Here is a 57,671-nt window from a genome sequence, read left to right as displayed (position 1 = left end):
CGGGTCGCGCTCGACGTTCTCGTAGCGCAGGCCGGCGCTCAGGCGCAGCGGGCCGGCGTTCGCTTCCTCGACGATGAAGGCGGCCGCGGTCTTCGAATGCGTGACCGGCACCGTGTCCGGACCGCCTTCGGCATTCAGGGCCGAGAAGTGGGTGTTCTCGGTCTGCACACCGAAGGTGCCGTGCAGGCCGGCCACGGGCGCATGCGCCAGCTCGGCGCGCGTTTCCAGCGAGCGGTTGGCGAACAGGACTTCCGGGCCGTCTTCGCCGAGTTCCGCGTGCTGGTAGTCGGTGTAGCCGGCCTTGAAGCGGAAGGATTCGAAGCCGGCCAGCGGCGCCTTGACCAGGCTGTCGAAGTCGTAACGGTCCTGCTTCTGGTCGATGCGCGAGCCTTCCAGGCTGGGAATGCCGTACAGGTTGCTCTGGTGCGAAGCCGACAGCCCGGCGTAGCCCCAGTCGTCGACCCAGGAAGCGCCGACGCCGAGTTCCTTCGCCTCGGTTTCCGAGTTCGGCAGGCGCTTCATGCCCGTCGAGGCGTCGTCCAGCACGCGGTTGCCGGGAATCTTGTAGTCGTTCGTCTCGCGCCAGTTGGCGTCGACGTGCAGCGCCACGTGGCCGCTGGCGCCGTCGATGCTGGCCGAGCCATTGCGGCTGTTGTCGACCGTCCCGTAGCGCGCTTCCACCTGGCCGGTGGGTTTCGGCTCCAGCGTGGTCGGGATGCGCTCGTTGACGATGTTGACCAGGCCGCCGATGGCGCCCGAGCCGTACAGCAGGGCCGCCGGGCCGCGCAGGATTTCGATCTGGCGCGCCACCGCGCCTTCGGACGCCACCGCGTGGTCGTTCGACAGGCCGGACACGTCGTTGGTGGCCATGCCGTTTTCCAGCATCTTGACGCGCGAGCCTTCCAGGCCGCGGATCACCGGGCGCGAGGCGCCGGCGCCGAAGGCCGAGGCCGAGACGCCGAGTTCCTGCGACAGGGTTTCGCCGATCGAGCTGCCGGTCTTGTCGCGCAGTTCGTCGCCGGCCAGCACCTTGGCCGGCGTGAGGATCTGGTCGCCTTCGGCGCTGCGGAATGGCGAGGCGGTGACCAGCACCTGGGGCACGGTATCCTTGTGCAGATGCGCGTCGTGGGTTTCAGTGGTTTGCGCCAGGGCCGGCGCGTTGAAGGAAAGGAGGATGGCGCTGGCCAGCAGCGTACGTTGGGTATTCATGGTGATTCGACCTTCTGCAAACGGATAACATGCGGCGCTGCCAGGGCGCGTTCGCCGTGGCAGCAGAAAAAAGACGGGCAGTGTGATCAGGCTTGCGGCGGGCCGCGCGGCTGGACGCTCCAGCGTGCCAGGAGGCGCACGCCTTCGCGGTGGGCGCCGGGCGGCGTGTCGAAGGACAGCGTGAGCGGAAGGAAGCTGGAAACCGGCAGCGGCAGCGCGAAGGCCAGCTGGGCGCTGTCCATGCAGAGCGCGCAGGCATCGTGGGCGCCGCCGCCGGGGAGCTTGCCGGGCTTGAGGCCCGCGTCTCCCTCCTGGACCAGCGAAGCGCCGCCGCGCGCACTGCCCCAGTCCGTTGCGACGTGCAGGATCGACGCCTGCTGCGCAAGCAGCAGCAGGAGCGACAACAGCAGGTGAACGATGGAGCGGGACATGAATCGAATCCAGACGACAAGCGGGCATTCTAACCGCATTGACAACGGCTTTGCTGGGGAGGCCCGATTTTATGTTGCGATCACACTGCCTTCAACCAGCGCAGCACGCCCTCGCCCGCTGCCCGTCCGCTGGCGAAGCAGGCAGTGAGCAGGTAGCCGCCGGTCGGCGCTTCCCAGTCGATCATCTCGCCGGCCACGAACACGCCGAGCGCGGCCTGCAGCATGCCGTTGGCATCCATGGACTCGAAGCGCACGCCGCCGGCGCTGCTGATCGCTTCGTCGATCGGGCGCGGGCGTTTCAATACCAGCGGCAGCGCCTTGATCGCCCCCGCCAGGCGCTCGGGGTCGTTGTAGCCGGCCGCATCCAGGCATTCGCGCAGCAGGCCGGCCTTCACGCCCTTGATGCCGAGCCGGCTTTGCAGGTGGCTGGCCATCGAACGCGCGCCGCGCGGGCGCAACACCTCGGCACGCACGCGCTGCGCGTCGTGGTCGGGCGCGAGGTCGAGCCAGATCGTGGTCGCGCCACGCGCGGCGATCTGGTCGCGCAGCGGCGCCGACAGGGCGTACACCAGGCTGCCCTCGATGCCGCTGGCGGTGACGACGAACTGGCCCCGTCGCCGTTCGCGTTGCCCTGCACGGTTTTCGTATTCGACCGCCACCGTGATCAGCGGCGCGCCGGCGTGCTTCTCGCTGAAGTGGGCGCTCCAGTCGGTGTCGAAGCCGCAGTTCGACGGCACCAGCGGCGCCACCTCGACGCCGCGCGCCGCCAGCAGCGGCACCCAGGCGCCGTCCGAGCCGAGCCGCGCCCAGCTGGCGCCGCCCAGGGCCAGGATGGTGGCGTCGGCCTCGACCAGGGTTTCGCCATCCGGCGTGGCGAAGACCAGCCGGCCGTCGCGCCAGCCTTGCCAGCGATGTCGCGTATGCAGGCGCACGCCGGACTCGCGCAGGCGATGCAGCCAGGCGCGCAGCAGCGGCGCCGCCTTCATTTCGAGCGGGAACACGCGGCCGGAGGTACCGACGAAGGTGTCGATGCCGAGGCCGTGGATCCAGTCGCGCACGCCCTGCGGCGTGAAGCGCGCCAGCCAGCGCGCCACCTCGAGGCTGCGTCCGGCGTAGCGGGCCACGAAGGCGTCGTAGGGTTCGGAATGTGTGATGTTCATGCCGCCCTTCCCCGCCAGCAGGAACTTGCGTCCGCTGGAAGCCATTGCGTCGTAGACGTCGACCGCCACGCCGCCTGCGGCCAGGACTTCGGCAGCCATCAGGCCGGCGGGGCCGCCTCCGATGATGGCAACGCGGGATGGGGATCGAGGAGATGCGGACATGCTGGCTGACGCTGAAATGGAGAGGCCGCATTGTAGTCGAGATCGGACCGGCAAGGCCAAATGTAAAGGGTGCTTGACATCGGTTTTTTGTTGATCTAGCATGTAAAGTATCCTTTACATAACCCCTTCATCGGAGCCGGAGATGAATAACATGCGGAGTGAAATGCGCCACGAAAAACGCGTCACCAGGACCTACCATCGCGAGCTGTTCGGCGCGATCGCGCTGTACACCCTGCTGCTGGTGGCGGCCATCCGCTTCGGCCGCCCGATGGAGGAAGGCGTGCTGCGCACCCTGGTGCTGGTGAGTCCGATGATCGGCTTCGGCGCCGCCATCTGGGCCATCGTGCGCCATCTGGCGCGGGTCGACGAATTCATCCGCAAGCAGCTCACGGAAAACGTCGCGCTGGCCGCCGCCATTACCGCCGGCCTCACCTTCACCTACGGCTTCCTCGAAACCGCCGGCTACCCGAAGCTGTCGATGTTCACGGTCTGGTGCGTGTTGTGCGGCACCTTCGGCATCGTGCAGGTCATCCGCAAGCTGACGGGCAAATGAAAAACCTCCTCCGCGAACTGCGCGCCGAACACGGCTGGAGCCAGGCCCACCTGGCCGAGCTGCTGGACGTGTCACGCCAGACCGTGATCGCGATCGAGAACGGCAAGTACGACCCCAGCCTGCCGCTCGCATTCGCCATCTCGAAAATCTTCCAGCAACCGATCGAAGCCATCTTCACCCCCGACCAGGAGCCAGCATGAAAGCAGCATTGTTGTTCGCATTGATCCTCGGCGCCGGCGCGCCCGCATTCGCACAGGACGCGCCGCAGCCTGCCAACCGGTTTGCCGCCACCATCGCACCCGCCGAGCGTTTTGACATCAAGGGCATGCTGGTCGAGCGCCACGGCAACGGCGCGAAACCGCTGGTCCTGATTCCCGGCCTGGCGACCGGGGGCTGGGTGTGGCAGGAGACGGTGCGCGAACTGGGGAACGGCCACACGATCTACGTCGTCACCCTGCCCGGCTTCGATGGGCGCCCCGTGCCTGCCGGCGACGCCGCTGCCGAGAACCGCTTCATGACAGCGAAGGCCACGCTGGCCGAACTGATCTCCTCTCGCCACCTCGCCAAGCCGGTACTGATCGGCCACAGCATCGGCGCGACGCTGTCGATCGCCCTTGCCGAAGACCTGCCCGATGCATTGGGCGGCGTGGTCGCCATCGACGGCTTGCCGGTGTTCCCGCGCACCGAGGACATGCCGACCGCCCAGCGCCCGGCGATGGGCGAAGCGGTTCGCAAGCAGATGGCTGCCGCAGTCGGGCCTGCCTTTGCCGCGCAGCAGAGACAGTACATGCGCACCATGGGCGTGGTCGACATGGGCAAAGCCGACGACATCGCCAAGCTCACCGCGCGCAGCGATCCGCTGGCGGTGGCGGACTACGCCGGCGCGGTGATGGCGCTCGACCTGCGCGCCGATCTGCCGAAAATCCGCGTTCCGGTGCTGGTCCTCGCGCCCTCCTTCGGCCCGGATGAAGCCCTGACGGGGATGTCCGGCGGCGAGAAGGTGGCGTATTATCGGGAACTGATGACCGGCACGCCGAAGCTGGACGTCAAACTCATCGACAACGCGCGCCACTTCGCCATGCTCGACCAGCCCCGCGCCGTGAACGACGCGTTGCGCCAGTTCCTGAACAACCTGTAAGGAGACACCATGCCCACCATGTCCCACTGGATCAGCCAGTACCTGTTCGCCGCCGGCTCGATGTTCGCGCTGCTCATCGCGGTCGACGTCCTGATTCGCGGCGAAGCCTTTGCCCGCGCCTGGCCGTCGGCCCTGGCCTGGTCGGTCGTCGCCTCGGCGCTGTTCATCGGGCGGCGTTTTTACAACATGCGCAAAGGGCTGGACTGCGCGGTCTGCGAGCGGCTGGACAAGAAATAACGCCGTTTTCCTCCTTGATCTACCTCAGGTCCGTCCTGCGGGACGGGCCGATACTGGCGTGCTCGCCGGCGAGTTATTCATCCTGCATTTGTTAAGTCAACAATATTCTTCTTGACATGGGATGTCATGGGAATATTCTTATGCAGACGCAGGTGAACGATGCAGCCCCATGATGGGCGCACGATTTGCCGGCCGTTCAATCATCTTGGAGGATGAGTATGTCGGAAATGTCACGGCCATCACTGGCTCGCAGGACAGTACTGGGTGCGCTCGCGTCCAGTCCTTTGTGGCTCGGCAGCGCATGGGCCGCTTCGCAGTCGATGAAGATCTCGCATCAATTCCCTGGCGGTAGCATCACGGAAGGCGACTTCCGCGACCGCCTGTGCCGCATGTTTGCCACCGAGGTGGAAAAACGCACGCGCGGCAGCCTGAAGTTCTCGATCTACCCGAATTCCGCGCTGATGCAGCCGAACGCCCAGTTCGGCGCGCTGCGCAAGGGCAGCCTCGACCTGGCGCTGGTGCCGCTGTCGTATGCCGGCGCCGAATCGCCGGAAGCGAACATCGGCCTGATGCCGGGCCTGGTGACGTCGTACCAGCAAGGCTATGCCTGGAAGAACGCCGACGTCGGCAAGGAACTGATGCGCATCCTGGACAGCCAGGGCCTGGTCGTGATCAGCTGGATCTGGCAGGCCGGCGGCGTGGCCTCGCGCGGCGCCGAGCCGATCCTGCGGCCGGAACAGGTGCAGGGCCTGAAAGCCCGCGGCGGTTCGCACGAGATGGACCTGATCCTGCAGGACGCCGGCGCCACGATCGTCAACATGCCGTCCAACGAGATCCGCGACGCCATGAAGAGCGGCGCGCTGGACGCGGCGTTCACCTCATCGACGTCGCTGATCACCTTCCGCCTGGCCGACGTGGCGCGCTCGCTGACCACGGCGCGCGGCGGCGGCTACTGGTTCATGCTGGAGCCGCTGATGATGTCGAAGACGGTCTTCTCGCGCCTGACCAGGCAGCAGCAGGAAGCGATCATGACGGTCGGCGCGGACCTGGAAAAATTCGCGCTGCGCCAGGCGATGGCCGACGACCAGGCGGTGGCCGGCTATTATTCGCGCGCCGGTGCGCAGGTGGCGGACATGGATGCCGAGTCGCTGAAGCAGTGGCAGGCGGTGGCGCGTACCACGGCCTGGCGCGAGTTCGGCGGGCGCAGCGACAACTGCGCGAAGCTGCTGGCGCTGGCCGAGAAGTCGATCGCGGCGTTGTAACTGGTAGGGTGGACGGGTTTCCCGTCCACGCGTTCAACGAGCGCCAGAATCCGTAGGGTGGGCGCCCCGTGCCCACGCGTGAAACATGAACATTGTTGGGCAAGCTGGACGCCAATCAAGCCAACAATGATTTACGTTCACGCGTGGGCACAGGGCGCCCACCCTACGCCTTTCAACCGCCGGTAACAGGCGGGAAGAACGCCACTTCCCCACCTTCGACAATCGCCGTCTCCGGCGCGCACATCACATGGTTGAACGCCATGCGCAGCGCACGCCCGTGCGCCAGGGTCTCGGCCCAGACGCCGCCGCGTGCGATCAGGTAGTCGCGTACCGCACCCACGGTGCGCACGTCCTCGGGCAGGTCGACGCGCTCCTGCGCCAGGCCCAGGGCCTCGCGCACGGAGGCAAAGAATTTCAGTTCGATCTGCATGGTCGTTTAATGCTGGAGTTCGGCAAAGGGAATGAAGCGCACGATGTCGCCTTCATTGATGACGCGTCCCGGCGGGTTGTCGACCAGGCCGTCGCCCCACACGGTGGAAGTCAGCACGCCCGAGCCCTGGTTGGTGAACAGCTCCAGGCCGCCACCGGCATTCACGCGCACGCGCAGGAACTCGTTGCGGCGGTCGGCTTTCGGCAGGTTGAAGTCGGCGCGCATCCCGTAGGCGCGCGGCTCGACCGGCCCGCTCACGCCCTGCAGGCGCAGCAGGAAAGGCCGCACGAACAGCAGGAAGGTGATGAAGCTCGACACCGGGTTGCCCGGCAGGCCGATGAAGTAGCTCGAACCACCGTCCCTGTTCACCTGGCCGAACGCCAGCGGTTTGCCCGGCTTGACGGCGATCTGCCACATGTTCAGCTGCCCTTCCGCTTCCACGGCCGGCTTGATGTGGTCTTCCTCGCCCACCGACACACCGCCCGAGGTGATGATCAGGTCATGCTCGCGCGCCGCTTCGCGCAGCGTGGCGCGGGTGGCGTCGAGCGAATCGGGCACGATGCCGTAGTCGGTGAATGCGCAGCCGAAGTTTTCCAGCAGGCCGCGCAGGGTGAACCGGTTCGAGTTGTAGATCGCGCCCGGCGCCAGCTGGCCATTCGGTGCTTCGCCCGGCATGGTCAGCTCGTCGCCGGTGAAGAACACGGCCACGCGCACGCGGCGGCGTACCGGCAGTGTCGCCAGGCCAACCGAGGCAGCCAGTCCCAGTTCCTGGCTGCGCAAACGCGTGCCGGCGGCCAGGATGGTCGAGCCGGCGACGATGTCTTCGCCGGTGCGGCGAATCCACTCGCCGGCCTTGGGCGTGTGGCGGATCACAACGTTGTCGCCCTGGGCTTCGCACTGCTCCTGCATCACCACGGCGTCCGCCCCTTGCGGGATCATGGCGCCGGTGAAGATGCGCGCGGCGGTGCCGAATTCCAGGGGCTCGCCGACGACGCCGGCCGGAATGCGCTGGGCCACGCGCAGCGAGGCGCCGCCATTCACACAATCGGCGGCGCGCACGGCATAGCCATCCATTTGCGTGTTGTCGGCCGAGGGCACGTCGATGGTCGAGGCCTGGTCCGCGGCCAGCACGCGGCCATTCGCGTCGAGCGTGGCCACCTGCTCGATATCCGCTACGGGATGCACGGCGGCGAGCAGCGTGTCGAGCGCTTCGCGCACGGTCAGCATCGCGCGCGGCGCAAGTTTCTCAATCGTTGGTGTCATGGTTACAGTCCGGTATGCGCGGCGATGAAGGTCTTCATTTCGTCGACGTTCGGGCGCATCAGCACGAATTTCTGGGGCAGCGCTTCGAGTTCTTCGAAGCCGGCCGGACGCGCGGCATCGACGCCGATCGCTTCGAGGATGGTCTCGTTGAACTTGGCGGCCAGCGCGGTTTCGAGCACGATCATCGGCACGCCCTCGGCCAGGTGCTCGCGCGCGACCTTGATGCCGTCGGCGGTGTGGGTGTCGACGGTGATGCCATAGTCGTCGTAGGCCATGCGGATGGTGTCGAGGCGGTCGGCATGGGTCGACTTGCCCGAGGCGAAGCCATATTCGCCGACGCGCGCGAACTCGTCGCCGTCGCTGCCCGGCCCGCCCGAGAGGTCGAAGCCGCCGTGGGTGTCGACCTTGCGGAACAAGGCGGCAGTGCGCTCGCTGTCCTGGCCGACCAGGTCGTAGACGAAGCGCTCGAAGTTCGAGGCCTTCGAGATGTCCATCGACGGGCTGCTGGTGTGCCAGGTCTCGGCGCTCTTCCTCACGCGGTAGACGCCGGTGCGGAAGAATTCGTCGAGCACGTCGTTCTCGTTGGTGGCGACCACGAGTCGATCGATCGGCAGGCCCATCATGCGCGCGATGTGGCCGGCGCAGATGTTGCCGAAGTTCCCGGACGGGACGGTGAACGAGACCTTTTGCTCGTTGCTGCTCGTGGCAGCGAGGTAGCCGCGGAAGTAATAGACCACCTGGGCGACGACGCGTGCCCAGTTGATCGAGTTCACGGTGCCGATCTTGTGGCGCGCCTTGAAGGACAAATCGTTCGAGACGGCTTTCACCATGTCCTGGCAGTCGTCAAACACGCCTTCGACCGCGATGTTGAAGATGTTCGGGTCCTGCAGGCTGAACATCTGGGCGGTCTGGAAGGCGCTCATCTTCTCGTTCGGCGAGAGCATGAACACGCGCACGCCGCGCTTGCCGCGCATCGCGTACTCGGCGGCGCTGCCGGTGTCGCCCGAGGTGGCGCCGAAGATGTTCAGCTCATCGTCGTTCTTGGCCAGCGCGTATTCGAACAGGTTGCCGAGCAGTTGCATGGCCATGTCCTTGAAGGCCAGGGTCGGGCCGTTCGACAGGGCTTGCAGGATCAGCTTGCGGCCGTTCTCGTCTTCGAGGGTGCGCAGCGGTGTGATGTCGGCGGCGGATTCGCCTTCGCGCGCGTTGCGGTAAACCTCGGGGGTGTAGGTCTTGGCGGTGAGCGCTTTCAGGTCGGCGTCCGGAATGTCGGTCGCGAACTTGCGCAGGATTTCATAGGCCAGCTCGGCGTAGGACAGCTGGCGCCAGGCGGTCAGCTCGTCGTTCGTCACCTGCGGGTAGGTGGCCGGCATGAACAGACCGCCATCGGGGGCCAGGCCGCCGAGCAGGATGCTCGAGAAGGTTTCCGGATTGCGGGAAGCGGACGCGCTCGTTGCGCGGGTAGACACATATTGCATACGTAAATGATCCGGTTGGGCTCGCGTTGATTCTTTTATTATAGTGCGGGCCGGCAGATCCTGTATGTGTGGTCGAGATTGTGTGATCGTGGAGACAGGAGCGCTCCACCGACGTAACCGCAACTGGCGGCGTCAACCGTACGGTGGGCACTCCGTGCCCACGCGGAACGATGCGCCGTGTTTGCCGCATTCAAATCGAAACCGACGCGATATCGTAACGCCTCAATCGGCGCCGCGTTAACGCGTCGGTTTCGATGTGGCACAGGCTAACACCACGCCGGCTTCCGCGTGGGCACGGGGTGCCCACCGTACGGTCAACGCATCCGGCCCGATTCCCTGAGCGGGAATGCGATGCGCCCAGCTCCGATCAGCAAGCCGCGTGATTCACGGTCACAACGTGCACCGCCAAGCCACCCAGCGAAGTCTCCTTGTACTTCGCCTGCATGTCCGCCCCCGTCTGGCGCATGGTCTCGATCACGTTGTCCAGGCTGACGAAGTGGGTGCCGTCGCCCTTCAGCGCCAGCGAAGCCGCCGTGATCGCCTTGATCGCGCCCATGCCGTTGCGCTCGATGCAGGGAATCTGCACCAGCCCGCCGATCGGATCGCAGGTCATGCCGAGGTGGTGTTCGATGCCGATTTCGGCCGCGTTCTCGATGCGCTCGTTCGAGCCGCCCAGCGCCGCCACCAGGCCGGCCGCCGCCATCGCGCAAGCCACGCCGACTTCGCCCTGGCAGCCGACTTCGGCGCCCGAGATCGAGGCGTTCTTCTTGCACAGCATGCCGATCGCCGACGAGGTCAAGAGAAAATCGCGGATGCCGGCGACCGGGTCGCTCGGACGGCAATCCTCGGCGTAGTAGCGCAGCACCGCCGGGATGATGCCGGCCGCGCCATTCGTCGGCGCGGTCACCACGCGCCCGCCGGCCGCGTTCTCTTCGTTCACCGCCATCGCGTACAGGGTCACGTGGTGGGTCGCGTCGTGCGGCAGTTCGTTGACGCGCCTGCCCTCGTTGCAGTGGGCCTGCTTCCACAGTGTGGCCGCGCGGCGCTTGACGTTCAGGCCGCCCGGCAGCTGCCCTTCGGTGACCAGGCCGTGGGCGATACAGTCGCGCATCGTGACCCAGATGCGGTCCAGGCCCGCATCCAGCTCCGCCTCGCTCATACGCGCCAGCTCGTTCGCGCGCAGCATGTGCGGGATCGTCAGGCCGTGCTGCTTGCCGTGGGCCAGCAGCTCGCTCATCGTGTCGAAGGGGAACGGTACGCCCACCTGCGGCGCTTCTGCGGCGCGCGTCTGCGCTTCGCCGGCCGCGGTGATGAAGCCGCCGCCCACCGAATAATAGATGCGCTCGATGACGCTGCCATCCTTCAGTTGCAGCACGAAGCGCATGCCGTTCGGGTGCTCGGGCAGGGTCGAGGTCTTGTGCCATACCAGGTTGCTGCGCGCCGTGAACGGCACTTCGTGCGTGCCGAGCAGGCGCAGCACGCCGTCGAGTTCCGCCTCGGCCAGCTTGTCCTCGACCGTGTCCGGGTCGATGTCCTGGGGCGTCTCGCCCATCAGGCCTAGGATCACCGCCTTGTCGGTGGCGTGGCCGACGCCGGTCAGCGCCAGCGACCCGTACAGGTGGGCTTCGACACCCACCGCGTCGTCCAGCGCGCCAGACTCCAGCAGGAAGCGGCGCGCCGCCACCATCGGCCCCACCGTGTGCGAGCTCGATGGCCCGATACCGATCTTGAACAGATCGAAAACGCTCATGTCCATCTTTGTCTCCGGCTTTTCTTATTATGCGATGGCTTACGCGGTGGCGCCGACGTCGATGTTCTCGAGCATGCTCGACACCATCTCTTCGATACCGACGCGTGCCTTCCAGCCCCAGTCGGCGCTCGCGCGGCTGTCGTCCAGGCTCTTCGGCCAGGTATCGGCAATCGCCTGGCGGCTGTCCGGTTTGTAGGCGACCTCAAATGCCGGCACGGCTTGCTTGATGGCGGCGGCCAGTTCGCGCGGGTTGAACGACACGCCGGCGACGTTGTACGAGGAGCGGATCTTCACCTGTTCGCTTGGGGCGTCCATCAGCTCGATGGTGGCGCGGATCGCGTCCGGCATGTAGATCATCGGCAGCGTGGTTTCCGGGCCGAGGAAGCATTCATAGGTCTCGCCCTTCAGTGCCGCGTGGAAGATGGCGATCGCGTAGTCGGTGGTGCCGCCGCCCGGTGGCGACTTGAAGCTGATGATGCCCGGGTAGCGGATCGAACGCACGTCCACGCCGTACTTGGTGTGGTAATACTCGCACAGGCGCTCGCCGGCGAGTTTACTGATGCCGTAGATCGTGGTCGGGTCCATCACCGTGTACTGCGCGGTGTTCTCGGCCGGGGTGTTCGGCCCGAAAGCGGCGATCGACGATGGCCAGAACACCTTCAGCGGTTTGCCGGCTTCGCCGCGTTCGCGCGCGACTTCGAGAATGTTCAGCAGGCCGTCCATGTTCAGGGTCCAGGCTTTCAAAGGCGCCTTTTCGCCGGTGGCCGACAGCAGTGCGGCCAGCTGGTAGACCTGGGTGATGCCTTCGTCGGCGATGACTTGCGCCAGCTTGTCCTTGTCCAGCACGTCGAGCTGGGCGTAGCGCGCCGCGCCGTAGACGTTGTTGCTGCCGATGTCGGTGGCGAGCACATTCCCGGCGCCGTGTTGTTCTGCGAGTGCGGAAACCAGTTCGCTGCCGATCTGGCCGTTGGCGCCGATGATGAGGAGACGTTCCATTTGCTGATATTCCTTGAAGCCTGATTGATTTAATTATTCTTGAGGATGCCGAGCTCTTTGCCGGCCTGCTCGAAGGCGGCCAGCACGGTATCGAGCTGTTCTCGGGTATGCGCGGCCGACAGCTGGACGCGCACGCGCGCCTGGCCCATCGGCACCACCGGGTAGAAGAAGCCCGACAGCAGCACGCCGAGTTCGAACATGCGCGCCGCGAATTTCTGCGCCACCGGCGCGTCGAACAGCATCACCGGCACCACCGGGTGGGTGCCCGGCTTGATGGTGAAGCCGATGCGCTCGATCTCCTGGCGGAAGTAGGCGGTGTTTTCCATCAGGCGGTCGCGCAGTTCGGTCGACTTGCCGATCCGTTCCAGCACGGCGAGCGAGGCGCCGGCGATCATCGGCGCCAGGGTGTTCGAGAACAGATAGGGACGCGACTTCTGGCGCAGGGTCTCGATGACTTCCTTGCGGCCCGAGGTAAAGCCGCCCATCGCGCCGCCCAGGGCTTTACCGAGGGTGCCGGTGATGATGTCGATGCGGCCGATCACGCCGCAGTGCTCGTGGGTGCCGCGGCCGGTGGCGCCGAGGAAGCCGGAAGCGTGCGATTCGTCGATGAGCGTGAGCGCGCCGTACTTGTCGGCCAGGTCGCAGATTTTATCCAGCTGGGCGATGGTGCCGTCCATCGAGAAAGCGCCGTCGGTGACGATTACCTTGTGGCGCTTGCCGGCGGCGGTGGCTGCCTGCAGCTGGGCTTCCAGGTCGGCCATGTCGTTGTTGGCGTAGCGGTAGCGCGCGGCTTTGCACAGGCGGATGCCGTCGATCAGCGAGGCGTGGTTCAGGGCGTCGGAGATGATGGCGTCGTTCTCGTCGAACAGCGGCTCGAACACGCCGCCGTTGGCGTCAAAAGCCGCTGCGTACAGGATGGTGTCTTCGGTGCCGAGGAACTTCGAGAGCGCCTGTTCCAGTTCCTTGTGCACGGTTTGCGTGCCGCAGATGAAGCGCACCGACGACAGGCCGTAGCCGTACTTGGCCAGCGCGGCTTCCGCGGCCTTTTGGGTCTCAAGGTCGCCCGACAGGCCCAGGTAGTTATTCGCGCACATGTTGATCAGGGTACGGCCATCGCTGGATTCGACGACGGCGCCCTGGCGCGACGCCAGCACGCGCTCGGGCTTGAACAGGCCCTGGTCGCGCAAGGTCGACAGATTGTTCTGCAGACCAGTATAAAAGGCGTTCTTCGCTTGTTCGCTCATGTGATTTCCCTGTCTGTGGTTGCCGGCTTGACCGGCTGTTGGACTATGCTGTACCGTTGACCGCTTGCCGTACCGGTTCGATGCTGTGCTGCGTTTTCGCTATCTCGAACCAAAATTCAATATAATGAATATTACGCCGACCTGTTGAACTTGGCAAGGTGCGGCGCTCCTCCATTTACCCGAGCTGTCTGTAGAGATGAAAACCGTGGTCACGACCAATAACGCCCCGCCGGAAGTCGGCGCCACCCTGCAACGCCTGCGCCTGGCGCGCGGCCTGACGCTGGAAGACCTGTCGCGCATCGCGGGGGTATCGAAGTCGATGCTGTCCCAGATCGAGCGCGAAAAGGCCAATCCTACCATCGCCATCACCTGGCGTCTGGCCAACGCGCTGGGCGTGCAGATCGGCGAACTGCTGGCCTCGGAAACCCGCGACGTCGAAGCCATCCGCGTGCTGGACGCCCACGAAACCCCGACCCTGCCCGGCACCCACGCCGGCTATACCCTGCGCATCCTGGGACCGATGGAACTGGCCGGCCAGTACGAGTGGTACGAACTGACCCTGGCGCCGGGCGGCGAACTGGCGTCCCAGGCCCACGATCCGGGCACCAAGGAGCACATGACGGTGATTAACGGCACGCTCGAGATCGAGGTCGGCACCTCGAAACGCAAGGTCAAGGCGGGGGGTACGGCGCGCTATCCGGCCGACCAGGACCACATATTGCGCAATGTCGGGAAGACCGAGGCCAAGGCGCTGCTGGTGGTGGTGCACCGCTAGCGCCGCAAACGGGTGCGGGGATACCCCTCTCCTGGCAGCATCTTCTTGCGGGACGGCGATGTGACTTTACGGTACCGGGCTTTGAACTGTTGGTAGATATATGCCAAAATGAAAGACATCTACCAACAAGCGTCCTCCACTCGTCGCTCGCATGCTTTCATCCCGTCGCGCTCCCGCATTTCCCGCTCCCGCTTGTCCCGACCCGCGCGCCGCGCTCCAGGTGCCGACATGAGTCCGCTTACCCTCGAACTCGGCGCGTTCGACTGGAGCACGACACCGCTTGGCCCGCGCGAACAGTGGCCGGCCGCGCTGGAGGCGATCTTCTCCATGATGCTCGATTCGCCGCTATCGATGTGCGCGACCTGGGGCGAGAAACAGACCCTGCTCTACAACGCCGCCTACGCGCCCTTCCTGGCCAAGCGCCACCCGGCGGCGCTGGGCCAGCCCATCTACGAGGTCTCGTCCGACGTCTGGAACGATATCGGCCCGCTGGTGGAGCGCGTGCATGCCGGCGAATCGGTGCACTTCAGCGACATGTACCTGTGCATGACACGCAACGGCTACGAGGAAGACACGTGGTGGTCGTTTGCCTATAGTCCCGTGCGCGACCGGGGCAGGATCATGGGCCTGCTGGATATCGCGACCGAGACCACGGCCGGCGTGATCGCGGCGCGTCAGCGCGACGCTGCCGAGCTCGAACTGCGTGCGCGCAACCTGGCGCTGGAAAACGAGATCGTGGCGCGCAGGGACGCCGCCAGGCGCTTCTCCACCCTGATCGAACACCTTCCCGTCGGCGTCTGCCTGGTGGACGGGGGCGGCCGCTGCCTGTTGCAGAACCCGGTCTTCAAGACGTTCCTGTCTGAAGCCGAGCTGCCCCTGCATGCGGCGCAACAGGTGCGCGCGCGCTGGCGCGGATATGACATGCAGGGACGCTTGCTTTCCCCCGAGAACTATCCCGATGCCCGGGCCCTGCGCGGCGAGCTGGTGACGCCAGGCGATGAATTCCTGCTCACCCGCGCAGACGGCACGGAATCCTGGATCGCCGTCAGCGCGGTGCCTCTGGTCGACAGCGGTGGCATGCAAGCGGGGGCGATTCTTGTCATCGACGACATCGACGCGCGCAAACGCGTGCTGATCGATCTCGAACGGCAGGTTGCCGAGCGCTCCCGGGACCGCAACGCCCTCTGGACCCTGTCGTCGGACATCATGTTGCGCTGCACCTTCACGGGAGTCATCACGGCAACCAATCCGGCCTGGGCGGCGGTGCTTGGATGGCGCGAGCATGAGCTGATCGGATCGAACCTGTTCGACCTCATCCACCCGGACGACATGGAGCACACGATCGCCGGCGCCCAGGAACTGTCGCAAGGCATCGGGCACAGCCGCTTCGACAACCGCTACCGCCACCGCGACGGCAGTTACCGCTGGATCTCGTGGTCGACCCGCTCGGCCGAGGACCTGATCAACGCGGTCGGCCGCGACTTCACGCGCGAGAAAGAGCAAATGGCCGAGCTCGAGGCAATGCAGAATGCCCTGCGCCAAAGCCAGAAGATGGAAGCCGTCGGCCAGCTGACCGGCGGCCTGGCGCACGACTTCAACAATCTACTGGCAGGCATTTCCGGCGCCCTGCAGCTGATGCAGGTGCGCATGCAGCAGGGCCGTTTCCAGGATTTCGAGCGCTACATCACGACGGCGCTGGGCGCGTCGCGCCGGGCGGCGGCGCTGACGCATCGCCTGCTGGCCTTTTCGCGCCAGCAGACGCTGATGCCCAAGCCGACCGACGTCAACCGGCTGGTTGCGGACATGCGCGAGCTGATCGAGCGTACCGTCGGGCCGGCCACGCGCATCGAGGTGTTCTGCGAGCCCGGTGCCTGGACCGCCCTGGTCGATGCGCCGCAACTCGAGAATGCCCTCCTCAACCTGTGCATCAATGCCCGCGACGCGATGCCCGATGGCGGCGCCGTGCGCATCCAGACCGCGAACCGGTCGATGGACGCGCGGGCTGCGCGCGAGCACGGCCTGGCCCCCGGCCAGTACCTGGCGCTGAGCGTGAGCGACACCGGCAGCGGCATGTCCCCGGAAGTCATCGCCCGCGCCTTCGAGCCCTTCTTCACCACCAAGCCGATCGGCCAGGGCACCGGTCTCGGCCTGTCGATGATCTATGGCTTTGCCCAGCAGTCGGGCGGCCAGGTGCGCATCGAGTCCGCCATCGGCACGGGAACGACGGTCAGCATCTTCCTGCCGCGCCACCATGGCGCGGGCGACGACGAGGGCGACGCCGCCGGCGCCACGGCCGCGCCCCGGGCGCTTGAACCGGCCGCCCAGCGTGCCACCGTGCTGGTGGTGGACGACGAGCCCGCCGTGCGCATGCTGGTCATCGACATCCTGCAAGACCTGGGCTGCGCCTGGATCGAGGCGGCCGACAGTGCGGCCGGTCTCGCGATCCTGCAGTCGGATGCGCGGATCGACCTGCTGGTGTCCGACGTTGGCTTGCCCGGCGGCATGAACGGACGCCAGATGGCCGACGCCGGGCGCATCTCTCGCCCGGGGATGGGGGTGCTATTCATCACGGGCTACGCGGAAACGGCTGTGCTCGACAATGGCTACTTGCAGCCCGACATGGCGGTGCTGACCAAGCCGTTCTCGATCGACGCCATGGCAGAGCGCATCCGGGCGATGACCGAGAGCGGGGCGCGGGCGGCGCCGAACAGGTGAGCTTGCGGCTTTCATAAAATATTTTCATCGGACTGCATCCAAGAACGGATCGGCCGCGTAGTACGGGTATGGCAGCGTGTTCGACAGCCTCGAACGCCTTGCCGACGACCCCTGATACGCAGTGCCAACCCTGGAGGAAGCCGACCATGAATACCGCATTTCCGAAACTGATCCTCGCCTCGTCGATCGCACTGGCCCTGGCGGCCTGCGGCAGCAACAGCCACCACGACGATGTGGGCACCCCTGCTCCGACGCCGAATCCGCCGGTCATGACGGCCGGCGACATCTTCGCCCTCACCGCCAGCAACAAGCTGGTCTCCTTCAACCGCGACGCGCCCGGCACCGTGCGCACGACGGTCGCCGTGACCGGCCTGCAAAGCGGCGAGAACCTGATCGGCATCGACTTCCGCCCGGCCAACGGGCTGCTGTACGCGGTCGGCAGCAGCGGCCGCATCTACACGCTCGACACCGCCAGCGGCGCCGCCACCCTGAAGGCGACCCTGGCCGCCGATCCGGCCGACACCACGGCGCCGTTCACGGCGCTGGCCGGCAGCGACTTCGGGGTCGACTTCAATCCTGTCGCCGACCGCCTGCGCATCGTCAGCAATACCGGGCAAAGCCTGCGCATCAACGTCGACACCGGCGCCACCACCACCGACGGCAACATCAACGGCGGCGCGGCGAATGCGGCCGTCAGCGCCGCCGCGTACACGAATTCCTTCGCCGGCACCGCCAGCACCGCGCTCTACGTGCTCGACACCGCGAGCGACACGCTCTACCTGCAGAATCCGCCGAACGACGGCACCCTGAGCATGCCGGTGGCGCTGGGCGTGGATGCCGGCGCGGCGAACGGCCTCGACATTGACGCCCGCACCAACACCGGCTATGCCGTGCTGACGGTGGGCGGCGCGCGCAGCCTGTACACGATCAACCTGGCCGCGACCGCGAACGCGGCAAGCGCCGTCGGCACGGTTGGCGTCACCGAGGACATTCGCGGCATCGCCCTGCGCCCCCCCCAGGCGCCGACCCTGCTCGGCCTGACCGACGACGGGCGCCTGGTCACGTTCAAGCACACGGCGCCGAACACGGTCGACGCCTCGGTGGCGCTGAGCGGCATGGCCGCCGGCGAGACCCTGCTCGGCTTCGACATTCGCCCGAAGGACGGCCTGCTGTACGGGATCACTTCGAACGCGCGCATCGTGACGATCGACCCGGCCAGCGGCGCGGCCACCGTCAAGGCCACCCTCTCCGCCGACGCCGCCGATACCAGCGCGCCCTACACGGCGATTGCCGGCAGCGCCTTTGCGGTGGACTTCAACCCGGCCGCCGACCGCCTGCGCGTGATCGGCAACACCGGGCAAAGCCTGCGCATCAATGTCGATACCGGCGCCACCACGACCGACGGCGCCATCAACCGCGCCGGCGCCGCGCCGGTGGTGACGGCCGCCGCCTACACCAACAGTTATGCCGGTGCGGCCAGCACCATGCTCTACGATATCGACGGCGCCAGCGCCAGCCTGGCGCTGCAGAATCCGCCGAACGACGGCACGCTGGTGAATGTCGGGGCGCTGGGCCTTGCAGTGCAGGGTGAAGGCGGCATGGACATCGTGGGCGGCGCCAACGGCCTGGTGCTGGCGGCCCTGCGCACGGCGGTGAATGGCCCGTCGTCGCTGTACCGCATCGACCTGGCTACCGGTGCGGCCACGCCCGTGAACGGCGCGGCGACGCCTGCCACGTCGGTGATCGGTAGCGGCTTGCCGGGCCTGCGCGACCTCGCGATCTGGATGAAACCGTAGGGTGGACGGCTGCACCCGGGACGGTGCACCGAGGCGGCATTCGCGCCGTCCACGCGTTCAACCCGGGCCTGCACCGAGGCGCGGTATCACGACGCCGGCCTTCCGCCGCCGGCTGGACGCGTAACTGCACGGCGGCGTCGTGTCAGGTTGACTCTGATTTAATGCTGGCTGGACGCGTGGACGGCGCATACGCCGCGGGATGCGCCACCACCACGGCGGAGCCGTCCACCCTACAACTGCACGGCGCGGCCGATGTAGAGGATCGGGCCGGTCGGGCGGTTCAGCGGCGAGCCGGTCTTCGGTTCGAGCGTGATCTCGAACAGCTGGTTCGGCTGCAGCGGCGGCAGCTTCGCCAGCGACACGTCGACCGTCTCGCCCGGCTTCACCAGGCCCAGCGAGACCGGGCCTTTCCAGTCGTCGGCCTTGGTCCACAGCTGCAGGGATTTGTCGTCCGGCACGGTTGTAGGCCCGAGCGGGACCAGCTTGATGCTGCCGGCGCCGCTCGCCTGCAGCACCCAGCCCGGTGCCGCGTTCGACGGCGCAGCCAGCACCACGGTGTAGCGCGGCGCAGCTGTTTGCTGCGGCAGCCACAGGGCCAGCATCAGCGCCGCCGCGAACCCGGTCGCAGCCAGACCGCGCCAGAAATTCAGGCGTGCATGCCATTTCGGCGCCACATCTGTCCGCAGCGCCGCCGGACGCGCCAGGTGCGCCAGCGACGCCTCGATCCGCAGCCACAGCTGCGCCGATGGGGCAAGGGGTTCGGCGAGGACGGTCAGCGGCAGCAGCCGGGCTTCCCACGCCTGTACGGCGGCGCGCAGGGCCGCGTCGTGCGGCAAAGCCAGCTCCACGCTGCGGCGTTCGCCCGGCTCCAGCGTGCCGAGCACATATTCGCCGGCAAGCGCCTCGATATCGTCGTCTGGCGGCGGGGTCATCCCATGCACTCCTTCAAAGCATTCAGGCCACGTTTGATCCAGGCCTTGATGGTGCCGAGCGGCGACTGCATGCGTTGCGCAATCTCGGCGTGCGAACAGCCGTCGACATAGGCGTACAGGATGCTGTTGCGCTTGGCTTCGTCGAGACCGACCAGGCAGTCGTGCAGGCGGCCCATGTCCTGCTGGCGCTCGAAGGCGTCGGGCAAGCCCGCCGCGTGCGAAACCGCCTCGGCCTCGATCGCGTCCAGACCTTCCTGTCCGAGCTGCAGCTCGCGGCCGCCGGCGCGCACCACGCTCAGCGCCTGGTGCCGGACCACGCTATAGATCCAGCCACGGCCCTCGCCGCGGGCGGGATCGAAGCTGGCCGCCCGTGTCCAGATATTCAGGAAGGCATCGTGCAGCACGTCCTCCGCCACCTGGCGGCGGCGCACGATGCGCAGGGCAACGCCCAGCAGGCGCCGGCCGTCGCGGTCGTAGATGCTGCGCAAGGCGCGGTCATCGCCGCGCGCGCACGCAGCCAGGGCCGCGTCGTAATCGAAATGGTCGTGCGCTGTGAGCAAGATGGCCTTTCCAGGACGGGCGAATCGAGAACCTGACAGTGAAACAACGCACCGGGCGCCCAAAGGCGCACCGGTGCGTCGCGTCTTCTACTACGTCCGGCAAACTTACATGTTCAAGGCCTTGCTCAGGAAGCCCCAACGGTCCGCGACTTCCTCGATCTGCTTGGCGGTCGGTTTACCCGCGCCGTGGCCGGCCTTGGTGTCGATGCGGATGATCATCGGATTGCAGCCGGCCTGCGCAGCCTGGGCGGCGGCGGCAAACTTGAAGCTGTGCGCCGGCACCACGCGGTCGTCGTGGTCGGCGGTGGTGATCATCGTCGCCGGATACTGCGTGCCTGGCTTCAGGTTATGCAGCGGCGAATACTTCACCAGCGCCTTGAATTCCTCCGGGTTTTCCGACGAACCGTAGTCCGAGGTCCAGGCCCAGCCGATGGTGAACTTGTGGAAGCGCAGCATGTCGAGCACGCCGACCATCGGGATCGCCGCGCCGAACAGGTCCGGGCGCTGGGTCATCGCCGCACCGACCAGCAGGCCGCCGTTGCTGCCGCCGCCGATTGCCAGCTTCGATGGCGAGGTCACCTTGTTGTCGACCAGCCACTGCGCCGCGCCGATGAAGTCGTCGAACACGTTCTGCTTCTGCAGCTTGGTGCCGGCCTGGTGCCACGACTCGCCGTACTCGCCGCCGCCGCGCAGGTTGGCCACGACATACACGCCGCCCATTTCCATCCAGGCCAGGTTGGCCGGCGAGAAGCCCGGGGTCATCGAGATGTTGAAGCCGCCGTAGCCGTACAGGTAGGTCGGGTTGCTGCCGTCGAGTTTCAGGCCCTTCTTCGAGACGATGAACATCGGCACCTTGGTACCGTCGCGGCTGGTGAAGAACTGCTGGCGGGTTTCGTAGGCGTTCGGGTCGAAGTCGACCTTCGGCTGGCGGAACACCTCGGTCTTGCCGCTGGCCACATCCATGCGGTAGATGGTGGTCGGCGTGGTGAAACCGGTGAACGAGAAGAAGGTTTCCTTATCGCTGCGCTTGCCGGTGAAGCCCGACACCGAACCGATGCCCGGCAGCTTGATCTCGCGTACCAGCTTGCCGTTGAGGTCGCTCACGCGCACGACGCTGCGCGCATCCTTCAGGTACTCGGTGATCAGGCGGTCGCCGATGATGTGGGCGCCGTTCAGGGTCTCGCCGGTCTCGGCGACGACCTGCTTCCAGTTGGCCTCGGCAGGTTTACGCACGTCGATGGCGACGATGCGCTGGCGCGGGGCCTTGCGGTCGGTGCTGAAGTAGAACACGTCGCCGACATTGTCGATGAAGTCGTAGGCGGCGTCGAAGTTGTCGATCAGCGGCACGACTTTCGCGTCAGGCTTCGACAGGTCCTTGATGAAGATGCGGTACTTGTGCGCGGTGCCCTTGGTCGCGGTGATCAACAGGTATTTGCCGTCGTCGGTGGTCTGGGCGCGGAAGCCCCATTCCTTCTGGTCCGGACGGTCGTAGACCAGGGTGTCGGCGCTTTGCGGGGTGCCGATCTTGTGGAAGTAAAGTTTCTGGTGGTAGTTGACGGCGGCCAGCTTGGTTGCCTCGGTCGGCTCGTCGTAGCGGCTGTAGAAGAAGCCCTTGCCGTCCTTCGTCCAGGCGGTCTGCGAGAACTTGACCCACTTCAGGTGGTCTTCCAGGTCCTTGCCGCTGTCGATGTCGCGCACCTTCCACTCGTTCCAGTCCGAACCCGAGGCAGCGGTGCCGTAGGCCATCAGCTTGCCGTCGGGGCTGACCTCGACACCGGCCAGTGCGACGGTACCGTCGGCGGCCAGGGTGTTCGGGTCGAGCAGCATGCGCGGCTCGTCGGACAGGTTCTTCATCGTGTACAGAACCGACTGGTTCTGCAGGCCGTCGTTGCGGCTGTAGAAGTAGCGGCCGCCTTCCTTCGACGGCACCGAGTAGCGCTCGTAGTTCCACAAGGTCGTCAGGCGCTCCTGGATCGCCTTGCGCTGCGGGATCTGGGCCAGGTAGGCCTGGGTCACCGCGACCTGGGCGTCGACCCACTTCTTGGTGTCGGCGCTGTTGGCGTCTTCCAGCCAGCGGTAAGGGTCGGCGATGGTGGTGCCGTGGTAGTTGTCGGTCTGTTCGACCTTTGCCGTGACCGGGTAGGTCAGCTTGGAACCGGCCGGGCAGGATGCCGGCTCGGCGGCGTGGGCGCCAAAGGCCATCATCAGGGCCAGGACGAGCGTTGCGTGTCTCTTGTGCATATTGTTCTCGGAACCTTGTGTCGGGAAAGGCGGATGTGCCGGCGGGAATCATAACGCACAACGCGGCGGTGCGCGACTGTACGGAGGCCTCGACCCTGGCGTTCCAGGAAATGGGGGAGACGGCAGAACGCCCGTCAATACAGGGCGCGCGCCGAATGGGACAGGCCGGACTCCGGCCCTGCTGGCTTGTCATACAGCCGATCATATGCACCAGGGATGACCCGAATTCGATGGCGTCATCCGGCGCTTGCGGCTCGACGGCGGGCTGCAAGTACTGGACAGGGGCGACACTCGGCCCCGGGGTTGCGGCCGCCTCCTTCCCTATCTGGTGTGCCGCCCCGCCGCCTCCCGATGACTCAGCTGCCACTTGTGCGACAGATCGATCGCATGCCCGATCTCCGACGGACTGAGCCGCCGCGCCACGATGGTCTTGTTGACGTTGGCCGTCGCATCGCCGCCATCGGCCGCCAGCAGCATCCACATGTAGGCCCGCACCGGGTCGCGCGCCACGCCGCGGCCGCTGTTGTACATGCCGCCGAGGTTGTACTGGGCCAGCGCATGGCCCTGCTCGGCTGCCTGCGTGTACCAGTAGACGGCGCGGCGGTCGTCCTGCTGCACGCCCTGGCCGCTGGCGAACATCACGCCCAGGTTGTTCTGGGCGCTGGCGTCGCCCTGGTCGGCGGCCAGGCCGTACCAGTGGGCGGCGCGGACGTCGTCGCGTTCGACGCCCTGGCCGTTGGCGTAGATGACGCCGAGGTTGAACTGGGCGTTCGGCGCGCCCTGCTCGGCCGCGCGCCGGTACCAGTCGAAGGCGCGCTGCGGGTCGACCGGGGCGCCGCGCCCGTGCGCGTACATGTTGGCCAGGTTGTACTGGGCGCCGATGTGGCCGTGGCTGGCCGCGCGCGTATACCACTCGATGGCGCGCGGCTCGTCGCGCTCGGTGTGACGGCCGTCGGCATACAGGGTGCCGAGGATGAACTGGGCTTCGCGGTCGCCGTGGTTGGCGGCGCGCTGCAGCCAGGCCAGGGCGCGCCGCGGGTCGGCCTTGACGCCCAGGCCGTCGGCATAGGCCAGGCCGAGCTGGCGCTGGGCGCCGCGCTCGCCGGCCGCGGCGGCCTGGCGGAACCAGTACAGGGCCTGCGTGTCGCTGGCATCCACGCCCTGGCCGCGCTTGATCATCAGCCCGAGATTCAGCTGGGCCGGGGCGTTTCCCTGCAGCGCCGCCTTGCGGAACCAGGCCATGGCCAGCGGATGATGAATGGCCGCGCCCAGGCCGTGCAGGTAGCACTCGCCCAGCAGGTTCTGGGCGCTGGCCACGCCCTGCTCGGCCGCGCGGTAGTACCAGGACAGGGCGCGCTCGTAGTCCTGCTTGAGGCCGCGCCCCTTGCGGTACATGTGGCCGAGGTTTTGCTGGGCCGAGGCGTCGCCCTGGTCGGCGGCGAGGCGGAACCAGCGCGCGCTTTCGGCATCGCAGGCCTCGACGCCGCGGCCATGGTAGTACATGGCGCCGAGGTGGTTCTGGGCAAAGGCCAGGCCCTGCAGGGCGGCCTGGCGCAGCCAGCGGAAGGCGGCGGCATCGTTGCGCTCGACGCCCTCGCCCTTCTTGTACAGCAGGCCGAGGTTGAACTGGGCGTAAGGATTGCCGCGCTCGGCGGCTTCGCGGAACCACACGTAGGTCTGATGGCTCTCGCGGTGGAGCTTTTGGCGGTTCATGCTCGTTCCCCGGCAGATGGACGTGTGTATGCGCGGCTGCCCTACGCACATCGAAGAGGAGACGGGCGTGGCAGCCTGATAAGTATTAGCAAAATTTTAACGACGGAGAAAGGCGGGAGTTTGACTGCGCGCAATCGTGTCCGCCTGCGCGCCAACAAAAAAGCCCGCCAGGCTGCTGCGTGGCGGGCTCGTCAGGCGCGTGATTCAGGCGGCGCGCAAGGACTTCTTTTCGGCTGCGTACTTGTCGAGCCAGCCCGGCACCTTGGCAGCTGCCAAGCGGTTCAGCGAGACCAGCAAGTCCGGCGCCACCTGCTCCAGCCCGTAGGAGGAGCCGATGTGCCGGCCGATATGGATCAGCACTTCGGCGGCGACCTCGGCATCGGCCTCGGCCCGGTGGGCGCTGCCGCGGAATGCGATGCCGAGCTGGCGCGAGAGCTGGCCGAGCTTGTAGCTGGCCAGGCCCGGGAACACGCGGCGCGACAGCTTCAGCGAGCACACCAGGGCGGCGTGGCCGCAGTTGCGCCGCTGGCGTTCGGCCTCGGCCACCAGGAACTTCTCGTCGAAGCTGGCGTTGTGGGCCGACAGCGTATCGCCGCCGATGAAGTCGAGCAGCTCGGGCACCACGGTCGAGGCCGGCGGCGCCGAGTCGACCATCTCCTGGCTGATGCCGGTGAGTGCGGTAATGAAGGACGGGATGCGCACGCCGCAGTTGACCAGCGAGACGTAGCGTTCGGTGATGCGGCCGCCCTCGATGCGCAGGGCCGCGACTTCGGTGATGCGGTCGCCCATGGCAGGCGACAGGCCCGTGGTCTCGAAGTCGAGCATCACGATGGGGCGTTCGAAGTGGTACATGGACGGGTGCATAGCGAGACCTTAGCCGAATTTGCGCAGCGCGTCGAGGGCCAGCCCGGCGCCGATGCTGCCGAACAGATCGCCCTCGACCTTGCGCGCGCCCGGCACCAGGGCCCCGACGCGTTCGCGGAGCAGGCCGACGCCGCTCGAGCCGCCGGTGAAGAACACGGTATCGACCGCGTCCGGCTTGAGGCCGGCATCGGCCAGCAGGCGCAGCACGGTGACGTCGATCGCGTCGAGCAGGCCGCCGATGGCGTTCTCGAACTGCACGCGCTCCACCAGCAGGTTTTCCGGCGGCGCCAGGCGGTCGAGTTCCAGCGTGACCGCCGTCTGGCTTGATAAGCCGATCTTGGCGGCCTCGACCTGCATGGCCAGCCAGTGGCCGGCGCGCTCGTCGATCAGGTGCTGCAGGCGCTTCAGTTTCGCCGGTTCCTGGGCGTCGCGCACCAGGTCTTCCAGCTGGGCCACGCTCTTGCGCGTATACGCCTGGTTAATGGTGTGCCAGGTCGCCAGGTTGAAGTAATAGCTCGACGGGATGTCGGCGCCCGAGCGCAGCAGGCTGCCGTAGCCGAGCAGCGGCATCACCGTGGCCAGGCTCAGGTACTTGTCGAAGTCGGTGCCGCCGATGTGCACGCCGCCGGTGGCCAGGATGTCCTGGCGCCGCTCGGTCTGCTTCGCGCGCTCCGGCCCCAGGCGCACCAGCGAAAAGTCGGAGGTACCGCCGCCGATGTCGGCGATCAGGACCAGCTCCTCGCGGTCGATCTGGGACTCGTAGTCGAAGGCGGCGGCGATCGGTTCGTACTGGAAGGCGATCTCGCGGAAGCCCACGCTCTTCGCCACCTCGGCCAGGGTGTCCTCGGCCAACTGGTCGGCGGCGCGGTTGTCATCGATGAAGAACACCGGGCGGCCGAACACGGCGCGCTCGAAGGGGCGTCCGGCCTGGGCTTCGGCGCGGCGCTTGACCTCGCCGATGAACTGGGCCAGCAGCAGGCGGAACGGCAGCGCGCGGCCGGCCACTTCGGTCTGGCCGTCCATCAGGCTGGTGCCGAGCAGGCTTTTCAGCGAGCGCATCAGGCGGCCTTCGTAGCCTTGCAGGTAGTCGGCCAGGGCGGCGCGGCCGTAGCGCACCTCTTCGTCGTCGGCGTTGAAGAAGACCACCGACGGCAGGGTCGGCTTGCCGTCTTCGAGGGCCAGCAGCGTGCGCTGTGCGCCCGATGGCCCGGTTGTTGGTGCGATCCAGCCCACCGTGGAATTCGAGGTGCCGAAGTCGACGCCGCATGCGTTCGTCATGTCTGCCTTTCTTTGAAGGGGCGGTATTCTACCAGACGATGGGCCAAAGCGGGCACTGCCGGCGCCTGGCCGTTGCGGTGCGGCGACGCCCAGGCCCGCGCCACCCTCCTCCTCCTTCTGCCTATAATTGCAGCAATCCCGAGGAGACCCGATGAGCACCGTGGCGCACCGCTGGACACTCAAGCGCAATTGCTCGCTGACGCCGGGCCAGTCGGCGGGGGTGTATGCGCTGCTGTGCAGCGCCTCCTTCGCCATCGCCCTGGTCTTCCTGCTGCAGGGTGTCTGGATGGTGCTGGCCTTTACCCTGGTCGAGATGACGGCGGTGGGCGCGGCCCTCCTGTATTACGCGCGTCACGCCCTCGATGTCGAGACCATCGTCCTCACCGAGGCCTGCCTGCTGATCGAACGGGTCGATGCCGGGCGGCGCGAAGAGATCCGCCTCGATCCCTACTGGACCCGCATCCGCCCGCCTGCGCTACGCGAGCGCAAGCTGATCGAACTCGAGTCCCACGGCCGGCGCGTGTGTGTCGGCGCCTATGTCTCGGACGCGATCCGGTCCCAGGTGGCGCGCGAGCTGAAGCTCGCCATGCGCCGCGCCTGACCCGGCGGCGAGGTGTTGTCTTCGTTGTAAGTTTCTTCTTACATCGACACGGCTGCGCTACCGATAGGTTTTATCTATCCCATTTTGCATAATCCTCGACTAGATATGCCATCCGTCACGAGCGCGAGGGCAACACAAGAAAACAGAGGAAGACGCACCATGCAGAACAAACAGCCAGGCTTCGCCATCGTCACCCATGGCGGCGCCGGCGAATCCCTGGACCTGACCGACGGCGCCGAGCGCGCTGCCAAGGATGGCCACGCCCGTTTCCTGGCGACCGGCGACGCCCTCGAAGCAGCGATTGCCGCCGTCGTCGTCTTCGAGGAAGACGAACGCTTCAATGCCGGCACCGGCTCGGTGCTGTGCCTGGACGGCTCCACGGTCGAGATGGACGCCTCGATCATGGATACGCGCGGGCGCCTGGGCGCGGTCGCCGCCGTGCGCGACGTGCGCAACCCGGTGCTGCTGGCGCGCGCCATCTCCGACACGCCGCACGTGCTGCTGGCCGGCGAAGGCGCGGAACGCTTTGCGCGCGCCATCGGCCTGCCGAACGCCAAACCTATTTCTGAAGAACAGCGCGAGAAACACCGCCAGGTGTTGACCGAACTGGCCGGCTCGGTGCCGGTCATGCCCGGCCTCGGCAACCGCCTGTTCGACCGCTTCTGGAACTACAAGACACCGCTGCAACTGCCGCCCTCGAAAGCCTGCGACACCGTGGGCGCCGTGGTGCGCGCCCCCGACGGCCACTTCGCCGTGGCCGGCTCCACCGGCGGCTCGGCGCCCTCGCTGCTGGGCCGCGTGGGCGACACCGCGATTGTCGGCGCCGGCTTCTATGCCGGCACGCACGGCGCGGTCGCCGCCACCGGCATCGGCGAGCACATCGTGCGCCACATGCTGGCGCGCACCGTCTACGGCTGGATCGAATCCGGCATGCCGCTGCGGCAGGCGCTGCAGCGCGGCATCGACCTGTTCGACAAGGACGTCGACATCGGCCTGATCGCCGTGACCAGAACCGAGGCCGGCGCATGCAGCAACAAGGATATGCCAACTGCGAGGATCGAAGACTAAATGAAGACTGAACCGCATCAGACAGCACAGCACGGCCACCTGGTCATCATCGGCGGCCACGAAGACCGCGAGCACCGCAAGGAAATCCTGACCCGCTTCGTCGAACTTTCCGGCGGCGCCAACGCGCGCATCGTCGTGATCACGGCCGCCAGCCGGATCGCCGACAACATGTGGGAAATCTATGACCAGGCCTTCGCCGACCTCGGCGTGCAGCAGCGCGCCCACCTGGAACTGGCGTCGCGCCAGGACGCCAACGACGAGGAAAAGGTGCGCATGGTGGCCGAGGCCGACGGCATCTTCATGACCGGCGGCGACCAGAAGCGCCTGATGGCGATCATCGGCGGCACCGCACTGGACGCCGAGATGCACACTGCCCTGAAGGTGCGCGGCGCCTGCATCGGCGGCACCAGCGCCGGCGCCTCGGCGATGTCGGGCCACATGCTCACCCAGGGCAAGACCGACCTGCTGCCCGAAAAGGGCGCCGTGCACATGGGCGCCGGCCTCGGCTTCCTGCACAAGGTCGTCATCGACCAGCACTTTTCGGAGCGCCAGCGCCTGGCGCGCCTGCTGTCGGCGGTGGCCCAGAACCCGTATTTGATGGGCATCGGCATCGACGAGGACACGGCCCTGGTGGTCGAGCGCGGACGCGGCATCGAGGTGCTGGGCGAAGGCTCGGTCACCGTGGTCGACGGCCGCACCATGCTCACCAACATGGCCGACATCCGCGAGCGCGACACGCCGGAACTGATCGACGTGCGCCTGCACCTGCTGCCCGCCGGCAGCAGCTACACCCTGCCCGAAGACGGCGAGGAAGCCAAGCCGATGCCGCGCTCGCTGCGAGAATTTCTTGAAAATGTAACGAAACGGACCACGATCTCATGAGAATCATCGAAAAACGCTTCCTGCGCGGCCCCAACCTGTACAGCGCAACGCCGTGCCTGATGGCCGTCATCGACACCGCGGGCGTCGAAGCCGCCCCAGGGCTGGTGGCGCGCCTGGTCGCCCTGCTGCCGGGCCTGAGCCCCGAAGCCTCGGCGCGCCTGGCCGCATTGACCTGCGCCGCCGACGCCGTCGAACCGGTCGTCATGGAATTGCAGCGCCTGTCCGGCGCGCCGGCCGCCTTCAGCCAGACCCTGGATGTCGCCCGCAACGCGCACGCGCGCCGTGCCGTCTGCGGCTATCGCACCGAGCAGGTGGCGGGCGCCGCCCTGAACGTGGCGCTGGACCTGATCGCGGCCCTGCAGGCCGAACAGGCATTCGACCTCCCCGCTGCCGTGGCCGAACTGCACGAGATCGCCGAAGACTATGCCATCGGCACCAGCACCGGCGCGGTGGTCTCCGCTGCCGAACGGCGCGGCATCCCGAGCCTGCGCATCACCGACGAAGCGAATTTGTTCCAGCTGGGCTGGGGCAGCCGCCAGAAGCGCCTGCAGGCGACCATCACCGGCGCCACCAACTCCATCGCGGTCGGCATCGCCAGCGACAAGCAGCTGACCAAGATCCTGCTGGACCAGGCCGGCTGCCCGGTGCCGGCCGGCGCCACCGTGACCTCGCTAGCGGAAGCGCAGCGCGTCGCGCGCCGCCTCGACGGCCCGGCCACCATCAAGCCGCTCGACGCCAACCAGGGCAAGGGCGTGACCACGATCTGCAGCACGCCGGAGGAGGTCGAGCGCGCCTTCGAGCATGCGCGCAAGTACAGCCGCCACGTGATCGTCGAGGAATACCTGCAAGGCCGTGACTACCGCGTGCTCGTCACCGGTAACAAGATCGCCGCCGCCTCGTGGCGCCGTCCGCCCTGCGTGACGGGCGACGGCAAGTCCACCGTGCGCGAACTGGTCGAGCTCGAGAACCTGAACCCGGCGCGCGGCGAAGGCCACACCAACATCCTCACCAGGATCCCGATGGACGCCCTGGCCGAGGCCATCCTGGCAAAACAGGGCCATGGGTTCGATTCCGTGCTGCCGGCCGGCGTATCGGTCGATTTGCGCGGCAACGCCAATTTGTCGACCGGCGGCACCGCCGAGGACGTGACCGATTTGCTGCCGGAAGAAACGCGCGACATCTGCATCCGCGCCGCGCGCACCATCGGCCTGGACGTGGCCGGCATCGACGTGATCTGCCAGGACATCGCGCAGCCGCTGCGCGAACAGAAAGGCGGCATCATCGAAGTGAATGCCGCTCCCGGCATCCGCATGCACCAGTACCCGAGCCGCGGCACCCCGCGCGACGCCGGCGCCGCCATCGTCGAGGCCTTGTTCGGCCAGGACGACGGCCGCATCCCGACCGTGGCCGTCACCGGCACCAACGGCAAGACCACCACCTCGCTGCTGATCGCCCACACCGCACGCCTGACAGGTCAGCGCACCGGCGTCACCACCACCGAGGGCGTCTACATCGACGGCCAGCGCATCATGGAAGGAGACTGCACCGGCTACCGCTCGGCACGCGCCCTGCTCACTTCGCCGGAAGTCGATTTCGCGGTGCTGGAAACGGCGCGCGGCGGCATCCTGAAGCGCGGCCTGGCCTACGACAAGTGTGATGTCTCCGTGGTGCTGAACATCTCGAGCGACCACCTGGGCCTGGACGGCGTCGACACCGTCGAGGAGCTGGCGAAAGTGAAGGCCGTGGTGGCCCAGCGCGCCTCGCGCGCCGTGGTGCTGAATGCCGAGGACGATTACTGCGTCGCGATGGCGCAGGACCTGGCCGCCGACGTCGAGGTGCTGTACTTCGCGCTGGACGCGGACACTCCGGTGCTGCTGCGTCACCTGGAGGCGGGCGGACGCGGCGTGTACCTGGAAGACAATACGATGGTGCTGGCCACCGGCGCGCGCCACGAAGCGCTGGTCGACGTGCGCCAGATGCCGGTGTCGCTGAACGGCTGCGCGCGCTACAACATCGCGAATGCGCTGGCGGCCACCGCGGCCCTGGCGGCGAGCGGCTTCGGCAACGCCGAGATCGCGGACGGCATGCGCAGCTTCGTCTCCGACAGCAAGCACAATCCGCTGCGTTCGAATCTGTTCGACGTGGACGGCGTGACCGTGATCGTCGATTACGCGCACAACTGCGCGGCCTACGCGGCGCTGGCCGAGACCGCGCGCGCGATGACGCCGGGCCGGGTGGTGGGCGTGGTCGCCGCGCCGGGCGACCGCCGCGACGCCGACCTGGTCGACATCGGCCGCACCTGCGCCGCCGGCTTCGACGAACTGGTCGTGTACGAGACCGAGAACCGTGGCCGTGCCGCCGGCAGCGTCGCCGAACTGCTGGTGCAGGGCGCGCGCCTGGGCCGCATCGCCAGCGACGGCCTGCAGTGCGAACTGGACGTGCACAAGGCGATCCGCGCCGGCCTGGCAATGTGCCAGCCGGGCGACGTGCTGGTGTTCGGCTGCGGCTCGTCGATCTCGGAACTGACCGAGGCGCTGCGGCCGACCAGGCCGGAAATCGCGCAACGGATCGCGGCGGAAGCGGTGTGATCGTAAAACTTTGAGTGTGGTGGCGGCCCTGCGGGGCCGCTTTTTTTTGGCCGCGCGGGCGTGACGGAAGTGTTCGGGCGTGTTGTGGTGGGGACGAGTCCCCACCCTACGCGTGGCGCGCATGTCGGCTGTTGTTGGGTGGGGACTCGTCCCCACCAATGCGTAGGGTGGACACCTGTGTCCACGCTGTCTCATCGATCGTTCCTAGGCGATACTACCGAAGACCGTTGGATTGCTCGACTACCTCGTCCGCTCCCAATTGTAGGGCTGCTCACCGGGGCGACCGCGTGGACACACGTGCCTTTCGTGGCCCGGTCCACCCTACAAAAACAAAAGACTCCATTCCTGGAGCCTTTTTTATACGAAACCGGAGAGATTACGCAGTCTGCGCCGTGATCCGATCCGCACTCTCCGGATCATCCACCCGCAGCGCATCGATGAACACCTGCAACGACGAGCCGCAGGCAAACACCAGCACATCGCCCGCCGTGCACAGGCTCAGGCCGTAGCGGATCGCCTTGTCCACTTCGATCTCGCGGTGCAGGGTATCCGATGGCCCGACCACGTTCTCGGCGCCCTGGATGATCAAGTCCACCGCCCCGCCCACCGGACGGCCGCGGCTCTGCGACTCGTACACCACCAGCTCGTCGAAACCTTCTCCACACACCTCGCCGATCTGGATCAAATCGCTGTCGCGGCGGTCGCCCGGCGCGGTGACGATGCCGACCAGCTGCCCCGGCAGCAGCGCGCGCGCCATCTCGGCCAGCGCCGCATAGGCCGCAGCGTTGTGCGCATAATCGACGATCACGGTCACGCCGCGCACGTCGAACACGTTGGTGCGCAGCGGATTGGTCTTGCTGTCCGAAACGAAGGTCGACAGGCCGGCCGCGATCTGCGTGTTCGAGAAGCCCGAGGCCATCAGCGCCGCTGCGGCCGACAGCGCATTCGCGATGTTGTAGCGCGCACGGCCGCCGTAGCTCGAGGGCATGCTCTCGACGCGCATCAGTTCCTGCTGGCGGCTGCCGTCGGCGATCACGATCGCGTTGTCCTGGAAATAGGTGCCGCGCCCGCCGTCCTCGATGTGCTTGAGCAGGATCGGATTCTCCGGCTCCATCGAGAAGAACACGACCTCGGCGCCCGGTTTCGCGCGGCGCACCATCGACACGCACAGCGCATCCTCGGCGTTCAGCACCACCGCGCGCGAAGCCGACGAGGCCACCACCGCCTTCACCTGCGCCAGGTCCTCGATGGTCTCGACGCCGTCCAGGCCAAGGTGGTCCGGCGAGACGTTCAGCACCACGCCGACGTCGCACTGATCAAACGCCAGGCCGCGCTTCAGGATGCCGCCGCGCGCCGTTTCCAGCACGGCGAAGTCGACGTCCGGCGCCGACAGCACGGTGCGTGCCGACCAGTAGCCGGTGCAGTCGCCCTTCACCAGGCGCTTGCCGTTGACGAACACGCCCTCGGTGGTGGTCACGCCGGTGCCGAGTCCCGCCACGCGCGCGGCGTGGGCGATCATCAGCGTGGTCGTGGTCTTGCCGTTGGTGCCGGTCACGGCGACCACGGGAATGCGCCCGTTCGATGGTCCCATCAGGCCGTCGACGATGGCTTCGCCGGCGTCGCGCGGCTCGCCCTTGCTCGGGTGCTGGTGCATGCGGATGCCCGGCGCGGCATTGACTTCGATGACGGCGCCGCCCTGCTCGTCGAGCAGCACCGAGATGTCCTGGCACACGATGTCGATGCCGGCCACGTCGAGGCCGATCTTGTTGGCGGCGCGTACGCACAAGGCGCGCGTGGATTCCGGCAGCGTATCGGTCACGTCCTCGGCGGTGCCGCCGGTGGAGAGATTCGCGTTGCTGCGCAGTTCGACGCAGACGCCGGCCGCCGGCACCGCGTCCGGCACGTAGCCCTGGCGGCGCAGCATGTCTTCGGCGTGGGCGTCGAGCGCGAGCCGGGTCAGCACGTTGCTGTGGCCGCTGCCGCGCGCCGGGTTCTGGTTCTCGATCTCGACCAGCTCGATGATGGTGCTGACGCCGTCGCCGATCACGTGGGCCGGGCGGCGGAACGAGGCGGCGGCGATCCGTCCGCCGGCCACCAGCACGCGGTAGTCGCGGCCTTCCACGAAACGTTCGACGATGATCTTGCGGCCGTACTGGCGCGCGAATTCGAAGGCCTTGGCCACCTCTTCCGGCGTGGCGCAGTTGGTGGTCACACCCTTGCCCTGGTTGCCGTCGAGCGGCTTGATGGCGACCGGTTTGCCGACGCGGCGCGCGACGCGCTGGGCTTCCTCGACCGTGGTGACGGTGGCGCCTTCCGGCACCGGCACGCCGGCTTCCTGCAGCAGGGCTTTCGTCAGCTGCTTGTCGCTGGCGATCTTCACGGCGACATAGCTGGTGTCGCCGGTGGTGGTGGCCTGCAGGCGCTTCTGCTTCGAGCCCCAGCCGAGCTGGAACAGATTGGCGTCCTCGGTGATGCGCGAGGTCGGGATGCCGCGCTCGTGGGCCGCGGCCAGCACCGCCGCAGTGCTGGTGCCGATCGCGTAGCGCGAACCGATCGAACGCAGTTCCTTCAGGCGGGCGTCGATATCGAACTCCTCACCAAGCGCCAGCGCGGTAACCAGGTCGACCGCCAGCTGGAACGATGGCTCGGCCAGCTTCTCGATGGCGTACTGGACGACGATGCGGAACTGGCCGGGACGGCCGGCGCTCGGGCGGGTGCGGCCATATACGACGGTCGGGCCGGCCATCGATTGCAGGGTCAGCGTGACGTGTTCGACCACGCGCGCCAGGTAGGTGCCGGCGCGCAGGCGCTGGGCGAAGCCGCCGGGCTGGCCGGTCGGCAGCAGCTGGCCGTGCAGCGAGGGCAGCATGGCGAGCAGCGCCTCGTTGAAGCCGGGGATGTCTTTCGAGGAAACGCCGTACAGGTCTTCCAGGTCGATGACGCTCAGCAGGCAGGGGGTATCGGCGTGGAGGTTGGGGCCACGCAGGAAACGTTGTTCGAGGATGTGCACGAGGATGTCCCTATCGTTCTTTGTCTAATTGATTTGGGTGTTACGGGTACGGCGCTGATACGGAGACAGCCGGTGCACTCCCAGTGGGCGCACCGGCTGCCGGAAACGTCGCAAGCTTCAAATGTCGAGCAGCTTGGTGTACATGCGCGTGGCCATCAGGCCGGCCGCGCTGTGGTGGTGGGCCGGCGACATCAGCTCGCCCAGCAAGGCCATCGCTTCGACCTTGCCGGCAGCGTCGGCCACCTGCTGTTCGAGCAGGGCCAGTTCGTTGTCGGTCTCGAGGTCGCGGCCGGCGCGGCGGCGGATCAGGCCGCGCTCGGGGTAGCTGCTGCTGCGGTCCTGGTGCTGGCTCAGGTTGTCCATGGTGCGCTGGCGCGCGCGGTGGGTCAGCATGCGCGGCTCTTTCGCGCCTTCGCGGCCATCCGGCGCGGTCAGGATCCAGTCCTTCAGCACCTGCTGCTCGTAGGCGCTGAACACGCCGAACATCTCGGCACGCTCGCCGTGGATCAGGCGCCAGAAGCGGCTGTTTTCCACGTCTTCGCCACGCTTGATCCAGCCGGCGCTTTCCAGGGCGCCCAGGAAGCCGGGCACCTGCTCGGGCACCGCCAGCCAGTCGTTCACCGAACGGCCGGCCACGCGGCAGTAGTCGGAGTGCATGTTCTTGCCGGTGACGGCTTTCTGCACCAGGATGTCGATCAGTTCGTCCTGCAGATCGAAGTCGGCGATCACGGAATTCGTGCTGGCGCCGAGTTCGTTCAGGCGGTAGCCGTCGAGCACGCGGCGATAGAACTCGGCGCGGTCGCCGACGCGCGGCATCAAATCGACCAGGGCCTGCACGGCTTTCTGGGCATGGCCGGTGGCGGCGTTGTCGACCGTCACGTGCAGCGTGAAGTAATACGGATCGATGCCGAATTCGTTCAGTTCGTAGGACGTGATCAGCAGGTGCAGCGGCAGCTGCTCGTAACCGAGGTTGTAGCCGATGACTTCGGGCAGGAAGCGGTCGCCGCTATGGCCCAGGGCCAGCTGGATCGCGCCTTGCAGGAAGTGGTTGTCGCTCAGGTGCTCCCAGCCGTCGCAGCCGTGGGTGGCCAGCAGCTTGCGGTAGATGGTGACGTGGTTCTTGTCCGGCACGCCTTCGCCCAGCTCTTCGAGATAGGTCTTGATGAGCGGGTGGAAGTCCGGGTTGTTCCAGTGACGCAGCATGCCATACAGCCAGGCGCCGTCGACCAGCTTGGTCGGCGCGGCGGCCTTCAGGAAGTTCAGGGCATGGGCACGGTTGCCGAAATAACGGCGCGGGGCGCCGGCCTTGCGCGCATTCAGGTAGTCGCGGTATTCGAGGCCGACGGCGTCGGTGCGGGCCTGGATCCATTCGGGCAGCTGGGCCAGCGTGGGCGGCAGGTCGGCCGGAATGGCTTGCACGGCGGCGATCTGCGTGCGCAGGAAGTCTTCGGCGGCGCGGGCATTGCCCAGCGGGTCGGCCTGGAGGGCGAAATACAGGTCCTTCGCGGGCGTGGCCACCGGGTGGGTGGCGGTGCTGGCGCGGGCGACTTCAGGAACATCGGTAACGTACGAAGGCGTCATGGATTGCAGGTCCGATTCTTGTTGATTGATTACCAGAATTATCCCGGTTGGGCTATTCAGGGTGAATCGGCATGCGTGCTTCCACAGTGTAAGACAGGGATTACAAAAGTATAAAAGTATTAACGTGAAGTATCTTTATGCTTGTTTTTCGGTCAATCACCGAAGGAAATGCCCAATTCGCGGGCAGTGGCGACCGTATCGCCGCTCACCTGCACGGTCTTGGTGCGTCCGGCCACCTGGGCCAGCGGCACCAGATCGATCGCCTGCCAGCCGAGCGCGACCATGACGCCGCCCTTCCCATCGGCCAGCGCGCGCACGGCGGCCGCGCCGAAGCGCGAGGCGCAGACGCGGTCGAACGCCGAAGGACTGCCGCCGCGCAGCAGGTGGCCGAGCACGACCGTGCGGCATTCCTTGCCGCTCAGGCGCGCCAGCTCGGCCTCCACCTGGGCGCCGATGCCACCCAGGCGTTCGGCGCGTCCGACTTCGGCCCGGGCCTGCACGCTGCGCACGCCAGCCAGCGCCTGGGCGCCCTCGGCCACCACGACCACCGAATGGCGGTGGCCGCTCCGTTCGCGCCGTGCGATGGCCTGGGCCACGCTGGCCAGGTCGTAGGGAAGCTCCGGGATCAGGATCGCGTGGGCGCCGCCGGCGATGCCCGCATGCAGGGCGATCCAGCCGGCATAGCGGCCCATCACCTCGACCACCATCACGCGGTGCTGGCTGTGCGCCGTCGTGTGCAGGCGGTCGATGCATTCGGTGGCGAAGCCGACCGCGGTGTCGAAGCCGAAGGTGGAAAAGGTGTGGGCCAGGTCGTTGTCGATGGTCTTCGGCACGCCGACCACGCGCAATCCGCGCCGGTGCAGGGCGTCGGCAATCCCCATCGAGCCGTCGCCGCCGATCACGACCAGGGCGTCAAACCCGCGTTCGCGGCACAGGCGCACGACATCGCCGGTGCGGTCCTGTTCCGCCAGGCTGCCGTCGGGCTGGCGGGTCGGATAGCGCAAGGGGCTGCCGCGGTTGGTGCTGCCGAGGATGGTGCCGCCGAGGTGGCCGATCGCGTGCACGTCTTCGCTTGTCAGGCGCCGGACCGGCTCGCCGGCGCAGGTATCGGGCGCCAGCAGGCCGTTGAAGCCGTCGCGGATGCCGTGGCATTCCCAGCCGCGCCCGAGGGCGGCCAGCACCACCGAGCGGATGACCGCGTTCAGGCCGGGCGCGTCGCCGCCGCCGGTGAGCACGCCGATGCGGGCGATGCCTGCTTGCGCTTTGTTTGTCGAACCATCCGTCGTCACGGCTTGCCTCCATTGCCCTGGTCCCGGGCCGAGGGTAGCATGGTGTCGTCAAGCTTCGGTGCACGCTCGCGGGAACTCAAGTGCAGTGGCGGCGGGTCTAAGTTGATGAAGAGCCGGCATGTCGCCGGCGCGCAGGCGGACGTTCCCGAGGGAGATTGCCATGACCCAATCCCAGGTATTGATCGTCGGCGCCGGCCCCAGCGGCCTGGTGCTGGCGCTGTGGCTGAACCGGATGGGCGTCGACGTGCGCATCGTCGACGCCGCCGCCGGTCCCGGCACCACCTCGCGCGCGCTGGCGGTGCAGGCGCGCACCCTGGAACTCTACCGCCAGCTCGACCTGGCGCTGCCCGTGCTCGACAACGGCTACGCGGTCGAGGCCTTCAATGTCTGGGCCGAGGGCGAGCACAAGGCGCGCATCGAACTCGGCGCGATCGGCGCCGGCGTCACGCCCTACCCTTTCCTGCAGATCTACCCGCAGGACAGGCACGAGCGCATGCTGTGCGCGCGCCTGCAGGAGGCCGGCGTGCAGGTCGAGCGGCAATGCACGCTGGAAGGCTTCCGCGAGGACGGCGACGCCGTGGTGGCCCAGCTGCGCAACGCCGCCGGCAACGAGGAGCAGTGCGAGGCGCGCTACATCGTCGGCTGCGACGGCGCGCGCTCGAAGGTGCGCGAGATCATCGGCGCCGGCTTCCCCGGCGGCACCTACCGCCAGGTGTTCTACGTCGCCGATATCGAGGGCGAAAGTCCGGCCCTGAACGGCGAGCTGAACATCGATCTCGACGAGTCCGACATCCTGGCCGTGTTCGCCATGGCGCCGCGTGGCGCCGGGCGCCTGGTCGGCACCGTGCGCGACGAGCGCGCCGACCATGCCGAGACGCTGAGCTTTGCCGACGTCAGCGGGCGCGCCATCGACAATCTGATGATCAGCGTGCATAAGCTGAACTGGTTCTCGACCTACCGCGTGCACCACCGCGTGGCCGAGCGCTTCCGCCGCGGGCGCGCCTTTCTGGTGGGCGACGCCGGCCACATCCACAGTCCGGCCGGCGGCCAGGGCATGAACACCGGCATCGGCGACGCCATCAACCTGGCCTGGAAGCTGGCCGCCGTGGTGCAAGGCCGCGCGCCCGACGCCCTGCTCGACAGCTACGAGGCCGAACGCCTGCCCTTTGCGCGGCGCCTGGTCGACACCACCGACCGCGTGTTCAGCTTCATCACCGCCGACGGGCCGATTGCCGAGATCGTGCGCACCGGTGTGGCGCCGCGTTTGCTGCCTTTGCTGGCCAGGCTGCCGCTGACGCGCGAGTATTTCTTCCGCACGATTTCGCAGACGGTGATCCACTACCGCCACGCGCCGCTGAACGCGGGCACGGCCGGCAAGACCCACGGCGGCGACCGCCTGCCCTGGGTGAGATTCGAGGAAGGGGGTACGGCGCAGGATAACTACGCGCCCTTGCCGAAACCCGGCTGGCAAGCCCACGTGTACGGGCAGGCGCGGCCCGAGCTGATGCAATGGTGCGATTACCAGCGCGTGCCGCTGCGCCAGTTCCCATGGACCGACGCCTGCGCGCACGCCGGCCTGGCGCGCGACGCCATCTACCTGCTGCGGCCCGACACCTATGTCGGCCTGGCCGCCGGCACGCCTTCGGTCGGCGCGCTCGACGAATACCTGCGCGCGAATGCGCTGACGCTGCATCGCTGACGCCGCGCAGGCAGGCCGCGTCGACACGCCAAATTGACGAGCGGCAAAGCTGCGCCGCCCGGGTCCGATTACGCGGAAGATGGTCTGCACAAGCTGGCGCCGTCGGCTGCGTGCGCCGGCCTGCCCATTCGTCAACCATCATTGGAGCAACATGGACCTCACCGTCAACAACAGCACCACTTCCGCCTTCCTCGTCACCGTCTTCGCCGAACTGCAGGACGGCAGCTTCGTCGCCAAGGTCATGCCGGAAACCGGCGTACCCTACACTCCCTACTGGGACAACGAAGTCGACCAGGTGATCGTCTACATCTCGCCGGACGACGAGCAACTGGCCGCCATCCTGGCCGCACTGAACGAGCGCCGCCTGCCGTTCAAGGACCTGCAGAACTACGGCTCGGTGGCCGGCGGCACCTCGACGATTCCGGTCTGACCCGGGGCGCACGAGATACCGCCTCCCCCTGGCAAGGCAAGGCGCGGAAAACGGTATCGGCGAAGTCTGGGGTCATGCTCAGGCGCCGCGCGCCTGGCGCACCGCCGGCGCGCTGCGCGTCACCAGCACCGTGGCGATGCGCCGGTCCAGCACCTCGGCCACTTCGAAGCGCAGCTTGTCGAGTTCCACCGCCTGCCCCACTTCCGGCAGCGTGCCGAAACGCTCCAGCATGAAGCCGGCCAGCGAGGTGTAGTCGTCGTTCTCGCTCACCAGCGCGTCGGTGCCCAGCACCTGCTCCAGGTAGTGCAGATCGGCGCTGCCGTCCACGCGCCAGCGGTCTTGTCCCTCCACGCGCACCACCGGCAGTTCGTCCTCGTCGGGGAATTCGCCGGCGATCGCTTCCAGGATGTCGATCGGCGTCACCAGGCCCTGGATGGTGCCGTATTCGTCGGCGATCAGGACCACCTGGCCATGCGAGCGCTTCAGCGTGTCCATCACCTGCAGCACGCCGCTGGCGTCGGGCACGATGATCGGCGGGCGCACATGGGCCGGGTCGACTTGCCCGGCATGGGTCAGGTCCGCCATCAGGTCTTTCGCGCGCGCCACGCCGACGATGTCGTCGAGCTCACCGCGGCAGACCGGAAAGAAGCCGTGCGGCGTGTCGAGCAGCTGGGTGCGGATGGTGGCGGCGTCGGCTTCCAGGTCGATCCAGGAGATGTCGGAGCGGTTCGTCATGATCGAGCGGATCGAGCGCTGCGACAGGCTGAGCACGCCGCTGACCATGTTGCGCTCTTCCGGCTCGAAGGCGTCTTCCTGCAGCGCGTCCTTGGCGTCGGCCGTGCCGCCCGCCGCCGCGCCCGGCGTCGCGCCGAGCAGGCGCAGCACGGCATCGGCGGTGCGTTCGCGCAGCGGCAGGTGCGACTGGTGTTTCGCGAAGTTGCGGTGCGCCAGCTGGTTCAGCGCCTCGATCAGCACCGAGAAGCCGATCGCCGCGTACAGGTAGCTCTTCGGAATATGGAAGCCGAAGCCCTCGGCGATCAGCGACAGGCCGATCATCAGCAGGAAGCTCAGGCACAGCACCACCACGGTCGGGTGGGCGTTCACGAAGCGTGTCAGCGGCTTCGAGGCGAACAGCATCACGCCCATCGACACCACCACCGCCGCCATCATGACGCCGAGTTCGTCGACCATGCCGACCGCCGTGATCACCGAGTCGAGCGAGAACACGGCGTCGAGCGCGATGATCTGCGCCACCACCACGCCGAAGGCGGCAAACTCCACCGGGCCGGCCTGCGCATGGGTCTTGCCTTCGACCCGCTCGTGCAGTTCCACCGTCGCCTTGAACAGCAAGAACAGGCCGCCCAGCAGCAGGATCAGGTCGCGGCCTGAAAAACTCAGGCTGCCCATCGTGAACAAGGGCTCGGTCAGCGACACGATCCAGGAGATCATGGTCAGGAGCCCCAGGCGCATCAGCATCGCCAGGCCCAGGCCCAGCAGGCGCGCCTTGTCGCGCTGGTGCGGCGGCAGCTTTTCGGCCAGGATGGCAATGAAAATCAGGTTGTCGATGCCGAGGACGATCTCGAGCACGACGAGGGTCAGGAAACCCACCCAGATATTCGGATCGGATAGCCATTCCATGGTCACTGCCCCGCTTGTGGTTGGATGAGCGATTGTAATGATCTTGCCGCTTGCCGGTCGCACGCAAGCGGCGCGCAGGCGGTATCATGACGCCTCAGTTCCAGGAATCCCACTTGCACACGCTTTTCCCACTTCCCGCATCACAAACGAGCGCATGACCCAGGCCGACGATCACGATCAGGATTACCAGAGCAGGCGCCAGTTCGCCGCGCTATTCCAGGAGGCGCCGATGTGCATGGCCCTGCTGCACGGACCCACGCACCAGGTGGAATTCGTCAACCCCGGCTACCAGCGCCTGGTCGGCGCGCGCGACATCGTCGGCCGGCCCATCGCCGAGGCGCTGGACGACGCCGCCACCCAGGGCTACGTCCACATCCTCGACCAGGTCTACCGCGAAGGCCTGCCCTACGCGGCCAACGGCGCCCGCTATGTGGTACAGGCGGTCCCTGGCGGCCCCACCGTCGAACGCTACGTCGACTTCGTGTTCCAGCCGGTGCGCGGCCGTTCCAGCGAGGTCGGCGGCGTGCTGGTGCTCGGTTCCGACGTTACCGAGCGCGTGCTCGGCGAACGGCGGCGCGATGCCCTGGCGCGCCTGACCGACGCCCTGCGCGACTTGCGCACGCCCGAGGACATTACCTATTGCGCCGCGCGCATCCTGGGCGAGACCCTGGGCGCCAGCCGCGCCGGCTTCGGCCTGATCGGCGCCGCCGGCGACACCGTGCACATCGACCGCGACTGGTGCGCCGAGGGCGTCGAGAGCCTGGCCGGCGCCATCGACCTGCGCCAGTTCGGCAATTTCATCGACGAGCTGCGCGCCAACCGCCCGGTGGTGATCCGCGATGCCGGCGCCGACCCGCGCACCCAGGAAGCGGCCGAATCGCTGGCGGCCCTGAGCGCGACCGCCTTTGTCGACCTGCCGGTGGTCGAGGACGACCAGCTGGCGGCGCTGATCTTCGTGAACGCCGCCGGCCCGCGCGACTGGTCGGCGCAAGACCTGGCCCTGATGCGCGAAGTGGCCGAGCGCACCCATACCGCCAGCCAGCGCCTGCGCACCGAGATCGCCCTGGCCGCCAGCGAAGCCATGTTCCGCACCATCGCCAACGCCATGCCGCAGATGGTGTGGTCGACCCTGCCCGACGGCTTCCACGACTATTACAACGACCCCTGGTACGAGTTCACCGGCATGGTCCCGGGCAGCACCGACGGCGTGCACTGGGCCGACGTGTTCCACCCCGACGACCGCGACCGCGCCTGGCGCGCCTGGCGCCACAGCCTAGCCACGGGCGACACCTACGAGATCCAGTACCGCCTGCGCGACCGCCACGGCAACTACCGCTGGGTGCTGGGGCGCGCGCTGCCGGTGCGCGACGACAGCGGCGCCATCGTGCGCTGGATGGGCACCTGCACCGACATCGACGACCAGAAGATGGCCGAGCACGCCCTGCGCCTGGCGAACCAGCGCAAGGACGATTTCCTGGCCATGCTGGCGCATGAACTGCGCAATCCGCTGGCGCCGATCAGCACCGCCGCCCAGGTGCTGCGCCTGCGCCAGGGCGACGCCGCCTACGCGCTGCGCGCCGGCGAGATCATCGAGCGCCAGGTGCGCCACATGACGGAGCTGGTCGACGATCTGCTAGACGTGTCGCGCGTCACGCGCGGGCTGGTGCAGATGGAACGCGAGCCGGTGGAACTGCGCGCGGTGGTCGACAGCGCCGTCGAACAGGTACGCCCGCTGATCGAGGCGCGCCACCATGCGCTGGCGGTGGATTTGCCGGATGCGCCGGTATTCGTGTCCGGCGACCGCACGCGCCTGGTGCAGGCGGTGTCGAATTTGCTGAACAACGCCGCCAAGTACACCCAGCAGCACGGCAGCCTGCGCGTGGCCCTGCTGGTGCAGGATGGGCAGGCGGCGATGTCGGTGACGGACAACGGCAGCGGCATCCCGCCCGGTTTGCTGCCGCATGTGTTCGATCTGTTCACCCAGGGCGAACGCACGCCGGACCGGGCCCAGGGCGGGCTCGGATTGGGGCTGACGCTGGTGAAGAGCATCGCCGGGCTGCATGGCGGCGCCGTGACGGCCGACAGCGAGGGACAGGGACAAGGCAGCGTGTTCACGATCACGTTGCCGACGATCGCGGCGCCGGTTGCCGACCCTGCGGCCGGCGGTAACGCCCTGCCGCCGGCCGGCGCCGGACGGCCGCTGCGCATCACCGTGGTCGACGACAACCGCGACGCCGGCGCCTCGCTGGCCGCCGCGCTCGAAGCGCAGGGGCACACGGTGAGGCTGTTCGACGACGCCGAGGCTTTGCTGGCGGATAGCGGGCCAGCCACCGACGCCGCGAACGCGGACGTGTACGTCCTCGACATCGGGCTGCCGCGCATCGACGGCTACCAGCTGGCGCGCGCACTGCGCCAGCGGCCCGGCAGCCGCGACGCGCTGCTGATTGCCCTCACCGGCTACGGCCAGGCGCACGACTTCACGCTGTCGAAAGGCGCGGGGTTTGATCATCACCTGGTCAAGCCGGCGAATCTGGAGCAGCTGGAGCGAATACTCATTGGGTGGGCCGCGGCGTAGGGTGGGTTCTTGAACCCACCAGGCAGGTGGTACGCCATGCACCATCACGGTGGGTTCGAGAACCCACCCTACGCGTCTCAGCGTTCGAGCGACGTAGGGTGGGTTCTTGAACCTACCAGGCAGGTACGCCATGCACCATCACGGTGGGTTCTTGAACCTACCAGGCAGGTACGCCATGCACCATCATGGTGGGTTCGAGAACCCACCCTACGCGTGTCAGAACAACGCGCCCTGCCTGCTGGTCAGGCGCGCAAAGCTGTCGCCCATGAACGGCAGGATCGCATCCGCGATCGGTTCCAGCTGCCTTGTCAGGTAGTGCTCGTAGTCGATGGTCGAGCGCAGCGCTTCCAGCGGCTCGGGTCCGGACACCGTCATCACATAGCGTATCCAGCCGCCGCCCTTGCGGTACAGCGCCGGCTTGCCCTGGCGCAGATAGTGTTCGTCGGCGATGCGCGCCGCGCGCACGTGCGGCGGCACATTCTTTTCGTACTCGTCGAGCCGGCGGCGCAGGCGCTTGCGGTACACCAGCGCGTCGTCGCACTCGCCCGCCAGCAACCGCGCCACGGTGTCGCGCACAAAGTCCTCGTACGGCTCGCCCTTGAAGATGCGCAGGTACAGCGCCTGCTGGAAGCCCTGGGCCAAGGGCGTCCAGTCTGTGCGCACGGTTTCCAGGCCTTTATAGACCATCTCCTCGCCGCCGTCCGCCTTGACCGTCAACCCGGCATAGCGCTTCTTGCTGCCCTCGTCCGAACCGCGCACGGTCGGCATCAGGAAGCGCCGGTAATGCGCTTCGTATTCGAGTTCCAGCACGCTGTCCAGGCCCAGCTCGATCTTCAAATGGGTGTGCCAGTAGTTGTTCACCTGCGCCACCAGCGCGCGGCCGATGCGCTCGGCTTCATCGTCCGGGTGGGCGGCGCCGAGCCAGACGAAGGTCGAATCGGTGTCGCCATAGATCACCTGGTAACCCGCTTCCTCGATCAGTTCGCGCGTGCGGTGCATGATGGCGTGGCCGCGCAGCGTGATCGAGGAGGCCAGGCGCGGGTCGAAGAAGCGGCAGCCGTAGGCGCCGAGCACGCCGTAGAAGGCGTTCATGATGATCTTCAGCGCCTGCGACAGCGGCGCGTTCTTCTCGCGCTTGGCCGCTTCGCGCCCTTCCCACACGCCGCGCACGATGCCGGGCAGGCAATGCCGCGTGCGCGAGAAGCGCGCGCCGCGAAAGCCCGGCACGGTGTCCGGTGCGTCCTGGCGCAGGCCTTCGACCAGACCGACCGGGTCGATCAGGAAGGTGCGGATGATCGACGGGTACAGGCTTTTGTAGTCCAGCACCAGTACCGAGTCGTACAGGCCGGAGCGCGAATCCATCACGAAGCCGCCCGGGCTGTCGCCCCCGGCCACGTCGCCCACGTTCGGCGCCACGAAACCCTGGCGGTGCATCAGCGGGATGTACAGGTGTTCGAATGCGGCCACCGAGCCGCCGCTGCGGTCGACGGCGAGGCCGGTGACGCTGGCGCGCTCCAGCAGGAACGCCAGCAGCGCGGTCTTTTCAAAAATGCGCGTCACCAGCACGCAATCCTGCAGGTTGTAGCGCGCCAGGGCCGGCTTGTCCTCGGCGAACATGCGGTCGATCTCGGCCATGCGGTCGTAGGGATTGTCGATCGCCTTGCCTTCGCCGAGCAGGGCCTGCGACACCGACTCCAGGCTGAACGAGGGAAAACTCCAGGTCGCCGAGCGCAGCGCCTCGATGCCGTCGATGACCAGGCGCCCGGCGATGCAGATGAAGTAATGTTCGCCGTCGCCCTTGTGCTCGCGCCATTCGATGGCGCTGGCGTCGCGCCCCAGGCGCAGCGGGCGGTTGTAGCGCTCGGCGTGTTCCTGCAGCACGCGCATGTCGAACTGGATCACGTTCCAGCCGATGATGGCATCGGGGTCGTGCTGGCGGAACCACGCTTCCAGCCGGTCGAGCAGTTCGACGCGGCTGGCGCAGTAGTCGAAGTCGAAGTCGAGGCCGGCGGGGTCGCCGTTTGCAGGGCCGAGCATGTAGACCTGGCGCTGGCCGCAGCCCTCGAGTGCGATCGAGCGCAGTTCTCCGGTCGAGGTGGTTTCGATGTCGAGCGAGACCAGGCGCAGCCTGGGGCGGTAGCCGGGCGCGGGCTTCACCTGGCCGTCGATAAGGCGCGGATCGGCGTCCAGCGCGTTGCCGCCGAAAGACACCGGTGCGGTGATGAAGCGCTCCATCAGGTAGCGCTCGGGCGGGCGGATGTCCGCCTCGTACACGGCCACGCCCTGCATGCGCAGGCGCTTTTCGATGCGCAGCAGCTGGCGGTAGTGGCGGCAATACAGGCCCAGCACCGGACGGTGGTTGAAGTCGGCCAGCTGGAGTTCGCGCAATTCCCAGCCGCGCTCGCCGCGCAGCACGAACTCCGCCGCCTCGCGCTGTTCGAGCGGCACAAAGGCGATCGCCGGCTGCGGCGCCACGCGCACGCGGCGCGGGCCGTCGTCGGTGGCGAGCCAGAAGTCGACCTCGACGCCGGCGTCCGTGTCCTGCCAGTGCCGTGTCAGCAGAAACCCCTGCCCCTCTGCCATCTCTCCAGTCTCCGTATGCATGTCCGCGCTTGCCATTCCGGCAAGCGGGCCACATTATACTGCGCGGCTCGGGGCGGGACCGCTAGCTGTTGGCAGCGCGCCGCTCTTCGGGACGCGTGACCGTCATCCACTCGTCCGGCTGGTCGAGCTTGAGCAGTTGGGTCGGATAAGCGAACGGGATGTCCTGCTCGGCGAAGCGCTCGAACAGGAAGACATTGATCGCCTGCTGCACGTCCATGTAGACGCCGTAGTCGCCGCTGTTCACGTAGTACACGGTCTCGAATTCCAGCGAAGACGTGCCATAGCCCTTGAAGTGGGCGCGGTCGAAGGTCGCCATTTCCTGCCGCTCCACCGCTTCGCGCAGCAGCGCCGGCACCGCCAGCAGCTGGGCCTTCGTGATCTGGTACGGCGTGCGGATCGCGAACACGATGCGCCGGGTCTGCATGTGCTTGTAGTTGCGGATGCGGCTTTTCAGCAGGTCGCTGTTCGAGAACACGATCTGCTCGCCGCCCAAGCTGCGCAGGCGCGTGGTCTTCAGGCCGACATACTCCACGGTGCCGAGCACGTCGTCGACGATGATGAAGTCGCCCACCACGAAGGGCTTGTCCAACACGATGGACAGCGAGGAGAACAAATCGCCGAGGATGTTCTGCATCGCCAGCGCCACCGCGATACCGCCGATGCCGAGGCTGGCCACCAGGGTCGTGATGTTGACGCCGAAGTTATCGAGGATCATCAGCAGGATGACCACCCACAGCGCCGTGCGCGCGACGAAGCCGAGCGCCGCGGTCGAGGTGGTGCTGGCCGCGTCCTCGGCGCTGCGGCGCAGCCGGTAATGGTGGAACCAGCCCTTGATACCGACGTCGCCCCAGCGCGCCGCCTGCAGCAGGAACACCGTCACCGACAGGTGCTGCAGGATGGTCTCGCTGCGCGGCGGCAGGCTCAGGACCTGGGCCCCAGCATGCACGCCCATCAGGAAGATGAAGAAGGGCTGGGTGCTGGCCAGGATCTTGATGGCCAGGTCGTCGAGGTAGGTGTCGGTGTGCGGCGCGATGTGCGTCAGGCGCCGCAGCAGCAGCGCTTTCACGCCGTATAGCAGCACGATCACGGCCAGGCAGATACCGACCGCCAGCAGCCAGGCTTGCAGGTCGTTGTTCGTCATGAGATAACGCATAATGAATGATCCTCAGGCCGCATCGGCGATTATCGGTGCGGCGCCGCTGGCCGCGACCGCCGCCAGGAAGTCGTCGCCCCAGCGCGCGACGTCATGGTCGGCTACGACTATGCCCATGCGCGCGGTGCGGTAGGCGCGCTCGTCCTCGCCCATGCTCAGGGCCTGGTGCAGGGTCGCGGTCATGGCGTTGGCGTTGCAGGAGTTGGTCAGCTGGGCGCCGGATACGCGCGCGACGAACAGTTCGCGCACGCGGCGCCGGGCGTCGGGGCTGCCGGCCAGCAGAGTGCCGTCGAGATCGGTGGCCAGTACAAAGTTATGCGGTTGCAGGCGCGTGGGCCAGCGGGGTGCTATGACAGTCATCGTCTTCGTCCTTTCAGAGCGATGCGCTCGGCGCTGCTGCGCCGACCTGGTGGGCGTGCGGAATCGACCGCACAAGGCGAACACAATCGGATGCGGTGCATGGGCACCGGCGATTGCCAGGGAGTGGTGCAGACGGGCGTGGCCGCTGCGATGGACCGCGGACGCGGTGTCCGCGTTGACAGAAAAGTATTTTACCCCGGTAAATGCATTTGCACAAATTCATATTCCCCGGCGAACTCTTTGACCAGCACGGAAGGACGCCCTGGAAATGCGTTCCCAATCATCTTTCTGCACTTTGATCTAGATCAAACCCGCGTCGTCTGACGCGCCGAAACTGACCGTTTCAGGCCTTGGCTCAATACGGGAACTTTCATGATGCGTAGCAACGGCTCCGATGGCCGACTGCATGTAATCGGCAGTGCGATGCGGCACGCGCGCAAGATGCTGTGCGCCCGCATCGGCCAGCTCGCGGCCGCGCCCGACGACGCCTTCATCGCCGGCTGGCCGCTCGTGGTGGCCGAGGTCGAGGCCGTGTTCCGCCACGAGGAAACGCTGATGGAATGCAGCGGCCACGGCAACCTGCAAGCCCACCTGGCCGACAATGCCCTGGCACTGTGCGCCCTGCACCGCGTGACACCGCGCATCGAGGACGGCGACACCGCGCTCGGACGCGAGGCGCTGGGCGCGCTCGAGGCGATCCTGTCGCTGCACCGCTTCACCGCCGACCTGGCGCTGGTCGGCGCCGGCGCGCGCCTGCGGCGGCCGGGCGGCTCGGCCGCGCGCTTTGCGCGCCACGACCGCATCACCGCGGTCCAGATCGTGGTGCGCAGCGGCGGCAAGGCCTCCGGGCGCTAGCCGCCCGGCATTCGCCACCAGGGGAACGCCATGTTCAAGACCATCATCGTCCACGTCGACGACGACCCGCACCTGGACGCGCGCCTGCAGGGCGCGGCCTGGCTCGCGAATGCGCATGGCGCCCACCTGGTTGGCAGCGCCAGCACTGGCCTGAGCTGGCCGGCCTATGCCCTGCTCACCGGCTCGATGGCGGTGGCCCCGGCCGACGAGTTCGACGCCCTGCGCGAGCGTGCGCGTGCCAGCCTGCGCGGGTTCGGCGAACGCGCGCGCCGGCTTGGCGTGGCCTTGGTCGAGGAACGCCTGGTCGAGGACGAAAGCCGCGCAGCCCTGCTGCTGCAGGCGCGCTATGCCGATCTGGTCGTGACCGGCCAGGACCGGCCGGACGGCGGCGCCGAGCGCGCCCTGCCCCAGTACCTGGCCCTGCACAGCGCACGTCCGGTGCTGGTGGTGCCGCCCGCCTACGCCGGCCAGCCGCTCACTGGCACGATCGTCGCCGGCTGGGACGGCAGCGTGCCGGCGCTACGCGCGCTCACGGCCGCGCTGCCGTTGCTGATACAGGCCAACACGGTGCGCCTGGCGCTGGTGAATCCCGAACGGGAAGCCGGCCTGCACGGCGAGGAACCGGGCGCCGACATGGCGGCCTGGCTGGCGCGCCACGGCGTACGGGTGGAGGTGGTGGTGGAACGCACGGCGGCGGCGCCAGGCCAGGCCTTGCTCGACATCGCCGAGCGCTGCAGCCTGCTGGTGAGCGGCGCCTTTGGCCACAGCCGCTACCGCGAACTGCTGCTCGGCGGCGTCACGCGCACCCTGCTCGAGCGCGCGCCCTTGCCGGTGCTGCTGGCGCACTAGCTTGTGGTGCGTTCGACCGGCGTCCGAAGCGGTTCGCCGGCGAAGTGAGCCAGCAGGTTGTCGATCGCCAGCATGCCCATCGCCGTGCGCGCTTCCAGCGTGAAGCTGCCCACGTGCGGCGTAAGCACGACCTGCTCCATCTCCTTCAGCGCCGCCGGCCCCCGCGGCTCGTCCTCGAACACGTCGAGCGCGGCAGCGCCCAGGCGGCCCGCCGCCAAGGCCGTCACCAGCGCCGCTTCGTCCACCAGCGAGCCGCGCGCGATGTTCACCAGCGTGCCCTGTGGCCCGAGCGCGTCGATGACCTCCGCGTTCACCAGGTGCTGCGTTCCCGGCCCGCCCGGCGCGCAGACGACCAAATAATCGCTGTCGCGCGCGAGATCGAGAAGCGAAGCGCTGCGCGGATAGGCGCTGTTCGCCGTGCTGCGCTGGTGGTAGCGGATCTGCATGCCGAAGCCTTCCAGGCGCGTGGCCACGGCCTGGCCGATGCGCCCCAGGCCGAGAATGCCGGCCACCTTGCCACGCAGGGCGCGACTGGGCATCAGGGGCCGCTTCGCTTCCCAGCCGCCGTCGCGCACATACCGGTCGAGCATGGGCACGCGGCGCGCCGCCGCCAGCAGCAGCGCCACCGCCAGGTCGGCGACGTCGTCGGTGAGCACGTCGGGGGTGTTCGTGACCGGAATGCCGCGTGGCGCCAGGGCCGCAAAATCGACCGCATCGACGCCGACGCCGTGCACCGCGACGATTTCCAGCTGCGGCAATTGCGCGGCGAGCCGGGCGTCGATGCCGACCGTGCCGCTAGCGAACACGCCGCGCACGCCGGGAGCGACGCGTGCGATGTAGGCCTGCCGTTCTTCCGGCGCCACGTTCGCCAGATGATGGCAAGTGAAACGGCGATCGAGTTTCGCGCTCACGTCAGGCATCCAGCCCGACCCCAGTACCAGTATTTCCGGACGCATCCGTCCCTCCTCGTCGATGTGCATGCGCCGAGTATACGGGAGCTTATTGAAGCTCGCGCCACCAGGCACGGCCGGCGTGCGGCGCCTTCAGGTCGAGCGCCTCGCCCATTTCCGGCGTCGCCATGCTTACCCCCTTCTCCGCAGCCAGCGCCGAGATGCGCTCGAACGGATCCTGCCAGCGATGCAGGCCGAGGTCGAAGGTGCCGTTATGTACCGGCACCAGCCACTTGCCGCGCACGTCGAGGAAGGCTTGCAGGGTCTGCTCGGGCTGCATGTGGACGTCGGGCCACAGCTTGTCGTAGGCGCCGGTTTCCATCAGGGCGACGTCGAAGGGGCCGTACTTGGCGCCGATCTCCTTGAAGCCGTCGAAGTAACCGGTGTCGCCGCTGAAGAACAGGCGCAGCTCGTCGTGCAGGACCACCCAGGATGCCCACAGCGTGCTGTTGCGGTCGCCCAGGCCGCGGCCCGAGAAATGCTGGGCCGGCGTCGCCACGAAGCGCACGCCGTCGAGCTCGGTTTCCTGCCACCAGTCGTGCTGGCGCACCTTGGCCGGGTCGACGCCCCAGTTGATCAGGCGCTGGCCGACGCCGAGCGGCGTCAGGAACACGGCGGTCTTCGGCGCCAGCGCCAGCACGGCGGCGTGGTCGAGGTGGTCGTAATGGTCGTGCGAAAGGATCACGGCCTTGATCGGCGGCAGCTCCTCGATGGCGATCGGCGGCGCGTGGAAGCGCGCGGGGCCGGCCCACTGCACCGGCGAGGCGCGTTTCGAGAACACCGGATCGGTCAAATAAAACTCACCCGCCAGCTTGAACAGCATCGTCGAATGACCAAGCCGGTACAGGGTGTTGTCGGGGGCGGCCAGCAAGGCCGCGCGGGTCAGCGGCCGCACCGGCACCGCCTGGCGCGGCACGGTGCCCTTCGGCTTGTCGAACAGGAAGGTCCACCACAGCCGCGCCATGTCGCCGACGCCCAGTTCGTGCATGGCAACCGGATTGCGGAAGGTCTTGTCGCGGAAATGGGGCGAGGATGGGTAGTCGGGGGCGGCCGTGGCGCAGGAGGAAAGGCTCATGATGAAGACGACTCCAAACAGGATGATGCCGAAGAGGATGCGCATGATGTCGAAACGCTAAAATGTACACTGTACAGTGTAGTATCGATTCTTGAGGAAGTAAACTGGCGAGTGTAAAATCCTCGCATGAACCTTCCCCTGCGCCTGACCGACCGCAAGCGCCGCGCCATCCTGGATGCGGCCGCCGACCAGTTCCGTGTCCACGGCTTCGAGGCCGCCAGCGTCGACGGCATCGCGGCCCTGGCCGGGGTATCGAAGCGCACGGTCTACAACCATTTCCCGAGCAAGGAAGAGCTGTTCGCGGAAACCCTGATGGGCATGTTCGAGCACGCCGCCGGCCTGGTGGAGCTCGAGTACAGCCGCGAGCGCGGCCTGCGCGAACAGCTGGTCGATTTGATGGGCCTGAAGATGCGCACCCTGGCCGACCGCGATTTCCTCGACCTGGCGCGGGTGGCGGTGGGCGAGGCGATCCATGCGCCGGAACGCGCCCTGCCCCTGCTGGCGCGCCTGGGCGAACGCGAGGAGGGCGTGACCGCCTGGATCCGCGCCGCCCAGCGCGACGGCCGCCTGAAGCCGGGCGATCCGCTGTTCGCCTCGACCATGTTGCAGGGGCAGATCAAGACCTTTGCCTTCTGGCCGCAGGTGGCGTTTGGCGCGCCGCCGCTGCCTGCTGCGCAGGGCGCGCAGGTGGTCGAAGCGGCGGTGTCGATGTTCCTGTCGTATTTCGCAACGGACGAACAGCCGGCTTAGCGAAGCCTTTGCATTGCATCATAAAATGGAACAGTGTTATCCGTAGGAGGGGCTTATTTACGCCTGGCGGAACAGTTAAAGTGTCGCATCATCCACACCACTGAAAGCCAGACGCATGAACCTCAAGCACCTCGCCGTTGCCTTTGCCGCCCTTGCCGCCAACGGCGCCGCCTTTGCCGCCGACACCTACACGATCGAGCCGAACCACACCTTCCCGAGCTTCGAAGCCGACCACATGGGCGGCCTGTCGGTCTGGCGCGGCAAGTTCACCAAGACGAGCGGCACCATCACGCTCGACCGCGCCGCCAAGACCGGCAGCGTCGACATCGTCATCGATGCCAGCACCCTGGACTTCGGCCATGAAAAGATGAACGAGCACGCCAAGGGCCCGGACATGTTCGACGTCGCCAAATTCCCGACCGCGACCTACAAGTCGAAGTCGATCACCTTCAAGGGCAACGTGCCGGCCGAAGTGAACGGCGAACTGACCCTGCACGGCGTGACCAAGCCGGTGAAGCTGACCATCAACCAGTTCAAGTGCATCCAGCACCCGATGTTCAAGCGCGAAGCCTGCGGCGCCGACGCCTCGGCCACCTTCAACCGCGCCGACTTCGGCATCGACTACGCGGTGCAGATGGGCTTCAACCCGACCGTCAAGCTGGCGATCCAGGTCGAAGCGCTGAAGCAGTAAGCATACGCCGGCCGGACACTCCGGCCGCAGCCCGCGCTGCCGGCCTTCCGTCGGTAGTCGCCCCTCACCGGCTGGACGATACGCTGCGATGCGAACGTTGGGTTCGCATTGCGACAGGGTAGAATGGCGCTAACTCAGCGGCAACCGAATGCGGTACGCCGCGTCGCCCGCGCTCTCCTATCGCCCAGCCGCAACACCACATGCACACCCCTGCCCAGCTCATGAGCGGGCTGCTCGACTACCTGGTCGAGCAAGCCAAAGACATCGACCCTGCCGCCTTCACGCTGGCCCGGGTCACCGAATTCAAGAAAACCTGGTTCGACCTGGCCACCCTGCCCTGGGTCGACCTGAACGTCGACAGTCCCGACGACAGCATGGACGACGATGCATGGCTGCGCGTGCACCGCCTGGAAGCCACGCGCGCGCCGGTCCTGTCCGAACCGGACCTGGCCGCCTTCCTGGCGATCGGCGACGACCCGGCCGGCCCTGCCCCGGCGCTGAAGGAAGCGGTATTCGCGGCTGCGCGCGCCGACGATGTCCGGGTCGTGGCCGAGGACGAAGCCGCGCAGCGCGACCTCGAACGCCGCGCCCGCGTCGGCCACCTGCTGCAGGCCTACCTGCCGCACTGGCACAACTGGGCCGCGCGCGAAAAGCCGCGCCGGCAAGTCATCGCCCTGTATGCCGATTTGTTTGCGCTGAAGACGCGCCTGGAAGCGCAGGAAGCGGTGCGCCCGCTGGAGCTGGTCTGGGGCGTCGGCGTGTCGTCCTGGCAGATCCCGCGCGCCGACGGCGCCGCCGTCGATTTCCACTATCCGCTGCTGACCCAGGCGCTCGACATCGAGATCGACAGCGACTCGCATGCGATCACGCTCGGGCCCCGTCCCATCGCCGCGCGCCTGGAGCTCGATGCCTTCGGCGCCTGCGACGTGGCCGGCATCGACGACATCGAGCGCGCCGCGCGTGCGCTCTTGCTGGCGGACGGCGGCAGCGGCCTGTCGCCCTTCGATCCGGCATCGTTCGAGCCGATCCTGAAAGGCGTGGTTGGGAACATCGCGGCCCGCGCAAGCTACGATGGCGCGGCCCAGGGCGCGCCTGCGCCCGGCCCGGACCTGGTGGTCACTGGCGGCTGGGTGATCTTCGCGCGCCCGCGCGCCACCCACTTCCTGACCGAGGACATCGCCCGTTTGAAGGAACGCGTGAACGGCGGGGATGCGCTGCCCGAAGGCGCGGCCAGTATCGTCACCCGGCCCGACAATGCCGTCGTCGAGCACGCGCCGATCGCCTTTCGCGGCCTGTCGGGCCGCCCGACCGTCAAGGGCGAGCCGCGCGAGCTGTACTTCCCGCTGCCCTACAACCGCGAGCAGGAAACGATCATCCAGCAGTTGGAACGTTCGTCCGGCGTGGCCGTGCAAGGCCCGCCCGGCACCGGCAAGACCCACACCATCGCCAACATCATCAGCCACTACCTGGCCATGGGCAAGCGCATCCTCGTCACCTCGAAGGGCGAGCCGGCCCTGAAGGTCTTGCAGGAGAAGATCCCGGAACCGGTGCGGCCGCTGACGGTGGCCCTGCTCTCCGGCGACAAGGAGGGCATGCGCCAGTTCCAGGCCTCGATCGAAGCGATCATCCACACCCTGACCCACCTCGATACCGGCCTCGAAGCGGAACAGATCGCCGCCTGCCGCAGCGCGCTCGATCGCGCGCATGCCGAGATGGCGCAGATCGACAGCCGCATCGACGCCATCGCCCATAGCCAGCTGGCCGAGATCGACGTCGACGGCGTGCCGATGCGCGCCCAGAAGATGGCCGAACTGGTGATCGACGGCCAGGCCCGGTTCGGCTGGTTCGACGACGCATTGACGCTGGCGCCCGAGCATGCGCCGCCCTTCGACGACGAAGCCGGCACGCGCCTGCGCGCGCTGCGGCGCAGCCTTGGCGCCGACCTGGTCTATTGCCAGGCACGCCTGCCCGCCTCGCGCAGCCTGCCGGCGCCAGGCGCGCTCGGCCAGCTGCACGGTCAGCTGCAGACCCTGCGCGCCATCGAGCGCGACGAGGCCAGCGGCGCCCTGGCGCCGCTGCGTGCGCCGACGCCTGAGGTGCCGGGCGCGGCGCGCCAGCTGCTGGCGGCACTGGACGCGGCGCTGGCCTTGGCGCGCCAGCTCGACGCCTCCGGCCACGCCTGGGCCCACACGCTGCGCGACAAGCTGCGCCGCCCGCAATACGCCACCGAACGCGGCGCGCTCGAAGCCCTGTTCCCGGAAATCGACGCCCTGCTCCAGGCACGCGCCGAATTCATGCAAAAGCCGGTGAGCGCACCGCGCGAAGCGCTCGAACTGCCGAAGGCGCGGGAGGCGATCGCGCGCGGCGCCGAGACCGGCAAACCCTTCGGGCTGCTGGCCTTTGGCGTGGGCGACATCAAGCCGCACATCGGCGCCATCCGCGTCGCCGGCCTGGCCCCGGCCGGCAGCGCCGACTGGGCCCACGTGGGGCGCTACGCCGCCCTGCATACGCGCCTGCTGTCGTTCACGGTGCGCTGGAACGCCTTTGCGGAGCTGCTGTCGCTGCCGCTGCTGCAGGCCGACATCGGCCAGCTGCGCGATATCGAGGCCATCGCCACCACGGCGCGCGCCGCCCACACGCTGGCCAGCACGGCCGACGTGCAGTTGCCGTCATTGACCGAACAGGTGTTCGAGCGCGTGCCGAACGCAGCCCTGCTCGGCGGAGCAGAGGCCCTGGCGCAGGTGCGCGCGCAGTTGCGGCGCCACCTGGCGCGCGCCGAGCTGGCGCAGGCCACGTCCAGCCTGCAACAGCTGCGGGATGGCTTGGCAAGCGCCAGCGGGCCGGTCTCGCTGCGCCTGCGGGTACTGTTCGACCAGGCGCTCGGCGACCCCGGCATACCGGTTGATGCGCTGCTGGGCGAGTATGCCGCCCTGGTCGGCGAACTAAGCCGCGTCGAGGCGCTGGCGAACGAACTGAAGGAAGTCTTGCAGTTCGCGGCGGCCATCGCCGCCCGCGGCGCCACGCGCCTGGCGGCGCGGGTGGCGACCATCGCCCAGGACGATGCCGGCGACGATGCGGTGTTCCCGACCCGCTGGCGAGACGCCTGGACCTGGGCGCGCCTGCGCACCCATCTCGACGGCATCGATGCGCGCGACACGATGCGCGCCCTGGCGGCACGCCGGCGCGAACTGGAAACCGCGCTGGCGCGCCTGTACCAGGAACTGGTGGCGAAGTCGGCCTGGCTGGCCACCAAGCAGAATGCCGGCCCGAACGTGCTGAGCGCGCTCGAAACCTACCGCACCGCGATCCGCAAGTTCGGCAAGGGCACCGGCGTGAATGCCGCGCGCTACCGGCGCGATGCGCAGCAGGCCATGGTCGACGCCCAGGCCGCGGTACCGTGCTGGATCATGAGCCATGCACGCGTATCGGAAACCCTGCCGGCGGCGCTCGGCGCTTTTGATCTGGTGATCGTCGACGAGGCCAGCCAGTCCGATTTGTGGGCGTTGCCGGCGGTCTTGCGCGGCAAGCAGATCCTGGTGGTCGGCGACGACAAGCAGGTCTCGCCCGAGGCCGGCTTCGTGTCGAGCGCGAAGATCGGCGACCTGCGCCGCCGCTTCCTGGCCGGCCAGCCCTTCGAGGCCGTGCTTACGGCCGACATGTCGCTGTACGACATCGCCTCGACCGTGTTCGCGGCCTCGAAGGTGATGCTGCGCGAGCACTTCCGCTGCGTGCAGCCGATCATCGCCTACAGCAACCGGGTCTTCTACAAGAACTTCATCCAGCCGGTGCGGGTGCCGCGCGCCTCGGAACGGCTCGATCCGCCGCTGGTCGACATCCACGTGCCCGGCGGCTACCGCTCGGCCAAGGGCCACAACCCGACCGAGGCCGACTGCATCGTGGCCGAGATCGAGGCCATCCTGCGCGACCCGAAGATGGCCGGGCGCACGCTCGGCGTGGTGTCGCTGCTCGGGCCGGAACAGGCGCAGCTGATCGACAAGGGGGTGCGCGCACGCTGCGACGCGGTGGAACTGGCGCGGCGCCAGTTCGCCTGCGGCGACGCCCGCATCTTCCAGGGCAGCGAACGCGACATCGTGTTCCTGAGCATGGTGGCCGACCGCGAGAATCACCACGCGCTGTCGGGCGCGATGTACGACCAGCGTTTCAACGTGGCCGCCTCGCGTGCGCGCGACCGCATGGTCCTGGTGCGCTCGGTGCGGCTCGACGAGCTGTCTCCGCTGGATTTGCGGCGCACCCTGGTCGAGCACTTCGCGCGGCCGGTCGAGCGGGACGAGGAAAGCGCCAGCCTGGCGGCCCTGTGCGAGTCGGGCTTCGAGCGCGACGTCTATGGCGAACTGTTCGCGCGCGGCTACCGCGTCATCCCGCAGGTGCCGGCCGCCGGCTACCGGATCGACATGGTGGTCGAAGGCGCCGACGACCGCCGCCTGGCGATCGAACTCGATGGCGACGAATTCCATGGGCCGGACCGCTGGCCGGCCGACATGGCGCGCCAGCGCGTGCTGGAACGCGCCGGCTGGACCTTCTGGCGCTGCTTCGCCTCGACCTGGTCGCTGCGGCGCGAGGCCGTGCTGGGCGAATTGCTGGCGCTGCTGGAGAAAATGGGGATTGCGCCGCTGGGGGCGATCGGGCGGATACCGTCGCTGGTCGAGTACCGCGAATGGGGAGCGGGCACGCTGCCGGCTGCGAACGGCGCGCTGGTGGCCGAAGGGGTGGACAGCGCAGGCTGAAGGTTCCGCCCTTCCCGCCACGTCCATGCGGGGGAGGATGGCGCGACAAGCCTGTCGCTTGCAAGGCGTGCGCCGCGATCAAGCGGCGCAC

At 67.6% G+C, this 57,671-nt stretch carries 44 protein-coding genes (1 of these 44 cut by a window edge); 20 read left to right on the top strand and 24 right to left on the bottom strand.

Annotated features, from left to right (window positions below):
- From QPK31_RS12670 to QPK31_RS12660, 3 genes are all read right to left on the bottom strand, one after another.
- A protein-coding gene (locus QPK31_RS12670; RefSeq protein ID WP_290423293.1) for a TonB-dependent receptor crosses the window boundary here: on the bottom strand, positions 1–1,209 show its 5' portion. It extends 801 nt beyond the left edge of the window; only the first 1,209 of its 2,010 coding nucleotides appear in the window; its start codon is at positions 1,207–1,209; the stop codon falls past the left edge of the window.
- Between the two features lie 86 nt (positions 1,210–1,295).
- On the bottom strand, positions 1,296–1,640 hold the full coding sequence (locus QPK31_RS12665; protein ID WP_290423292.1) for a hypothetical protein: 345 nt from the start codon (positions 1,638–1,640) through the stop codon (positions 1,296–1,298).
- Between the two features lie 80 nt (positions 1,641–1,720).
- The gene (locus QPK31_RS12660) at positions 1,721–2,962 is read right to left on the bottom strand and encodes a TIGR03862 family flavoprotein (protein WP_290423291.1); all 1,242 of its coding nucleotides are present in this window, start codon (positions 2,960–2,962) and stop codon (positions 1,721–1,723) included.
- A 163-nt stretch (positions 2,963–3,125) separates the two neighbouring features.
- On the opposite strand from QPK31_RS12660, the gene QPK31_RS12655 reads away from it, so the two are divergent.
- The 5 genes from QPK31_RS12655 to dctP all read left to right on the top strand — a co-directional run bounded on the left by QPK31_RS12655 (position 3,126) and on the right by dctP (position 6,152).
- Positions 3,126–3,515, top strand: coding sequence for a hypothetical protein (locus QPK31_RS12655; protein ID WP_290423290.1), 390 nt, complete (start codon positions 3,126–3,128; stop codon positions 3,513–3,515).
- Positions 3,512–3,715, top strand: a complete 204-nt coding sequence (locus tag QPK31_RS12650) for a helix-turn-helix transcriptional regulator (RefSeq protein WP_290423289.1) — start codon at positions 3,512–3,514, stop codon at positions 3,713–3,715. The genes QPK31_RS12655 and QPK31_RS12650 overlap by 4 nt, the downstream gene beginning before the upstream one ends.
- A complete protein-coding gene (locus QPK31_RS12645) occupies positions 3,712–4,653 on the top strand; it encodes an alpha/beta fold hydrolase (protein WP_290423288.1) in 942 nt (313 codons plus the stop codon). The genes QPK31_RS12650 and QPK31_RS12645 overlap by 4 nt, the downstream gene beginning before the upstream one ends.
- Positions 4,654–4,662: 9 nt before the next feature.
- The gene (locus QPK31_RS12640; protein ID WP_290423287.1) at positions 4,663–4,890 is read left to right on the top strand and encodes a hypothetical protein; all 228 of its coding nucleotides are present in this window, start codon (positions 4,663–4,665) and stop codon (positions 4,888–4,890) included.
- Positions 4,891–5,108: 218 nt separating this feature from the next.
- Positions 5,109–6,152: a TRAP transporter substrate-binding protein DctP gene (dctP, locus tag QPK31_RS12635; RefSeq protein WP_290423286.1), complete on the top strand. Its 1,044-nt coding sequence runs from the start codon at positions 5,109–5,111 to the stop codon at positions 6,150–6,152.
- A gap of 172 nt (positions 6,153–6,324) precedes the next feature.
- On the opposite strand, the gene moaD is transcribed toward dctP, so the two are convergent.
- The 6 genes from moaD to kbl form a co-directional block, all read right to left on the bottom strand.
- A complete protein-coding gene (gene moaD / locus QPK31_RS12630; protein WP_290423285.1) occupies positions 6,325–6,582 on the bottom strand; it encodes a molybdopterin converting factor subunit 1 in 258 nt (85 codons plus the stop codon).
- A 6-nt stretch (positions 6,583–6,588) separates the two neighbouring features.
- Entirely contained in the window at positions 6,589–7,809 is a 1,221-nt protein-coding gene (gene glp, locus QPK31_RS12625; protein WP_374045806.1) for a gephyrin-like molybdotransferase Glp, read from the bottom strand.
- Positions 7,810–7,847: 38 nt separating this feature from the next.
- Positions 7,848–9,323: a threonine synthase gene (thrC, locus tag QPK31_RS12620; RefSeq protein ID WP_290423283.1), complete on the bottom strand. Its 1,476-nt coding sequence runs from the start codon at positions 9,321–9,323 to the stop codon at positions 7,848–7,850.
- A 367-nt stretch (positions 9,324–9,690) separates the two neighbouring features.
- On the bottom strand, positions 9,691–11,079 hold the full coding sequence (locus tag QPK31_RS12615) for an L-serine ammonia-lyase (protein WP_290423282.1): 1,389 nt from the start codon (positions 11,077–11,079) through the stop codon (positions 9,691–9,693).
- A gap of 33 nt (positions 11,080–11,112) precedes the next feature.
- Complete coding sequence (locus QPK31_RS12610; RefSeq protein WP_290423281.1) at positions 11,113–12,069, bottom strand: NAD-dependent epimerase/dehydratase family protein; 957 nt, start codon at positions 12,067–12,069, stop codon at positions 11,113–11,115.
- Positions 12,070–12,098: 29 nt separating this feature from the next.
- Positions 12,099–13,313, bottom strand: coding sequence for a glycine C-acetyltransferase (kbl, locus tag QPK31_RS12605; RefSeq protein ID WP_290423280.1), 1,215 nt, complete (start codon positions 13,311–13,313; stop codon positions 12,099–12,101).
- A 196-nt stretch (positions 13,314–13,509) separates the two neighbouring features.
- Here kbl and QPK31_RS12600 point away from each other — a divergent pair, with 196 nt between their 5' ends.
- From QPK31_RS12600 to QPK31_RS12590, 3 genes are all read left to right on the top strand, one after another.
- Positions 13,510–14,088, top strand: a complete 579-nt coding sequence (locus QPK31_RS12600) for a helix-turn-helix domain-containing protein (RefSeq protein ID WP_290423279.1) — start codon at positions 13,510–13,512, stop codon at positions 14,086–14,088.
- A gap of 228 nt (positions 14,089–14,316) precedes the next feature.
- Positions 14,317–16,803: a PAS domain-containing sensor histidine kinase gene (locus QPK31_RS12595; RefSeq protein ID WP_290423278.1), complete on the top strand. Its 2,487-nt coding sequence runs from the start codon at positions 14,317–14,319 to the stop codon at positions 16,801–16,803.
- 146 nt (positions 16,804–16,949) lie between these two features.
- Entirely contained in the window at positions 16,950–18,599 is a 1,650-nt protein-coding gene (locus QPK31_RS12590) for a DUF4394 domain-containing protein (protein WP_290423277.1), read from the top strand.
- 230 nt (positions 18,600–18,829) lie between these two features.
- Here QPK31_RS12590 and QPK31_RS12585 read toward each other — a convergent pair whose 3' ends face one another.
- From QPK31_RS12585 to QPK31_RS12560, 6 genes are all read right to left on the bottom strand, one after another.
- Positions 18,830–19,531, bottom strand: a complete 702-nt coding sequence (locus QPK31_RS12585; protein WP_290423276.1) for an anti-sigma factor domain-containing protein — start codon at positions 19,529–19,531, stop codon at positions 18,830–18,832.
- Positions 19,528–20,091: a sigma-70 family RNA polymerase sigma factor gene (locus QPK31_RS12580; RefSeq protein ID WP_290423275.1), complete on the bottom strand. Its 564-nt coding sequence runs from the start codon at positions 20,089–20,091 to the stop codon at positions 19,528–19,530. The genes QPK31_RS12585 and QPK31_RS12580 overlap by 4 nt, the downstream gene beginning before the upstream one ends.
- Positions 20,092–20,196: 105 nt before the next feature.
- The gene (locus QPK31_RS12575; RefSeq protein ID WP_290423274.1) at positions 20,197–22,332 is read right to left on the bottom strand and encodes a prolyl oligopeptidase family protein; all 2,136 of its coding nucleotides are present in this window, start codon (positions 22,330–22,332) and stop codon (positions 20,197–20,199) included.
- A 321-nt stretch (positions 22,333–22,653) separates the two neighbouring features.
- Positions 22,654–24,045 (bottom strand): tetratricopeptide repeat protein, encoded by a 1,392-nt coding sequence (locus tag QPK31_RS12570; RefSeq protein ID WP_290423273.1) that lies wholly within the window; start codon positions 24,043–24,045, stop codon positions 22,654–22,656.
- A 204-nt stretch (positions 24,046–24,249) separates the two neighbouring features.
- Positions 24,250–24,897, bottom strand: coding sequence for a PolC-type DNA polymerase III (locus QPK31_RS12565; protein ID WP_290423272.1), 648 nt, complete (start codon positions 24,895–24,897; stop codon positions 24,250–24,252).
- A 21-nt stretch (positions 24,898–24,918) separates the two neighbouring features.
- Complete coding sequence (locus QPK31_RS12560; protein ID WP_290423271.1) at positions 24,919–26,187, bottom strand: Hsp70 family protein; 1,269 nt, start codon at positions 26,185–26,187, stop codon at positions 24,919–24,921.
- Between the two features lie 151 nt (positions 26,188–26,338).
- On the opposite strand from QPK31_RS12560, the gene QPK31_RS12555 reads away from it, so the two are divergent.
- The 4 genes from QPK31_RS12555 to cphA (QPK31_RS12540) all read left to right on the top strand — a co-directional run bounded on the left by QPK31_RS12555 (position 26,339) and on the right by cphA (QPK31_RS12540) (position 31,326).
- Positions 26,339–26,788: a DUF2244 domain-containing protein gene (locus QPK31_RS12555; protein ID WP_290423270.1), complete on the top strand. Its 450-nt coding sequence runs from the start codon at positions 26,339–26,341 to the stop codon at positions 26,786–26,788.
- Positions 26,789–26,947: 159 nt separating this feature from the next.
- The gene (locus QPK31_RS12550; RefSeq protein WP_290423269.1) at positions 26,948–27,856 is read left to right on the top strand and encodes an isoaspartyl peptidase/L-asparaginase; all 909 of its coding nucleotides are present in this window, start codon (positions 26,948–26,950) and stop codon (positions 27,854–27,856) included.
- Complete coding sequence (locus QPK31_RS12545; protein WP_290423268.1) at positions 27,857–28,738, top strand: cyanophycinase; 882 nt, start codon at positions 27,857–27,859, stop codon at positions 28,736–28,738.
- A complete protein-coding gene (gene cphA / locus QPK31_RS12540) occupies positions 28,735–31,326 on the top strand; it encodes a cyanophycin synthetase (protein ID WP_290423267.1) in 2,592 nt (863 codons plus the stop codon). Before QPK31_RS12545 ends, cphA (QPK31_RS12540) begins: the two co-directional genes overlap by 4 nt.
- Positions 31,327–31,702: 376 nt before the next feature.
- Here the strand turns inward: cphA (QPK31_RS12540) and cphA (QPK31_RS12535) are convergent, their stop codons facing one another.
- From cphA (QPK31_RS12535) to QPK31_RS12525, 3 genes are all read right to left on the bottom strand, one after another.
- On the bottom strand, positions 31,703–34,336 hold the full coding sequence (gene cphA / locus QPK31_RS12535) for a cyanophycin synthetase (protein WP_290423266.1): 2,634 nt from the start codon (positions 34,334–34,336) through the stop codon (positions 31,703–31,705).
- A 117-nt stretch (positions 34,337–34,453) separates the two neighbouring features.
- On the bottom strand, positions 34,454–35,917 hold the full coding sequence (locus QPK31_RS12530; protein ID WP_290423265.1) for an iron-containing redox enzyme family protein: 1,464 nt from the start codon (positions 35,915–35,917) through the stop codon (positions 34,454–34,456).
- A 152-nt stretch (positions 35,918–36,069) separates the two neighbouring features.
- Positions 36,070–37,206 carry an ATP-dependent 6-phosphofructokinase gene (locus tag QPK31_RS12525; protein WP_290423264.1) on the bottom strand — a complete coding sequence of 379 codons (1,137 nt, stop codon included), beginning with the start codon at positions 37,204–37,206 and terminating at the stop codon, positions 36,070–36,072.
- Between the two features lie 160 nt (positions 37,207–37,366).
- On the opposite strand from QPK31_RS12525, the gene QPK31_RS12520 reads away from it, so the two are divergent.
- Positions 37,367–38,905 carry an FAD-dependent monooxygenase gene (locus tag QPK31_RS12520; protein WP_290423263.1) on the top strand — a complete coding sequence of 513 codons (1,539 nt, stop codon included), beginning with the start codon at positions 37,367–37,369 and terminating at the stop codon, positions 38,903–38,905.
- Positions 38,906–39,056: 151 nt separating this feature from the next.
- Positions 39,057–39,335 (top strand): hypothetical protein, encoded by a 279-nt coding sequence (locus tag QPK31_RS12515; protein WP_290423262.1) that lies wholly within the window; start codon positions 39,057–39,059, stop codon positions 39,333–39,335.
- Positions 39,336–39,413: 78 nt separating this feature from the next.
- Here the strand turns inward: QPK31_RS12515 and QPK31_RS12510 are convergent, their stop codons facing one another.
- Positions 39,414–40,973 carry a TerC family protein gene (locus tag QPK31_RS12510; protein WP_290423261.1) on the bottom strand — a complete coding sequence of 520 codons (1,560 nt, stop codon included), beginning with the start codon at positions 40,971–40,973 and terminating at the stop codon, positions 39,414–39,416.
- A gap of 154 nt (positions 40,974–41,127) precedes the next feature.
- Between QPK31_RS12510 and QPK31_RS12505 the strand changes: the two genes are divergently transcribed.
- Positions 41,128–43,548, top strand: coding sequence for an ATP-binding protein (locus QPK31_RS12505; RefSeq protein ID WP_290423260.1), 2,421 nt, complete (start codon positions 41,128–41,130; stop codon positions 43,546–43,548).
- A 216-nt stretch (positions 43,549–43,764) separates the two neighbouring features.
- Here the strand turns inward: QPK31_RS12505 and QPK31_RS12500 are convergent, their stop codons facing one another.
- The 3 genes from QPK31_RS12500 to QPK31_RS12490 all read right to left on the bottom strand — a co-directional run bounded on the left by QPK31_RS12500 (position 43,765) and on the right by QPK31_RS12490 (position 47,665).
- On the bottom strand, positions 43,765–46,131 hold the full coding sequence (locus QPK31_RS12500) for a DNA polymerase II (RefSeq protein WP_290423259.1): 2,367 nt from the start codon (positions 46,129–46,131) through the stop codon (positions 43,765–43,767).
- An 82-nt stretch (positions 46,132–46,213) separates the two neighbouring features.
- Positions 46,214–47,293 (bottom strand): mechanosensitive ion channel family protein, encoded by a 1,080-nt coding sequence (locus QPK31_RS12495; protein WP_290423258.1) that lies wholly within the window; start codon positions 47,291–47,293, stop codon positions 46,214–46,216.
- A gap of 24 nt (positions 47,294–47,317) precedes the next feature.
- Positions 47,318–47,665, bottom strand: coding sequence for a hypothetical protein (locus tag QPK31_RS12490; protein WP_290423257.1), 348 nt, complete (start codon positions 47,663–47,665; stop codon positions 47,318–47,320).
- Between the two features lie 372 nt (positions 47,666–48,037).
- On the opposite strand from QPK31_RS12490, the gene QPK31_RS12485 reads away from it, so the two are divergent.
- Together QPK31_RS12485 and QPK31_RS12480 are read left to right on the top strand one after the other, a co-directional pair.
- On the top strand, positions 48,038–48,520 hold the full coding sequence (locus QPK31_RS12485; RefSeq protein ID WP_290423256.1) for a hypothetical protein: 483 nt from the start codon (positions 48,038–48,040) through the stop codon (positions 48,518–48,520).
- 30 nt (positions 48,521–48,550) lie between these two features.
- Positions 48,551–49,369 carry a universal stress protein gene (locus tag QPK31_RS12480; protein WP_290423255.1) on the top strand — a complete coding sequence of 273 codons (819 nt, stop codon included), beginning with the start codon at positions 48,551–48,553 and terminating at the stop codon, positions 49,367–49,369.
- Here QPK31_RS12480 and QPK31_RS12475 read toward each other — a convergent pair.
- Positions 49,366–50,325: a 2-hydroxyacid dehydrogenase gene (locus QPK31_RS12475; protein ID WP_290423254.1), complete on the bottom strand. Its 960-nt coding sequence runs from the start codon at positions 50,323–50,325 to the stop codon at positions 49,366–49,368. The genes QPK31_RS12480 and QPK31_RS12475 overlap by 4 nt on opposite strands.
- A 43-nt stretch (positions 50,326–50,368) precedes the next feature.
- On the bottom strand, positions 50,369–51,394 hold the full coding sequence (locus QPK31_RS12470) for an MBL fold metallo-hydrolase (protein ID WP_374045805.1): 1,026 nt from the start codon (positions 51,392–51,394) through the stop codon (positions 50,369–50,371).
- 126 nt (positions 51,395–51,520) lie between these two features.
- On the opposite strand from QPK31_RS12470, the gene QPK31_RS12465 reads away from it, so the two are divergent.
- The 3 genes from QPK31_RS12465 to QPK31_RS12455 all read left to right on the top strand — a co-directional run bounded on the left by QPK31_RS12465 (position 51,521) and on the right by QPK31_RS12455 (position 57,580).
- Positions 51,521–52,144, top strand: a complete 624-nt coding sequence (locus tag QPK31_RS12465; RefSeq protein WP_290423252.1) for a TetR/AcrR family transcriptional regulator — start codon at positions 51,521–51,523, stop codon at positions 52,142–52,144.
- A gap of 115 nt (positions 52,145–52,259) precedes the next feature.
- Positions 52,260–52,835 carry a YceI family protein gene (locus QPK31_RS12460; RefSeq protein WP_290423251.1) on the top strand — a complete coding sequence of 192 codons (576 nt, stop codon included), beginning with the start codon at positions 52,260–52,262 and terminating at the stop codon, positions 52,833–52,835.
- A gap of 200 nt (positions 52,836–53,035) precedes the next feature.
- Positions 53,036–57,580 (top strand): AAA domain-containing protein, encoded by a 4,545-nt coding sequence (locus tag QPK31_RS12455; RefSeq protein ID WP_290423250.1) that lies wholly within the window; start codon positions 53,036–53,038, stop codon positions 57,578–57,580.
- Positions 57,581–57,671 lie beyond the last annotated feature (91 nt).

The sequence above is a fragment of the Massilia sp. YIM B02769 genome (genome assembly GCF_030411995.1).
Taxonomy (GTDB): Bacteria; Pseudomonadota; Gammaproteobacteria; order Burkholderiales; family Burkholderiaceae_D; genus Telluria.
Note: the sequence above shows the minus strand (reverse complement) of the source record. Positions and strands in the feature narration are given on the sequence as shown.

Excerpts from the sequence above, each read along its gene's own strand:
- QPK31_RS12595 (WP_290423278.1), top strand. The coding sequence starts at position 14,317 with ATGAGTCCGCTTACCCTCGAACTCGGCGCGTTCGACTGGAGCACGACA.
- QPK31_RS12640 (WP_290423287.1), top strand. The coding sequence starts at position 4,663 with ATGCCCACCATGTCCCACTGGATCAGCCAGTACCTGTTCGCCGCCGGC.
- dctP (WP_290423286.1), top strand. The coding sequence starts at position 5,109 with ATGTCGGAAATGTCACGGCCATCACTGGCTCGCAGGACAGTACTGGGT.
- QPK31_RS12565 (WP_290423272.1), bottom strand. The coding sequence starts at position 24,897 with ATGTACCACTTCGAACGCCCCATCGTGATGCTCGACTTCGAGACCACG.
- QPK31_RS12485 (WP_290423256.1), top strand. The coding sequence starts at position 48,038 with ATGATGCGTAGCAACGGCTCCGATGGCCGACTGCATGTAATCGGCAGT.
- QPK31_RS12530 (WP_290423265.1), bottom strand. The coding sequence starts at position 35,917 with ATGACGCCTTCGTACGTTACCGATGTTCCTGAAGTCGCCCGCGCCAGC.
- QPK31_RS12545 (WP_290423268.1), top strand. The coding sequence starts at position 27,857 with ATGAAGACTGAACCGCATCAGACAGCACAGCACGGCCACCTGGTCATC.
- QPK31_RS12645 (WP_290423288.1), top strand. The coding sequence starts at position 3,712 with ATGAAAGCAGCATTGTTGTTCGCATTGATCCTCGGCGCCGGCGCGCCC.
- moaD (WP_290423285.1), bottom strand. The coding sequence starts at position 6,582 with ATGCAGATCGAACTGAAATTCTTTGCCTCCGTGCGCGAGGCCCTGGGC.
- QPK31_RS12515 (WP_290423262.1), top strand. The coding sequence starts at position 39,057 with ATGGACCTCACCGTCAACAACAGCACCACTTCCGCCTTCCTCGTCACC.
- QPK31_RS12590 (WP_290423277.1), top strand. The coding sequence starts at position 16,950 with ATGAATACCGCATTTCCGAAACTGATCCTCGCCTCGTCGATCGCACTG.
- QPK31_RS12575 (WP_290423274.1), bottom strand. The coding sequence starts at position 22,332 with ATGCACAAGAGACACGCAACGCTCGTCCTGGCCCTGATGATGGCCTTT.
- QPK31_RS12475 (WP_290423254.1), bottom strand. The coding sequence starts at position 50,325 with ATGCGTCCGGAAATACTGGTACTGGGGTCGGGCTGGATGCCTGACGTG.
- QPK31_RS12490 (WP_290423257.1), bottom strand. The coding sequence starts at position 47,665 with ATGACTGTCATAGCACCCCGCTGGCCCACGCGCCTGCAACCGCATAAC.
- QPK31_RS12465 (WP_290423252.1), top strand. The coding sequence starts at position 51,521 with ATGAACCTTCCCCTGCGCCTGACCGACCGCAAGCGCCGCGCCATCCTG.
- QPK31_RS12570 (WP_290423273.1), bottom strand. The coding sequence starts at position 24,045 with ATGAACCGCCAAAAGCTCCACCGCGAGAGCCATCAGACCTACGTGTGG.
- QPK31_RS12650 (WP_290423289.1), top strand. The coding sequence starts at position 3,512 with ATGAAAAACCTCCTCCGCGAACTGCGCGCCGAACACGGCTGGAGCCAG.
- QPK31_RS12660 (WP_290423291.1), bottom strand. The coding sequence starts at position 2,962 with ATGTCCGCATCTCCTCGATCCCCATCCCGCGTTGCCATCATCGGAGGC.
- QPK31_RS12665 (WP_290423292.1), bottom strand. The coding sequence starts at position 1,640 with ATGTCCCGCTCCATCGTTCACCTGCTGTTGTCGCTCCTGCTGCTGCTT.
- QPK31_RS12615 (WP_290423282.1), bottom strand. The coding sequence starts at position 11,079 with ATGGACATGAGCGTTTTCGATCTGTTCAAGATCGGTATCGGGCCATCG.
- QPK31_RS12600 (WP_290423279.1), top strand. The coding sequence starts at position 13,510 with ATGAAAACCGTGGTCACGACCAATAACGCCCCGCCGGAAGTCGGCGCC.
- QPK31_RS12500 (WP_290423259.1), bottom strand. The coding sequence starts at position 46,131 with ATGGCAGAGGGGCAGGGGTTTCTGCTGACACGGCACTGGCAGGACACG.
- QPK31_RS12505 (WP_290423260.1), top strand. The coding sequence starts at position 41,128 with ATGACCCAGGCCGACGATCACGATCAGGATTACCAGAGCAGGCGCCAG.
- QPK31_RS12510 (WP_290423261.1), bottom strand. The coding sequence starts at position 40,973 with ATGGAATGGCTATCCGATCCGAATATCTGGGTGGGTTTCCTGACCCTC.
- QPK31_RS12460 (WP_290423251.1), top strand. The coding sequence starts at position 52,260 with ATGAACCTCAAGCACCTCGCCGTTGCCTTTGCCGCCCTTGCCGCCAAC.
- QPK31_RS12560 (WP_290423271.1), bottom strand. The coding sequence starts at position 26,187 with ATGACGAACGCATGCGGCGTCGACTTCGGCACCTCGAATTCCACGGTG.
- QPK31_RS12655 (WP_290423290.1), top strand. The coding sequence starts at position 3,126 with ATGCGCCACGAAAAACGCGTCACCAGGACCTACCATCGCGAGCTGTTC.
- cphA (WP_290423267.1), top strand. The coding sequence starts at position 28,735 with ATGAGAATCATCGAAAAACGCTTCCTGCGCGGCCCCAACCTGTACAGC.
- QPK31_RS12470 (WP_374045805.1), bottom strand. The coding sequence starts at position 51,394 with ATGAGCCTTTCCTCCTGCGCCACGGCCGCCCCCGACTACCCATCCTCG.
- QPK31_RS12555 (WP_290423270.1), top strand. The coding sequence starts at position 26,339 with ATGAGCACCGTGGCGCACCGCTGGACACTCAAGCGCAATTGCTCGCTG.
- thrC (WP_290423283.1), bottom strand. The coding sequence starts at position 9,323 with ATGCAATATGTGTCTACCCGCGCAACGAGCGCGTCCGCTTCCCGCAAT.
- kbl (WP_290423280.1), bottom strand. The coding sequence starts at position 13,313 with ATGAGCGAACAAGCGAAGAACGCCTTTTATACTGGTCTGCAGAACAAT.
- glp (WP_374045806.1), bottom strand. The coding sequence starts at position 7,809 with ATGCTGACCGTGCGCGAAGCGCTCGACACGCTGCTCGCCGCCGTGCAT.
- QPK31_RS12495 (WP_290423258.1), bottom strand. The coding sequence starts at position 47,293 with ATGACGAACAACGACCTGCAAGCCTGGCTGCTGGCGGTCGGTATCTGC.
- QPK31_RS12585 (WP_290423276.1), bottom strand. The coding sequence starts at position 19,531 with ATGACCCCGCCGCCAGACGACGATATCGAGGCGCTTGCCGGCGAATAT.
- QPK31_RS12480 (WP_290423255.1), top strand. The coding sequence starts at position 48,551 with ATGTTCAAGACCATCATCGTCCACGTCGACGACGACCCGCACCTGGAC.
- QPK31_RS12610 (WP_290423281.1), bottom strand. The coding sequence starts at position 12,069 with ATGGAACGTCTCCTCATCATCGGCGCCAACGGCCAGATCGGCAGCGAA.
- QPK31_RS12550 (WP_290423269.1), top strand. The coding sequence starts at position 26,948 with ATGCAGAACAAACAGCCAGGCTTCGCCATCGTCACCCATGGCGGCGCC.
- QPK31_RS12455 (WP_290423250.1), top strand. The coding sequence starts at position 53,036 with ATGCACACCCCTGCCCAGCTCATGAGCGGGCTGCTCGACTACCTGGTC.
- QPK31_RS12520 (WP_290423263.1), top strand. The coding sequence starts at position 37,367 with ATGACCCAATCCCAGGTATTGATCGTCGGCGCCGGCCCCAGCGGCCTG.